Source organism: Pseudomonas sp. BYT-1, assembly GCF_023611805.1.
GTDB lineage: Bacteria > Pseudomonadota > Gammaproteobacteria > Pseudomonadales > Pseudomonadaceae > Aquipseudomonas > Aquipseudomonas guariconensis.
This window is the reverse complement of sequence record NZ_CP072561.1, coordinates 1-53,582: the sequence shown is the minus strand read 5'-3', so window position 1 is coordinate 53,582 and position 53,582 is coordinate 1. Positions and strand designations below refer to the sequence as shown.

Here is a 53,582-nt window from a genome sequence, read left to right as displayed (position 1 = left end):
CCGGACTGGCCGCGCGGCACGTCATCGGGCGTGTACTCGTCGGGGTCGGCCTGTTCGAGCATGTGCCCGAAGCACCAGGTCACTTTGTCGGTGCCGCACTCGATGAAGCCGTCGCCCTTGCCGGTCGCGCCCAGCTCGCCGGCGATGGCCTTGGCGACGGACGGCTTTTCTGCGATGAAAAGGCGCATGGTGTGTCTCCCTACCAGGTGATGACCGGACGGATCACGGTCTTGATTTGCGAACGATTGATCGGGCCGAAGTAGCGGCCGTCGAAGGATGTGGCGCTCACGTCCGACATAAGCAGCACCTCGGAATTGCCGAGCGTGTAGCTGTTGGACTGATAGCGCGGCAGCGGCCGACCGGCCTTGTCGGCCTTGATCGGCGCGCTGAGGGGCAGCAGCTCGCCGTTGACGCGCACGCCGTCATCGGCGACGGCGACGGCATCGTCTTTAGCGGCTAAAACGCGCTTCATCATGTAGCCGTAGCCGCCCTGGCAGAAGCCGGCCCCGATGTAGCCCCTCTCCTTGGCGTCATCGAACACGCCGAGCTGCGGCGGGCAGAAGAGGACGTAGGCCCCCTTCTCCACCGGCGCGCTGCTCGTCCAGTACAGGCCGACCGGAATGCTCTTGGTGGTGTTCACGCGGGCACCGGCGGCATAGCCGCCGGCGGCCAGCAGCAGGGCGGCCACGCCCGCGATGACGACGCCTGCCGCGATGCGTTTCAGGATGCGGCTCATATCGTGATGCCCTCCCCTTCCGTCTCGGCCTGTGCGACGGCGCGCAGGCGGTCGCTGACCTTGGGCGCAGGGATCGCGGCGCGTGCCGAGAACACTGGGTCTTTGAAGTACAGGGGTTGCTTGCCGTAGATCGCCGGGTAGCCCGCGACGTAGATCACCATGTCGCCGGCTTCTTCGATCTCGCCCTGGGCGTTCTTCTTTGGCCCCGGCATGCGCAGGCATTCGTCGGGCGTCAGCAAGGGCCGCTGCACTTCCTGGTAAGTGCGCGACACCTGGCCCAGCATCGCCGCCGTGCGGCGGCCGCTGGTCGTGATCTGCTCCTTCACCACGGTGGTCTGCCCGGTGAGGCGGGACAGGTGTTCGGCCGTCTCGACGCGGTTGGGCGGGTAGGCGTTCTGCACGTGGCAGTTCGACGTGATGCTTTCGTCGTGGCCGTAGCCCGTCTCGCGGCTCTTGAGCTGGTTAATGTCCTGGCAGATGAGGTAGCACTTGATGCCGTAGCCGGCCACGAAGGCCAGCGACTCTTGCATGATCTCCAGCTTCCCGAGGCTCGGGAACTCGTCCAGCATCATCAAGAGCCGGTGCTTGTAGTGCGCCACCGGCCGGCCGCCCTCGAAGTCCATCTTGTCGGCCAGCAGGCGCACGATCATGTTCACCATGACGCGCACCAGCGGCCGCAGGCGGGCCTTATCGTTGGGCTGGGTGACGATGTAGAGGCTTACCGGGTCGTCCTCGTGCATCAACTGCTTGATGCGGAAGTCCGACCGGCTGACGTTGCGGGCCACCACGGGGTCGCGGTACAGGGCCAGGTACGACTTGGCCGTGGACAGCACCGATCCGGCTTCTTCCTCGGGCCGATCCATCATGTCGCGGGCCGCCGAGCCGATGGCGTGATGGTTCTGGCCGTCTACGTGCCCGTAGGTCGCCATTTCCATCCAAAGCTCGCCAATGTCCCGGTTCGGGTCGGCCAGCATCGCATCGACGGACGGCAGCGTGGCGGTGCCGCCATCGTCCTTGGCCTTGTACAGCGCGTGCAGGATCACGCCGACCAGGAGCGCGAAGGCGGTCTTCTGCCAGTGCGAGTCCAGGCCCTTGCCGTCCGGGTCAACGATCAGCGTGGCAAGGTTCTGCACGTCACCCACCTCGTATTCGGTGCCGAGGCGGATTTCGTCCAGCGGATTCCAGCAGACGCCGCCCGAGGTGCTGGCCGGCTCGAAGCGCAGCACCTTGTTCTTGGCGTGCTTCTGCCGCCAGCCGGCGGTCAAGGCCCACAACTCGCCCTTCAAGTCGGTGATGACGCTGCTCGCGCCCCACGACAGCAGCGTGGGCACCACCAGGCCGACGCCCTTGCCCGAGCGCGTGGGCGCGTAGGTCAGCACGTGCTCGGGGCCGCTGTGCCGCAGGTAGAAGAAATTGCCGTCCTTGTCCTGCCAGCCGCCCACGTACACGCCGGTAGCCGTGGGTGCGGCCTTGCCGGTGACGATCTCCAGGACGTTGCGCTCGCGTGGCAGCAGGCCGGCCGCCTGAATGTCCTTCTTCTCGGCCCAGCGGGCCGAGCCGTGCAGGTACTCGTTCGCCTTCGAGCTGTTGGACGTGACGACCTTCGCCACGGCCACGCCCAGCAGGCCCACGGTCGAAACCAGCATCCCCATGCTGCCGGCCTTCATGATCTCGTCCGGGTACTGGCTGTACCACTTGTACGTCCAGTGCAGGATCGACCAGGGCGCGTACACGTGGCCCACGTTGGGGCCGAGGGTCGCGTGATAGGCGAACGTGTGGGCGAAGAACTGCGTCGCGGCCTGGAGGCCGCCGACCATCGAGGCCGCGCCCAGCACCGGCAGCAGCTTGCTCGGCTTCGGTTTGGCGGTTCGGACTTGCGGCCCTACCGCGTTGTTCATCTTGATCTTCATCTACTCCTTCCTTTCGACGTTTTGATGGAGCCTTTCGCGGTGATCGAGACGGCATCGCCGACCGCGATGCGCGTCAAGCGCCGGGCCGTGGCCTGGTCGATGGGCATAACCATGACCTCATCACCTCGTTTCAAGAGGGCCAGCGCCTGGCCCTCGATAGTCCTGGTGCCCTGGAACGTGAGCGCACCATCACCGGCAGTATATCGGGAATGCTTCGGTATATCGAAACCTTTTAGGCGCTTTGCCTCGCGTTCGGCGATGTACTTGTCGGCGGCGGCGACGCCCGGCGGCGTCTGGCCTACTCCTGTTCCTGGCCGAGAAATTCCCCGTCGCAGTGCGTGATCTGGTTGGGTTCCTTGCTGCTCCACGTGACGAGGAACATCACGCGGCAATAGCACTTCACTTCCGCCGGCGATGCGAACCACACCGAGTTCGGACAGTGCTCGCAAACGGTGCTGGCTTTGGGGCGGCGGTTTTCTTCCAAGGCGTCCAACGTCGGGCTTCCGGTGGACGGTGGCGGCGTGAAGGCCGGCGTCGGCGCGGTCGCCTCGGCCGGCGGCTGGCCGGCCGTCGCCTGCTCGGGCGACGGCTGCGGCTCCGGTAGCGTGCTGGTCGGCAGCGGGCCGCTGTCCAGGGCCGCCAGCGCCGCGTCCAGTTCGTCCTCGATGCTCTGGTCTTTCGGTTCGCTCATGGGTGTTCTCCTTGTTCAAAAGCGCCTGCCGCCGGCTCTCAAGAGCCGGATCGGTGAAGGTGATGGGTAGCTGGGAATCGACGGCGGCGCGGATCATCTGCGCCTTGAACTCCACCGTGCCGTTGACGGTGATGCGGTTGCCGTAGCGTTGCATCGCCAGGCGCAGGGCTTCTTGCAGCCCTTCGCGCGTGGCCTCGCGGGAGACTTGCAGGCGGTCACCGTCATCGCGCACGGCGCTCATGCCGGCGCGGAAGATGATCGTCCCCTTCTTCGTGATGTTGTCCACCGCCGGCGCGTGGCCGGGCTTCGCCTGGCCCTCGCCCCGGATGGTGTTGCCCTTGAGGCCCTGGGCCGCCTCGCGGGCGCGCAGGGCGGCCAGGGCGTCGGCGCCGCCGTGCTGCGCCTCCTTCTTGAGCCAGTCGGCCCACGTGCGCCGGCGGTGCTCGGCGTAGAGGGCCGTGCGCTCCTGCTGGAACTGCTTGTTGATCGCCTGGATTTCGCTGCGCAGGGCCTTGCTCGCCTGGGCGTACAGCAGCTTCTTGTTCGCGCGGCCCTCGCCGACCACCTTAATCGTGGCGCGGCGCAGGCGGTTCGACCTCTTGGCCGCCTCGATCAGCCGATCCTTGCGATGCCGGGCGCGCTCCAGGGCCTGGGCGCGCGCCGTGGTCAAGTTCTGCTGCTCGGCCTTGTACTTCGCGTACAGCTCCACGGTGTTGACGCGAAGGCGGATGGGGTCTTTGCGGTACTGCCGCTTCGCGGTGGTTTGCGCCTGCCGTTCGGGCGAAGCCTCGAACGGGCCAAGCCGCGCCTCCAGGCTCGGCTTGGAAAGGTCGCGGGCTACTGTGCTCGCCTTCACCATCGTTCCGTCGCCGGCCTCGAACACGAGGCCATTGGCGCGGACGCGCAGCTCCATTCCGTTGTCGCGCATGACCTGGTGCAGTTCCTGCCAGGACTGCGCGCCCTTGATCTCGTCCAGGCACTCGCGCTTGACCCAGCCGACCAGGCTTTCAACGCCGGCATGCCGCTCCATGTCGGCGGCCCGGCCCTCCGCGCCGCGCTTGCGCGGCTCGTGGTTGTCGCGCTCCAGGCCGTAGTCGCGCTCCAGGGCCGTGCAGAGTTCCGCCAGCGCCCGGTGCGGGTAGTACGGCTCGTGCATCGTGTGCCGCGTCGGGTGAATCTTGTTGATGGCGATGTGGATGTGCAGGTTGTCGGTGTCGTTGTGGACGGCACTGATTCGCTGATGCTCGCCATAACCCAGCCCGACGCAGATGCGTTCCTCAATCGCGCGCAAGGTGTCGGCGCTGGGCTGCTCGCCGGCCCGGAAGCTGACGATCAGGTGGTAGGTCTTGTCGCCCTTCGCGCGGGTGTTCGTGTGCTGGGTCGCCAGCACCTCCGTGATGGCGTCCTGGATGGAACCGGCTTCGCAGTTCGTCGCCTGCACGTGGCCCAGCCGGTGGTCTTTGCTTTGGGCGTCGGTGATGTAGTTCGCCAGGCCCGCGAAGTCGCTCTTGCCAAGCGAGCGCATCGGCACGTGCTTGGCGATCATGGCCGCCCCTCCGGCTTTTTAGCCGCTAAAGAAGTCAAGGCTCGGCCCTCGGCTGAACCACGGCCTTCATGATCCGGCTCATTTCGTCCTGGGTGGCCTCGATCCGGCCCAGCAGGGCCAGGATGGTCGCCTCGCCGAACTGGAGCGTTCGCACGTCATCGGTCAGCCAGAGCTTGAGCAGGCCGCCAAGGCGGCCAAGGTCGCCGTTGACGCGCACCAGCTCGCGCACGTGCTGGTAGTCCATGACGCCCTTGATCTGGTAGCCCTGGCCCACGTCGCGCAGATAGCGCGCCACGCTGACGCCCGCCCTCTTGGCGTTCGCCTCGATCTCGTCTTTCTCTTCGGGGAACACCGGCACCCGCAGGTGCTGCCGCCGCCGGCGGCCGTGTTCCTTTTCGTCGTTCTCCATGCCTCGCCTCGTCTCTCATGCCGGCGGTAGCCGGCTGCCTCGCAGAGCAGGATGACCCGTTGAGCGCCCCCGGCGCGAATAAGGGACAGTGAAGATAGATAACCGGCTCGCCGGTTAGCTAACTTCACACATCCTGCCCGCCTTACGGCGTTAATAACACCAAGGAAAGTCTACACCAGCCATTACGATTTATCCGCAACTATCGCGCTATCAGGCCGCAAAAGCAGCAACGGATATAGCGAAACCCGCCACAATGGCCCATAATGCCGCTATCGAAGCGTGCCAATGCACGCCGATAGCGGACTTTTTGCGTTTCCGTAGCGCCGCTTAGTAGCGTTACATTTGCGATGAGAGGATTAGATGGACGAACACGATGCCAAAGACCTACCCCGAAGAGCTGGCTGAATGGGTGAAGGGACGGGAAGCCAAGAAGCCGCGCCAGGACAAGCACGTGGTCGCGTTCCTGGCCGTCAAGAGCGACGTTCAAGCGGCGCTCGATGCGGGCTATGCGATGAAAACGATCTGGGAGCACATGAAGGAAACCGGCCGGCTGCGCTGTCGGTACGAAACCTTCACCCAGCACGTGAAGCGGTACATCAAGGCCGCGCCGGTAGCTTCCCCGCCGCCTCCCGCCACTCCCCCGGACAGCCAGCCCAAGGGCGCGAAGCCCGAGCCGAAGGCCGCCCCGCCGGCCTCGGAATCCAAGAGTGAGCCGCCCAAGATCGGCGGCTTCACGTTTGATGCGACTCCAAAGAAAGAGGATTTACTGTAATGGCGAAAATTCACATGGTTCTGCAAGGCAAGGGCGGCGTCGGCAAGTCGATGATCGCGGCCACCATCGCGCAGTACAAAGCCGGCAAGGGACAGAAGCCGCTTTGCATCGACACCGATCCGGTGAACGCGACGTTCGAGGGCTACAAAGCCCTCAACGTGCGCCGGCTCAACATCATGGACGGCGACGAGATCAACACCCGGAATTTCGACGCCCTGGTCGAGATGATCGCGTCGGCCGAGGGCGACGTCATCATCGACAACGGGGCCAGCTCGTTCGTGCCGCTGTCGCACTACCTCATCAGCAACCAGGTGCCGGCGCTGCTCCAGGACATGGGCCACGAACTCGTGGTGCATACGGTCGTCACCGGCGGCCAGGCCCTGGTGGACACGGTGAGCGGCTTCGCCCAGCTCGCCAGCCAGTTCCCGGCCGAATGCCTGTTCGTGGTCTGGCTGAACCCGTATTGGGGGCCAATCGAGCACGAGGGCAAGGGGTTCGAGCAGTTGAAGGCGTACACGGCCAACAAGGGCCGTGTGTCCGCCATCATCCAGATTCCGGCGCTGAAAGAGGAAACCTACGGCCGCGACTTCGCCGAAATGCTCCAGGATCGGCGCACCTTCGATGAGGCCCTGGCCGATTCGGCGCTCACGATCATGACGCGGCAGCGGCTCAAGATCGTGAAAACCCAGCTCTTCGCCCAGCTCGAAAACGCGGCGGTGCTCTGATGGCGGCCGACGACAAGATCGAGGAGCTGATACGGGAGATCGCGGCCAAGCACGGCATCGCCGTGGGCCGCGACGATCCGATCTTGATCCTCCAGACCATCAACATGAAGCTGATGCAGGACAGCGCATCGGCCCAGCAGGAAATCTTGGACGCCTTCAAGTCGGAACTGGAGTCCATCGCCCACCGATGGGGTGATGACGCCAAGGGAAAGGCGGAAAGGACGCTCAACGCGGCGTTGGCGGCCAGCAAGGACGCCATGACGCGGGGAATGCAGGAGGGCGCGAAGGCGGCCGCCGAGGCCGTGCGGCGTGAGGTTGAGGCGGTGACGGCGCAGCTCGTCGCGCCGATCCGCGAGGCGCGGCGCGTCGCCATGATGAACATGGTCGCGGCCGGCATGGCGGTCGTGGCCGCCGGCCTGGCCCTGTGGGCCTCGCTGTAGATGGCGATGCGGGATCTCATCGTCAGAACTGGCGATGGTCGACCGCGCCGGCGGCATCGCCAGGTTCGGCGATGCTGGCCAGCTCCCGGCATCGTCGCTTGTGACGATGCTGCAGGATGATTCCGCCAGGCCCTCGGCGGGCCTCCCTCGCCAGAAATGGCGATGCTCGAGAAAAAAGCCCGGCGACCGCCGGGCTTCGTTTTTATGCGGGCCTGGCTGACAGGCCCAAGGACTGCGATCTCCCTGGCCGCTCCTGGGCCTGGGATTGCTTGCGCTCCTGCTCCTGCTTGCGCATCAGCAGCTCATGCCGGCGGGCGGCCTCGCGCATGGCATCCCAATCGGAAGCCAGCTCGGGGTTCTCGGCGCGCATCTTGCGCGTCGCCAGCTCTTCGATCTTCGGCGAGTGCAGGCCCATGCCTTCCTTGATCTCGCGGACGGCCTCCAGGCGCGCGTGAAGCGTCTGCAAGCGGGCCTGCTGCTGCGCCTGCTGGTTCTGCCAGGCTCGCTTAGAGCCGGGCAAGGAAAGCCGGCCAGGCGCGGACGCCTGGGTCTGCTGCAAGCGGGCCTGCTGCCGGTCGATCAGGTTTTCTAGCCTGTCCTCGATGTGCTCCACCTGGTCGTGCTTGGCCTGCACGTAGAGCGCCAGGGTTTCGGGGTAGGACTGCTCGACCGGGGCCGCCTCTAGGGTGGCCTGCTGCTCGATCTCGGCCGCCTGGGCGGCCTCCAGCAAGTCGGCTCCGGTGTCCTCGCGCGAAGCGCCGAAGGCGGCACCGCCGAGGGTGGCCGGCGCGCTGACGCGGGCCGGCTTGGTGGCGCGGCTCTCGGTGCCGCTGCCGGGGATGGTGAGTCGTTTCAAGGGCGTGCCTCCTTTTTAGCCGCTAAAGCTACATGGAGCGCCCCCGCGTCAGTTTCGGGGCCTCTGCGGCGACTGCCGCCTTGCCCTGGGCGTTGTAGCTGATGCTCTTTGCGCTCCCAATTTCAGGTACTTTATCGAAATCTGACCGAGCGTGCATGACAAAGTTCTTGCCGATCTGCTGGTACACGTTGGTGGCGTCGGCATGAACGATCACGCCGGCGTGGGTCTGCTTCTTGTCGGCCGCTTGGGCCGTGTACAGGTTGTAGATGCCGGGCTTCAACGCGCCCGCCTTGTCTACTTTCTGATTCGTCCAAGCGCCGTCCTTTTCGGCCTGAACGATGCGTTGACCGTTCATGACCAAGAGGCGTTCTTTCATCGGGCACTCCTATGGTTGCCGTGGTTCTCAAAAGGGTGATGGTGGCCCCATGCAAGCCGCGCTCCAACAAAAAAGCCGACCTCGGCAAAGCGAGGCCGGCTCTTCCCAGCGGCCGGGTTGTGCGTTTTGTCAGGGTTCCAGGGTAATTTTAAGGAAAACCAACCGATTTATCAGGTCTTTTTGCGTCCGCCGCTGGTCGGATCGGCCGCCCGGCCTTGCGCCATGACGGTTTCCAGGGCCTCCAGCCGGCCGCGAAGCCCGGCCGCTTCCTCGCGGGCCTGGGCAGCGTCGCGCTTCGCCTGGTCGCGCTCGCCCTGGGCGGCGGTCAGCCGCTCGGCCTGGCGGTGTGCCTCGGCCGCCATCGCCTTGCGCTGCTCCTGGTGGGCCTGCTCGGCCGCCTCGGCCTTGGCCTGCACCTTCACCAGCTCCGCGCGCACCTGGTCGCGCTCGGCGGCGGCCGCCTCGGTGGCCTTCCGCTGCTCGGCCTGAGCGGCGCGCGCCTGGTCGGTCGCCTGGTTCGCCCGCTCCAGGTCGGCACGCAGCTCGCCGGCGCGGCGCTCGATCTCGGCGGTACGGCTGTTCGCGGCCGCGAGGTCGGCCCGCAGGGCCTCCACCTGGTCGGCGCTGGCCGTGGCCCTCTCCTGGGCCTTGTCGCGCTCTGCGCGCGCCTGGCGGGCTTCCTGATGGGCGTGATCCAGCTCCGTGCGCAGCTCGCCGGCCCTGGCCTCGGCCGTGGCCGCGCGCTCGCTGGTCGCCGCGAGCTTGCCGCGCAGCTCGTCGGCCTCGCCCTTGGCGGCCGCCTCGACGGCCTCCAGGGCCGCGACGCGGGCCTTGGCCTCGTCCAGCTCGCCGGTGAGCTGGTCGGCCAGCTCTGCGGCTTCCTGGCGCGCTGCTTCCGTCTCCTGGCGCACGGCCTCCAGCGCCTCGCGCTCGGCGGCCAGGCGGTTGTTCGCCATTTCCAGCGCCACGGCCCACAAGTCGCCGCCCAGCTCGGCCAGCTTGTCGGTGATCGCCTGCGGTGCCGGCTCGCGGATCGGGGCGGCCTGGCTGGCCTTGCGTGCGCGCCACTCGTTCATCGCCTCGCTGATGGTGGTGAAGCTGCCGCTGCCGAGCTGCTTGCGCACGTTCGCCAGCGTGGGGTTCTGGCCGGCCGCGTCCAGTTCGTCGGCCACCGCAAATATCTGCTCCTTCGAGATCGCCATGTCGGGCCTCCTTTGGCCGGTTGTATGTTGTAGCGTGTAGCATACTACAACATACAACACTACGCAAGCGGTTTAGCTGAACTTTTTTTAGCGGCTAAAACGCGGGCAAAAAAAAGCCCCGCTCGATGGCGGGGCGATGGGTGGGGGTCGGTGGTCGGCGATGCCCGGCGCTGGGCGTGTCAGCCCTCCAGCAGCGCGACAAGCTGCACGGTGCCAAGGTCGGCCTCGAACTCCTGGCCGTCATCCTCGTATTTGAGCCAGGCCCAGCCCTCGGCCGGGGGCCGGCGGTTGAGGATCAGCCGTGCCGGCCGGTCGTCGTGCTTGACCTGGATGATGGCCTTCTTGAGCTTGTCGGGGTCGGCCTCCTTCGGCTCCTTCTTCCCCTTGGCGTCATCATCCTGCGGCCCCTGCTCGCCGTCGCCGGCCTCGGCGTCGGTCTTGCCGGTCAGCGCATCGACGGTGTTGGGATCACGGTCGCCGTCCTCGTGACTGCGCTTGTCCTCCAGGAACTCGCGCAGCAGCTTCACCGAGCCGCGCGTCAGCTCCTGGCTGTCGTCGGCCAGCCAGGCGGCCACCTCGTCGGGGTTCTTCTTGTAGGCCGTCACCAGCTCGTTGATGACAGTCACGTCCTTGCCCCGGCCGCTATTGAACGCCTCGGCAATGGGTTCGGGCAAGTCCAGCAGCGTGACGTGCTGCGTGACGAAGGCCGGCGACTTGCCGATCTCCTTGGCGATCTCGCCCTTCTTCTTGCCCTTCGCCAGCTCGCGGCCGATGAAGTCGGCGATCTCACGCGCCGTCAGCTCATTGCGTTGCAGGTTCTCGATAACCTGGTCGGCCTCGTTGTAGTCGTTGTCGATGAAGGCCGGGATCGTGGTCTTGTGCGCCCACTTCGAGCCGCGATAGCGCCGCGCGCCGTGGTTGATGAGGTAGCGCCCCGGTGCGTCCGGGTTCTCGCGCACGCTGATGGGCGACTTCACGCCGCGCGCTTTGATCGTCTCGCCGATCTCCGCGATGCTCTCCGGCGAGAAGCCGGGGTTGTCGGCCGTGCGCGGCTGGTGCGGGTCTTCGTCGATCAGGTCAAGCGGCAGCTCCTGCGGGCCTGCGCCGCCGGCGTTGGCCGCCGGCTGCTCGTTCAGCAGGCCGGCCAGGTCGCCCAGCCCGTCCAGGCCCAGCCCGGACGATTGCGGCTTGTCCTGCTCCTTCTTCTTGGCGTTGGTCTTGGCGCTCATTGCGCGATCTCCATCTTCGTGAACACGTAATCCGCCAGCGCACGCACCTCCTGGGTGGCCTTCCGCGCGGCGGTCTTCTTGATCTTCCACACCGGCATCTGCTCGCCCAGCGCCTCGGCGATGCTGTCACGCGCGCCGATGCTGAACGGCAAGATGAGCTGCGGGTATGCCTGCTGCAACGTCGCCAGGTTGTTGACGTGGCGCGGCTTCCGCGCGTCCACCTTGTTCGGCACCATGCCGAGGAAGCGCAGCTTGGGGTTCTGCTTGCGCAGGTTGCTGATGACCGCGACCATCTTCTTCATGCCCTGCAAGCTGTACGCCTCCATTTCGATGGGCGACAGCATGTAGTCGGCCGTCAGCACGGCCGCCGTCATGGCGACGCCAAGGGAGGGGGCCGTGTCGATCAGGCACACGTCGAAGAACTCGCCCAGCGCGGCCACACTGGCCCGCAGCGCGGCGGCCGCCTGGGAAAGCTCCATCTTGTCCAGGTTCGCCAGGTTGGCGTCTGCCGCGATCAGCGCCAGGCTCTCGCCCTCGCGCTTGCCGAACCAATACCGCAGGTCATCGGTGTCGCCGGTGAACAACTGGCTGGCGAGGTAGCCCGATTGGTACGCCGACAGCGTGAACGATGCGTTGCCCTGGGTGTCCAGGTCGATCACGGCCACGCGAAGGCCGCGCTCCAGGAAGTCGAATGCCAGGTGGCAGGTGGCGAACGTCTTGCCTTGACCGCCCTTCTGAATTGCCGTGACCAGTGTTTTCATGACTTGGGTTCCTGTTTCCTCTTGGCGTCTGCTTCCCACTTCTTGACGATGAACGCTTGATGCTCCGGCAGTACCGCCGTCACTCGCTCGAAGCCCTCGGGGAGCTGTTCCCCTGCTGCTGCCCATACGCGACTGACCGCCTGCGACACCGCCCCCTTGGTCAGCCCCAGCGAAGTGACAAACTCCGCCTGGGGCCGGCCATCGACCAGCACGCCGCGCGCTATGTCGATGGTCTGCTGCCCGATCTCCAGCCCCTTGATGGCCGTCTGGAATTGGGCTTCGGTTAGCCGTTTCTTCATGGATTGCACCCATAACACTCCACACCCGGTTTGTTGAACAAATGGCGGTGCCAGCCGCCGACCATGTGCAGAAGTTTAGCTAAACCATGCGAAGCCGTCAAGCGTTTTAGCGGCTAAAAATTTGTTCGCGCCTTGTCGATGGCCGATGCCGTTGCGGCCGTCGCCCGCGCCTGTCGCCAGTGGTCGGAATCCACCGCGCACGCGCAAAGCGTGGCCCCGTCCTGGTCGTAGAACACGGCCGGCCGGCCCTCCACCTTCGCCTCGATGCGCAGCGCCTTGGCAGGCAGGCCCAGCCCGTCCGCGATGACGGCCAGGGTGGCGCGCTGCAAGGCCAACTCTTCCCCCTTGGCGTCAATGAGCTGTGCCGCATGGGCGGCACTCAGGAAGAACGTCATCAGCGGGCCTACGGTGCGCGTGCCGCCGCTGGCAAAGCACACGTCGAAGGAACCGCCGCCCACGTGCGGATCGACGCCCTCCACGAGACGCCAGGGGTCAAGGCCCCATTCTTCGGATTGCGCGCTGTACCAGTAGGCCGGCGCGTCGCCGTTCAAGTCGCTGTCCGCGTACTCGCGCACCAGGACGGCCACGCGGCCAGTGGTCGGCTCCACGAAGCCAGGCGGGTAGGGGAGGGTCTGCTTTGCCATGTCAAAGCCCTTTCGGTTTGTAGATCGAAACGAAGTAGGTGATCGCGGTCAGTGCCGCGAAGTACGCCAGGAACGACCAGCCGGCATACACGCCAGGCGTGTTCCAGTGGTAGAGCATCCGCACGAACTGGAAGAAGGTGATGATCGCCAGCACCCACTTGAGCACCGGCCAGACCAGCACGGTCGCCACCCATACGAACTTGACCAGGCCGGCCACCAGGCCCCGGCCTTCGGCCTTGGGTGCGGCAGGCGCAGCAGCGGGCGCGGCAGGCTGCACCGGCTCGGGAGCCGGCGGCTTGCTCGCCCTGGGGAACTTGACGATGTTGGACATGGCTTGACCCTCCACGCGGTTACGTGTTGAATGCTGGATGCTCCCACTCGGAAGCATGGTTACGGTGTGCCAGCACCAGGCCAAGCGCCCCGGATCACTCCGGGGCGTTCCTCCACCTGGGGCCGTCGAACGTGTGGAATGCCGTCATTGCAGCGTCGCTCCGCTCATGCGTCGCACGGCCGCCGCCAGCAGCATTTCCGTCAGCTCGTTATCTTCCTCCGGCGTGATGCAGCCGCCGCAGATGCTGCCGAACTTCTCGCGGGCATCATCGGCGCCGATGATGGTGTGGCTCAAGGTTCGGATGCTCTTGCCGCAGCGCCGGCAGCACGTCTCGATGATCTCGATCTTGCCTTTGCTCATGGGACTGTTTCCTCTTGGCGTTCCGTTGATGACCCGGCCGAAGCCGGGCCGCCTTCCCTTACCAGCCGACGCTGCGCTTGGCCTGCTCGACCGCTTGGCTCGACCATTCGCCCTTGGCACTGGCCTCCAGGCTCAAGGCGGCGAAATAGGCTTTGCCGCGCAGCTCTTCCGCCTGCTTCACCAGCTCGGCCGCCTCGGCCATCGTGGCCTCGATCTGGTCGCGGCGGGCTTGGAAGTCGGTGGCTTCCACATTCGGCAGGGCGTCAACCCAAGGCATGATCTTGTTCTTGCTCATCGGAACCTCTCCGGTAATCGACCTGGGCGGAATGCCCGGCCTTCAAGTGCTATATTAGGACAAAATGTCCTAGCCTGTCAAGCACTTTAGCTAAACTATTTTCGCTTTACCGTAGTCCGATGCCTAGCACTTTAGCCGCTAAAGCCTCTTTCCCTGGCGTCAAGCCTCTTTCCAGATCAGCCCGAGGCCGGCGTAGTCGCACAGCAGCGCCCACGCGGCATAAGGGATCGGCGTGTCCTCGCCCACCCATCGCCGGATCGTCCGGTCGCCCTTCGGGCCGAGGCCCAGCACCTTCGCGGCTTTGCCGCCGGTGAGGCCCGCCAGGCGCAGCACCTCGCGCACCTCTTCGCCGCTCGGCTGCGCCCACCGCTCGGCCGGCTTCAAGCACTCCAGCCGGATATTGGCGTCGTTCGTCATTCGTTTCTTCTCCTGGTCACGTGATAAGCCGCAGTTGGTCGAATCCGTAGATCGACTGAATGCAGCTCGGGTCTGAATCCACCACACGGCGGCCCGCGCGGTTGGTCTTGTATGTCACCGGCCGGTCGTCATGCGCCCACACCTGGCGGGTGTCTGGATGCACCTTCACGATGATGACGCGCTTGCCGATCTCCTTGGCGAACACCGGATGGTGGACGCTCACGATCTCGCACCGTTGGCCTGGTGCGGGCGTGAACTCCACCAGGTCGGCCGGGCCTGCATCGCCATTCCTGGCGGTGCTGCAGGATGCTTCGCCTGCGCCCGGCATCGTCGCTTCTGGCGATACAGGCCCAGCCTCGGCCTTGCAATCGTCAGCTTTGGCGGTGCTGCAGCGCATCGCCGTTTCCGCCGATGCGGGATCTCGCTCGCGGCCCCCGGCCTTTCCCTTGGCGTTCGACCTGGCGGCCCTGGCCGCCTTGACCTTGCCCGCCGCCTCGGCCGCCCAGCGCCGCGCGATGAACGCCTTGTGCGCCGGCAGCACCACATCGACCAAGACGAAGCCCGGCGGGATCGTCACGGTCGCCGGCTCGCGCCGCGCCGGCGGCACCAGGCCGGCCAGCCAATCGGGCAGGGGAGCGTCGGCCAAGCGGTCGCGGTAGTTGGCCTCGATCAACACCGGCCGCTTCTTCTCGGCCAGCATGGCCGTCAGGATGCCGCGCGCAACCTCGTCCACGGTCATGCAGCCCCGCGCCGTGTCGAAGTGCGAGCGATAGCCCGTCGCCGAGATAAACGGCCTGTCCAGGTCAACCGCGTGGAACTGAAAATGCGCGTTGAGCGGCCCGCCATAACCGGCCTCGTACTCCACCAGGGCGCGCACGTCGCCCGCCACGGCCAGGAACTGGCCGCGCTGGCCCCACAAGGGCACGTCCCCCGGCACCGCAGCGCAATGCCGCTCGATGACGCGGCCGGCGGCCTCGTCGTCGGCCATGCACCCGAAGTTCGTGCCGCCGTTCAGCTTCCAGATGATCGCCTCGTATCGGTCGCCGGCCAGCTCGGCCGCCGCCCCGTCGCCGCGCATGACAGCCGCGTCGATCTCCACCACGGCCGCAACGGCCGCAGCCAGCAGGCCGTCACGGTCTGCCGGCAGCTCGGCCAGCAGCTCGGCCGCCGGCGCGCTCCAGTCCTGGCCCGCCTGGGCCGGTTGCTTTGTTCGCTTCGCCATCGCTTGACGTGCTCCTGGTGCAGCCCCGGCCGGAGCCGGGGCCGCCCCTCATCAGTCAATAGCCCGGTAGATCGCAGCGGCCTCGGGGTGGCCGGCCGCGAAGCCGCGCAGGAAGTGATAGCGGTCGATCAGGGCGTCGGCCGCGTCCGTGCCGGCGATCTCGGCCGCGAGCTGGCCGAGCGCGAACAGGGTTGCGACAATGCCGGCGGCGTCGGCCGACAGTTCGCCCCGGAAGCCGTTGCCGTCTACCTCGATCTCCAGGCGCTCGGCCAGGTCGGGGGCCAGGTAGAAACCGCCGTCCGACAGGGTGTAGTAGTGCCAATACGCGCCGTTGTAGCGTTCGCAGAGCCGGCGCAGCCAGGCGTACACAAGGGCCTCGCCGCGCATCATCAGGCGCGGGCCGAAGTAGGTAGGCAAGAAGTCGAGGCGCTGGGCCTCGGCGACCAGGGAAGCGGTGACGGGTTGGTCTTGGGTGTTCATCGGAACTCTCCGGTAGTTGACCTGGGCGACATGCCCGGCCTTCAAGACGTATATTAGGACAAAATGTCCTAACCTGTCAAGCACTTTAGCTAAACTTTAGCCGCTAAACTGGACTTCGTCCCCTTGGAGTGATAGGATTGAATCCTATTGAACCGAATGGAGGCCGCCATGCGAACCACCCAGCAACTGAGCATCACCCTGCCGAACGACATGGCCGACGTGGTGAAAACGAAGGTCAAGACCGGGGAGTACGCGAGCGAAAGCGAGGTCATCCGCGACGGCCTGCGTGCGCTACTCGCGCGTGATCGCGCCGTCGAGTCCTGGCTTCACAACCAGGTCGGCCCGGCGTATGACGCCCTGAAAGCCGATCCCTCCCGAGCCGTCACCGCCGACCAGGTGCGCGCCCGCCTGGCCGCCGAGCATGCGAAGGCGCAATGAGCTACGCGGTCGTCTTCTCGCCCGAGGCCGAAGAGCAGCTTGCCGAGCTGTACCGCTACATCGCGGCGGCGGCGTCGCCTGACGTTGCCGCTCGCTACACCGAGGCAATCGTCACCTATTGCGAAAGCCTGCGCACGTTTCCACTGCGCGGCACCATGCGCGACGATGTGCGGCCCGGCCTGCGCATCACGAACTACCGCAAGCGCGCCGTGATCGCCTTCGATGTGGCCGGCGATCTGGTTTCCATCATCGGCGTGTTCTACGGCGGGCAGGACTACGAGTCGATCCTGCACGACGACGCGGACGACTGAATTCCCCCGCTTCTTGACACTTGAGGGGCGCAATCACGCCCTGGGCCTGGCAGGCCGACCCCTCCCTTGGCGTTCAACCTTGCGGCCTTCGAGCTGGAGCCATCTTCCGACTTGGCGACGGCGCAGGAGTCACCGCGGCCTTGACAGTTGGGGAGTCCAGAGGGGGCCTTGGCCCCCTTTGGAAGAGCACGAACTTCTGCCAGGCGCTTGCGCCTGGCTATGGTCAGCCGTAGCGCCGTAGGCGCTCCATTCTTGGGGTGAAGGCCGTAGGCCGAGGGGCAACGCCCCTGGGGGGATGGGAGGCCGCTTTAGCGGCCGGGTGGGATCGAGAAGGGGGGGCACCCCCCTTCGGCGGCCGATTATTCTGCGGGGCACCTTGGGCCGGTTTGCCGCTTTTTTCGACACCCGGTTATAACAACTAGGTTTAATATAAAGGTTATGAAGGGTTAAAAGCCGGTTAGCTTGACCGGAAAACGCGCGCAAGCCGTTGATACGCCAAGGAAAAGGCTCGAAGGGCCGCCCCTCAAGTGTCAATGGATAAGCCCCTCAAGGGTCAATAGTCTGCCCGTCAAGTGTCAAGGATCGCGCCCCTCATCTGTCAGCACCCCCGCCCCTCAAGTGTCAGTACGGCAAGGGCCTTGCCAACAGGCTTATCCACAACTTCTGTGGATAAAGCCAGCCCGATCAAGCACATAGGCCGCCTCGACGGCCTCCGGCGCGGCTCCAGCCGGCCGATTTCGAGGCCGGCCCCTCATCTGTCAGCATCGCGCCGGGGTGCGCTGCCCCCCAAGTGTCAAGAAACGCCCCTCAACTGTCACCAGCCGGCGTTTTGTCCCCAAACGATCCACAAGGCCGACCAGGCAGCGCCGGCCCTCTATGGCCCCGAGAAGGGGCCAGAAAGGCCCGCCAGGGCCTCGTAGCCTAGCGGCGAGGGCCACCGGCCCGGTGAGCGTCGGGAAGGCGCTGGAAGCCCGCCAGGGGCGAGACGGGCGGCCGTGGCCGCCTGGCTCGATGCGTAGCACGACATAGCCGGTTCTCGCGGCCGCCGGCCGGGAGAATCCCCCGCAGCTTGGCCCCTCAAATGTCAAAGAGCGGATCTCATCGTCGGAAGTGGCGATGGGGCCCTCGGGGCATCGTTGGATGTGGCGATGGTCGACCGTGGCCAGGACGTGGCCAGGACGTGGCCAGCCTCGCCGGAAGTGACGATGCTGCAGCTCGACGTGCGCGAGCTGGTGCGCGGTACTGCCTCGCCGGAAGTGGCGATGCTCGAGAAAAAAAGCCGCCTCGATCTCGGGCGGCTCCAGGGGAGGGCAGGGGGGCGATCACCGCTTGCAATGCACCAGGTCGTCGTTCACCCACGCACTTTCGACCAGGCCGTTTTCGCGCAGCTCGTCGCACGCTTCGCCTACCTGCTCGCGCCACTTCTTCGGCCGGGTGGAATCCGAGCCGCACATCAGCCGGAACGTCTCCAGCTTAAGCGGGTACGGCTCCTTGTGGGTGGCGAAGTAGTCGAACATGCGCCGCGCGGTGGGCGACAGCTTGCGGTACTTCTCCCACACGAATTTCGTGTAGTGGTCGCCGGCGAACAGCACCACGATTTCGGCGTCGATCTCGACCTGGCAGCGCGACGTGCGCTTGCCGCGATCCAGGACGCGGAAGCGCCGGATCAGCGACACCGATTCGAGCCGGCCGATGCGTTGGGATGAGAACTGCATGGCCGACGCCTGGAGCCGCGTCAGGCATTCCTCGGCCCTTGTGTAGTACCGACCGTTGATTGACCAGTCCAAGTCCTGGCAAAGCTCGTAGAACGTGAAGGAAACCGGCTCTCCGAGCGCGGTGCGCTTCGCGTACTCCAGCACCTGGGCGAATACCAGCTCGTCGTCGTCGGCGCGCAGTTCGATCCCGGTGTAGGTGATCTCCACGTCTTTGTTGACGTGGTAGATCGACTGGCCTTGCAGCGCGGCGCGCGGCACCTTCTTGTTGCGGACGGTGAAGATCGCCGACCGCCCGAAGTCGTTGGGCAGTGCCCGCATGTGATCCGGCCAGGGAGCCAGGTCGAACAGCGAGAGCTGCATGTCCTTGATCTGCTGCTTCGTGTGCTTGAGCAAGGCCGTCTGCTTGGCCTCGCTGACCTTCTCGGCCAGCTCACCGCCGGCCGTTCGCTTCTTGGTCGCCATCGCACTACTCCGTTTGTCCTGGGCCAGCGCGCCGATCTGCTCGGCCATCTTGTTCACGGCGGTGCGCGGTTCGGGCGGCAGGCCCATCGTGCGCGCAAGCTCGGCCGATTCCTGCGCCATGCGCTCGGATCGCTCGACGGCGGCACTTGCCGGCGTCGGTAGCTTCGGCGGCAAAGCCGCCTCGTTGTCGCCGGCCGTGGCCGGCAGCTCGAAGAGGGAACCGGCGGGGCGGAAGGCCCCGCCGGCGCTGCCCGAGTCCCTGCGAGCGGCGGCGGTACGGGCGGCAAGGTCGGTGGCGTCGGCTTCGCTAAGCCCGCCCTCGATGAGCTTGCGCCTGTATTCCTGCTCGTTGAACTCGTTCTGCATCTAATCTCCCTCCTAGCATACTGCCCGGCCGTGGCCGGGCCTGGCCTTACTGGCCGCCGCCTGGCGCTTTGGTGTCCAGGTATTCGATTTCCTCGGCGATGAAATCGAACCCGTATTCGGTCTTGCCGTCCTTCTCGTACTTCGTCGGCTCGATGCGGCCCTGGACGAACACCTTGGAGCCTTTGCCCAGGTACTTGCCCGCGTTCTCGGCCAGGCCGCCGAACGACTTGATGCGGAAGAAGTCCGTCTGCTCCTGCTTCGCACCGGCTGCGTTGCGCCACACGCGATTGACAGCCAGGTCGAAAACGGCGCGGGCGCTGTTTTCGCTATGGCGAACGTCGGTATCGCGGGTAAGATTACCGATAAACTGGAACAGGTTGTGGCTCATTCGTCATGCTCCTTTCGCTAATGGAGTCGTCAGTTTAGCTAAACCTGCGTCCGTGGTCAAGAACTTTAGCGGCTAAAATTTTCTGCCGCCCGCACCGAGAAGGCATACGGGCCTTGTACAACTACATCTTCTTCACGAACGTGCTCCGGCTGCTCGATGAGCGGCACATGACGAAAAAGGAGCTATCGGACAGGTCGGGGGTTTCGATCTCCTTCCTGTCCGATCTCACTACTGGCAAAGCCAACCCCTCCCTAAAGGTGATGGAGGACATTGCGCAGGCCCTTGAAACTCCCCTGCCGCTCCTGCTTGAATCGACCGACCTGGACAAAGAAGCCCTTGACGCCCTGGCCGGCGGCAAGGCACCCCGAAGCCTGCCGCCAGGCTTCGAGCGCGTGGCGGCCGTGCTGCCAGAACACCAGGCGTTCATCGTCAAGAAGTGGGGCGAAGCGACAAGGAAGAAACTTAGAGGGAGTTGACGCCAGGATGTGAGAAGGGAAGGGAAGCGGCGCGGAACTGAGCCACAAGAGCCAGCCAAGTTTTAGCCGCTAAAGCCCGCCGGGGTGGCTCAACCCCCGGACAACCCATAACGCAAACGCCACGGGTTCGGCGCGAGGGCGCACGGAGCATGCGCCGCGTTGTCGCCTCTTTCGCCCCTGCAATCCGCGATGCAACGTCGCGGCCGAAGTCACCCTTGTGCGCTTCGGTGTTGCGGTCGAAATTAGTTCGGTATATCGTATGAACCTGTATAGAATGCGCGAAACGCAACGGCATACAGGGCATACGGAATGACCGACCAGAAACCAGAACACAACAGCATCAAGGAACGGGCGAAGAAGAAGCTCGAACGCGACATGGGGCCGGAGCTGCTGGCCGCCCTCAACGATCCCAAGACCGTTGAAATCATGCTCAACGCGGACGGCAAGCTCTGGCTCGAACGCCTGGGCGAGCCGATGAAGTGCATCGGCACGCTGCGCGTCGCGCAGGCGCAAGCCATCATCGAAACCATCGCGGGCTACCACGGCAAGGAAGTCACGCGCTCCAAGCCGATCCTGGAAGGCGAGCTGCCCCTTGATGGCAGTCGCTTCGCCGGCCAGCTCCCGCCGGTTGTGCCCGCACCCACCTTCGCCATTCGGAAGAAGGCCGTCGCCATCTTCACGCTCGATCAGTACGTCGAACGCGGAATCATGACCGCGCCGCAGCGCGAGGCATTGATTGCAGCGGTGCGCGCGCACCGGAACATCCTTGTGATCGGCGGCACCGGCTCGGGCAAGACCACGCTGGTGAACGCGATCATCAACGAGATGGTGATTCAAGACCCGACCGAGCGGGTTTTCATCATCGAGGACACCGGCGAAATCCAGTGCGCCGCCGAGAACTACGTCCAGTACCACACCAGCATCGACGTGAACATGACGGCGCTGCTGAAAACCACCCTCCGCATGCGCCCCGACCGAATCCTGGTCGGCGAGGTGCGCGGCCCCGAAGCCCTTGATCTGTTGATGGCCTGGAACACCGGGCACGAAGGAGGTGCTGCAACCCTGCACGCAAACAACGCCAAAGCTGGATTGGATCGGCTCGCCATGCTCATCAGCATGCACCCCGATTCCCCGAAACCCATTGAACCGCTTATCGGCGAGGCGGTTCACGTGGTTGTTCATATCGCCCGCGTCGAAGGCTCGCGGCGCATCCAGGAAATCTTGGAGGTTTCCGGGTTCGCCAACGGCCAGTACATCACCAAAACCCTCTGACTAGGAGTTACGACCAATGCAAGCAACCTTCCCGGCATTCCGCCTCAACCGCAACGCCCTGTTCTACATGGGCCTCTTCGCCCTCCTGGCGTTCTTCCTGCTGGCCCCCCAGCACGCATTCGCCTCCGAGGGCACCGGCGGCTCTCTGCCGTATGAGAGCTGGCTGACCAACCTCCGCAACTCCGTCACCGGCCCGGTGGCCTTCGCGCTGTCGATCATCGGCATCGTGGTCGCCGGCGGCATCCTGATCTTCGGCGGCGAACTCAACGGCTTCTTCCGCACGTTGATCTTCATCGTCCTGGTCATGGCCCTGCTGGTCGGCGCGCAGAACATGATGAGCACGTTCTTCGGCCGTGGCGCGGAAATCGCCGCCCTGACCGATGGCGCGCTGCACCAGGTCAAGGTCGCCGCGCTGGACGTGGCCGGCTTCCCCGGCGAAGCCGTCATGCGCTGGGCCGAGCGCGGCCACATCGCGGGGTAAGTCATGGCTCTGCGCGCGATCCCCATCCGTAGGGCCGGCAACCGAGAAAACCTGTTCATGGGCGGGGATCGTGAGCTGGTGATGTTCTCGGGCCTGCTGGCCGGCGCGCTGATTTTCAGCGCCCAAGAAGTGAGGGCAACGGTGTTCGGCATCGCCTTGTGGTTCGGCGCGCTCTTCGCGCTGCGCCTCATGGCGAAGGCCGATCCGAAGCTGCGACACGTGTACCTGCGGCACCGCCGGTACAAGCCGTACTACCCGGCTCGCAGCACGCCCTTCCGTGACAACACGCCGAGTCAAGGGAAGCAATACAAATGATCGAAGCAATCGCAATTGCCATTGCTGTGCTCGGTGCGGTTCTGTTGCTCATCCTCTTTGCCCGCATCCGGGCTGTCGATGCCGAGCTGAAGCTCAAGAAGCATCGCGCCAAGGATGCCGGCCTGGCCGATCTGCTCAATTACGCCGCCGTGGTCGATGACGGCGTGATCGTGGGCAAGAACGGCTCCTTTATGGCCGCCTGGCTGTACAAGGGGGATGACAACGCCAGCAGCACCGAGGAACAGCGGGAAATGGTGTCGTTCCGCATCAACCAGGCCCTGGCGGGCCTGGGGAACGGCTGGATGGTGCATGTCGATGCTGTGCGTCGGCCTGCGCCGAACTACTCGGAGCGGGGCGTGTCATCGTTCCCCGACTCCGTTTCCTTCGCCATTGACGAGGAACGCCGGCGCTTGTTCGAGGGCCTGGGCGCGATGTTCGAGGGCTACTTTGTCCTGACCGTCACGTGGTTCCCGCCAGTGCTGGCCCAGCGCAAGTTTGTCGAACTCATGTTCGATGACGATGCGGTGGCTCCCGACCATACGGCGCGCACTACGGGCCTGATTGCGCAGTTCAAGCGCGAGATCACCAGCCTGGAATCGCGCCTGTCCTCGGCGGTCAAGATGACGCGCCTGCGCGGCCAAAAAGTCGTGTCGGAAGAGGGCAGGGAAGTCACGCACGATGACTTCCTGAGCTGGTTGCAGTTCTGCGTGACGGGCCTCCATCACCCGGTCATGCTGCCCAGCAATCCGATGTACCTCGATGCGGTAATCGGCGGGCAAGAGCTGTGGGGCGGCGTCGTGCCCAAGATCGGGCGCAAGTTCATCCAGGTGGTCGCCATCGAAGGCTTCCCCTTGGAGTCAACGCCTGGGGTGCTCTCGGCCCTGGCCGAGCTGCCCAGCGAATACCGCTGGTCGAGCCGCTTCATCTTCATGGATCAGCACGAGTCCTTGAAGCACCTGGACAAGTTCCGCAAGAAGTGGAAGCAGAAGATTCGCGGCTTCTTCGATCAGGTGTTCAACACGAATACCGGCTCGATCAACCAGGACGCGGCCGCGATGGTCGGCGACGCCGAGGCGGCCATCGCCGAGGTCAACAGCGGCTTGGTGGCGGCCGGCTACTACACCAGCGTGGTCGTGCTGATGGACGAGGATCGGGAGCGCCTGGCGGCCTCCGCGCTCCTGGTCGAGAAGGCCGTCAACCGCCTGGCCTTCGCGGCCCGTATCGAGACGATCAACACGCTCGATGCGTACCTGGGCAGCTTGCCCGGCCACGGCGTCGAGAACGTGCGCCGGCCGCTCATCAACACGATGAACCTGGCCGACCTGCTGCCGACAAGCTCGATCTGGACGGGCAGCGCCACGGCTCCGTGCCCGATGTACCCGCCGCTGTCGCCGGCGCTCATGCACTGCGTGACGGTGGGCGCTACGCCGTTCCGCCTGAACCTGCACGTGCGCGACCTGGGCCACACCTTCATGTTCGGCCCGACCGGCGCAGGCAAATCGACGCACCTGGGCATCATCGCCGCGCAGCTCCGTCGCTACGCCGGCATGTCGATCTACGCCTTCGACAAGGGCATGTCGATGTACCCACTCGCGGCCGGCATCCGCGCGGCCACGAAGGGCAAGAGCGGCCTGCATTTCACGGTGGCCGCCGACGATGACCGCCTGGCGTTCTGCCCGCTCCAGTTCCTCGAAACGAAGGGGGATAGGGCCTGGGCGATGGAGTGGATCGACACCATCCTGGCGTTGAACGGCGTCAACACCACGCCGGCGCAGCGCAACGAGATCGGCAACGCGATCATGAGCATGCACGCCAGCGGCGCGCGCACGCTCTCCGAGTTCTCGGTGACGATTCAGGACGAGGCGATCCGCGAGGCCATCAAGCAGTACACGGTGGACGGCTCGATGGGCCACCTGCTCGACGCCGAAGAGGACGGCCTGTCGCTGTCCGACTTCACGGTGTTCGAGATCGAAGAGCTGATGAACCTGGGCGAGAAGTTCGCGCTGCCGGTGCTGCTCTACCTGTTCCGCCGCATCGAGCGCGCACTGAAAGGCCAGCCCTCCGTCATCATCCTGGACGAAGCCTGGTTGATGCTGGGCCACCCCGCGTTCCGCGCCAAGATCAGGGAATGGCTCAAGGTGCTGCGCAAGGCCAACTGCCTTGTGCTGATGGCGACGCAAAGCCTCTCCGACGCGGCCAACTCGGGCATCTTGGACGTGATCGTGGAATCGACCGCGACCAAGATTTTCCTGCCCAACGTCTACGCCAGGGATGAGGACACATCGGCGCTCTATCGCCGTATGGGCCTCAACGCGCGTCAGATCGAAATCCTGGCGACTGCCATTCCGAAGCGTCAGTACTACTACGTCTCGGAGAACGGCCGCCGTCTCTATGACCTTGCCCTGGGGCCGATGGCCCTGGCCTTCGTCGGTGCGTCCGACAAGGAATCGGTCGCCACCATCAAGAGCCTCGAAGCCAAGTTCGGCCACGAATGGGTGCATGAGTGGCTGGCCGGCCGTGGGCTGAATCTCAACGACTACCTGGAGGCCGCATGAGCATCGCCGACACCCTCAAGGGCTTGATCTTCAAGAAGCCCGCCAACTCCGCCGAGCCGCGCGATCCGCGCCGCTCGAAGGAACCGCTCGCCGGCGGCCGCCGTGCGGGCGAGGCCGAGAACCCCTACCTGGCCGCGCGCCGCACCTGGAACGATCACGTGGGCGGCGTCGTCTCGCAGCGCCAAACCTGGCAGGTGATCGGCATCCTGTCGCTGTTGATCGCGCTGGCCGGCGTGGGTGGCGTGATCCACATCGGCAGCCAGTCGAAGTTCATCCCCTACGTGGTCGAGGTGGACAAGCTGGGCCAGACGGTGGCCGCCGGCCCGGTGCAGGCCGCAGGGAAGGCCGATCCGCGTGTCATCCACGCCGCCGTTGCGGACTGGATGAGCTGCGCGCGCATGGTGTCGCCTGACGTGGCCTTGCAGCGCAAGTGCGTGTTCAAGGCGTACTCGATGCTCGCCCCCAACGATCCGGCGACGCCAAAGATGAACGAGTGGTTGAACGGCACGCCCGATTCCAGCCCGTTCAAGCGCGCCGAGAAGGAAATGGTCAGCGTCGAGATCAAGACCGTCATCCCGCAAACGCCCGACACCTGGCAAGTCGAGTGGGTGGAAACCACGCGCGACCGCCAAGGCACGCTGAAAGGTCAGCCCGTCACCTGGCGCGCGCTCGTGACTACCTACATCGCCGAGGTCACGCCCAACACCACCGATGAGCAACTGCGGAACAACCCGTTGAGCATCTACGTGCGTGATTACTCCTGGTCCCGCATCCAATGAATTCGAGGTCATCCACCATGAAGAAAACCCTCTCCGCTTTGATCGTGGGCGCTGCTGTGGCGGTGCCCTCCCTGGCTCTGGCCGCCCCTGGCGACGACATTGCCGACAAGTATTTCAACAAGACCAACCCGACGCTGACCGCTCAAGAGCGCGCGGCGCTCGCCATCGCCAAACGGTGGGAAGCGGGGTCGGCGACCGGCATCAAGCCGGTGGCCGGCTCGGGCGGTGCCATCAAGTTCGTGTACGGCGCGCAGCAGCCGAGCATCGTTTGCGCGGTGCTCCAGGTGTGCGACGTGGCCTTGCAGCCCGGCGAACAAGTGAACTCGATCAACCTGGGCGACACGGCCAGGTGGACGGTGGAACCGGCCATCACCGGCAGCGGCGCGACCGAGGTTCAGCACCTCATCATCAAGCCGATGGACGTGGGCCTCGAAACCAGCCTGGTTGTGACCACGAACCGCCGCAGCTACCACTTCCGCCTGCGCTCGCATCGCACCGAGTACATGCCGCAAGTCTCGTTCACGTACCCCGAGGAAGCGCAAGCCAAGTGGGACGCGATCCAGCGCCGCGAGAAGCAGGAACGCACCGACAACACCCTGCCGGCGACGGGCGAGTACCTGGGCGATCTCTCGTTCGACTATGAGCTGTCCGGGTCGGCGAGCTGGAAGCCTGTGCGCGTCTACAACGATGGCCGCAAGACCATCATCGAAATGCCCGGCACGATGCAGCAGACCGAAGCGCCGACGCTCCTGGTCGTGCGCAAAGAGGGCGGCTTGTTCACCGACGACGAAACGGTGCTGGTCAATTACCGCGTGCAGGGCAATCGCTACATCGTGGACACGGTGTTTGACCGCGCGATCCTGATTGCCGGTGTTGGCAGTAGCCAAGACCGCGTGACCATCAGCCGGAGGAAGTGACCATGCGCAAGATCGTCTCTCTCGCGCTGCTCGCCCTCGCCCTGGGCCTCGGCGGCTGCGCAACCACCAGCCAGTACGGCAACTTCGTCCAGTCGGCCGCGCTCGATCAGCAGAAGCTCGCCACCGACGCGGTGCAGCAGCTCGCCACGCTGTACGCGCCGGCGCGCACGCGCCTGGAGCTGCAACAGCCGACGCCCGATCCGTTCGGCCAGGCGCTCGTCAAGTCGCTGCGCGACAAGGGCTATGCCCTCCTGGAGTACGCCCCGGCCGGCGCTTCCACGCAGGCCCCGGCCTCGGCGGCATCGCAGGCGAGCGCACCGGCCACCACGGCCGCGTCGGGCGGCCTGCCGTTGCGCTACGTGCTCGACCAGGCTGGCGACTCGAACCTGTACCGCCTGACCTTGATGGTCGGCAATCAATCCATCACCCGCCCTTACCTGGCGCAAAACGGCACGTTCGCGCCGGCCGGGTACTGGGTGCGCAAGGAGTGACGCCATGACAGAAAACGCCGATCAGATGGCACCTGACGCTTCGCCTGGCGAAGTGTCCAAGAAGGCGGGCGTCCGTCGCGTCAACAACATGCCCATGTACATCCTCGGCGGCGTCCTGCTGTCGTTCGTGCTGGTCATGGCCCTGGTCGCGGCGGATCGCGCGGCCAAGCAGAACGCGCCGGCGGACGGCCCCAAGGAGAAGGCCGGCAACACGTCGATGTTCGCCAAGGAGATCGCAGGCGACAAGACCGGCGGCTTGATCGAGCCGGCAAGCCCGCTCAAGGTGCCCGACATGCCGACCGGCCCGGCGTCGGCTCCGCTGGAGATCGCGCGGCCGTCCAACCCGGACGCGCCGCCGGCCCCGCCGGCCAACCCCGGCAACCCGGGCCAGCCGGTGAACGACGACGAGGCCCAGCGCATCCGCATGGCGAAGATGCAGATGTTCGGCGAAGCCGTGAAGGCCAAGACCACCGTGCGCGTGGATGCCCCGCGTAGCAACGGCTCCGCGCCGGGTGGCCCGAGCACCTACACCGGCACGCCGCAGACGCGCGATGAAATGCTGAACCGCATCGCAGCGGTGCAGCAGCAAATCGACGCGCAGCGCAGCAACGATCCGACCGCCGCCTATCAAGCACGCCTGGCGCAGATTCGCGGCATGGGCGTCGGTGGTGGCGGCGCGGCTCCGGCCGCCGGCGGCATGGGCGCGGGCGGTGCGCCGCAGCTCCTGCAAACCTCGACCAGCGGCGGCGGGCGCAACAGCATGGCGCAGTTCGGCCAAGGTGGGCAGGGCGACCGCTGGAAGCTGGATTCGCAGCCGGAAGCGCCGCGCACACCGTTCGAGCTGCGCGCGGGCTTCGTCGTGCCGGCCACGCTCATTTCGGGCATCAACTCCGATCTGCCGGGCCAAATCATGGCCCAGGTCGCGCAGGACGTGTACGACACACCGACCGGCAAGCACCTGTTGATCCCGCAGGGATCGCGCCTCGTCGGCTCGTATTCGAGCGACGTGGCCTACGGCCAAGCGCGCGTGCTGGTTGCGTGGCAACGCATCGTGTTCCCCGATGGCAAGGCGATGGACATTGGCGCGATGCCAGGCGCGGACAGCGCGGGATACGCGGGCTTCCACGACCAGGTGAACAACCACTATGTGCGCCTGTTCGGCTCGGCCTTCCTCATGTCCGGCGTGACAGCAGGCATCACCTACAGCCAACGCCAGAACCAGGCCACAAACACCTATGGCGCACCGAGCGCCAGCAGTGCCCTAAGCGAAGCCCTCGGCCAGCAGCTCGGCCAGGTTACGGCGCAACTCATCGCCAAGAACCTGAGCATTTCGCCGACGCTGGAAATTCGGCCGGGGTATCGCTTCAACGTCGTGGTCACGAAGGACATGACGTTTTCCAAGCCGTACCGTTCCTTCGATTACTAACGCCATAGGAGAAAAGCACCATGAAGCCGAAGTTTTTAGCCGCTAAATTGGCCCTCGTCATTGCTGTTTCGAGCACGCTGGCGGTCACACCTGTGCAGGCTGGCATCCCCGTCATCGACGGCACCAACCTGTCGCAGAACATCATGACGGCCATCGAATCGGTGGCCCAGACGCTCAAGCAAATTGAGCAGTACAGCACCCAGCTCCAGCAGTATCAAAACCAACTCCAGAACACGATGGCCCCGGCCGCGTATATCTGGGATCAGGCGCAATCGACCATCAACGGGTTGATGAACGCGGTCAACACGCTGGATTACTACAAGACCCAACTCGGCAGCCTGGACAGCTACATCGGCAAGTTCCAGGACGTGAACTACTACAAGAACTCGCCGTGCTTTACGGCGGCAGGGTGCTCCGACGCGGAACGCGCAGCACTTCGGAATGTGGCCCAGCTCGCGAGCGAGTCGCAGAAGAAGGCCAACGATGCCTTGTTCAAGGGCCTCGATAGGCAGCAAACGAATCTCACGGCCGATGCAGCGACGTTGCAGCGTCTTCAATCGGCAGCGCAGGGCGCGCAGGGCCAAATGCAGGCCATCGGCTACGCCAACCAGCTCGCCAGCCAGCAGGCCAACCAGCTCTTGCAGATTCGTGGCCTGCTGATCGCGCAGCAGAACGCGATGGCAACCAAGATGCAGGCCGACGCCGACAAGGAAGCCCAGCAGGCGGCAGCGGCCGCACAACTGCGCCAGGGCAGCTACCGGGCCAGCCCGGCGCGCACCTGGTAAGGGGGATTCATGAAAGCAATCAAGGCTCTGTCCTTGGCCTCGGCCGCCCTCGTGGCGGCCTTGGTCGCCGGCTGCGACAACAAGCCGGCCACGGCCCCCATGCCGGAAGTGAACGACGAGAACTGCAAGCCCGAGAACATCGCCAAGATCGAGGACAAGGGCGTCCAGCAGGCTTTTTCGTCGCTGTGCTTGCGTCGTGGTGGGGATTTCAAGCCCAGCCCGAAACGCGAATGGTGAGGTGCTGACGATGAGAATGCCAGCCAATCTAAAAACCCTCGCCCTGCCGCTGTTCGTCTGGCTGGCGTTCTTCGCGGTCGATGCCCACGCGGCCATCGACAACGCCGGCGTGTTCGATAGCGTGCTGGATCGCTACCAGGCCGCCGCGAGCGGCTGGGCCGGTGTCATCACCACGGCCGCAACCTGGCTCTTCTGGACGCTGGTTGTGATCTCGATGGTCTGGACGTTCGGCATGATGGCCTTGCGCAAGGCCGACATTGGCGAGTTCTTCGCGGAGTTCGTCCGCTTCACGATCTTTACCGGCTTCTTCTGGTGGGCGCTGACCAACGGCCCTAACTTCGCCTCGTCCATCTATGCGTCGTTGCGGCAGCTCGCCGGCAACGCGACGGGCCTGGGCAATGCTCTGTCGCCCTCGGGCATCGTGGACGTGGGCTTTGCGATCTTCGACAAGGTGATGGATCAGTCCTCGGTGTGGTCGCCGGTGGACAGCATGGCCGGCATCCTCATGGCCGTGGCGATCCTGGTCATCCTGGCCCTGGTCGGTGTGAATATGCTTCTGCTGCTCGCGTCGGGCTGGGTGCTCGCCTACGGCGGCGTGTTCTTCCTCGGCTTCGGTGGTTCGCGCTGGACTTCCGACATGGCGATCAACTACTACAAGGTCGTCCTGGGCGTGGCCGCGCAGCTCTTCGCAATGGTGCTCCTGGTGGGCATCGGCAAGACCTTCCTCGATGACTACTACTCGCGCATGAGCGCCGGCATCAGCCTCAAGGAAATGGGCGTGATGCTGATCGTCGTCATCATCCTCTTGGCGTTGGTCAACAAGATTCCGCCGCTCATCGCCGGGATCATCACCGGCGCGAGCGTGGGCGGTGCCGGCATCGGCCAGTTCGGTGCAGGCGCTGCGTTGGGTGCCGCAGGCATGGCAGCAGCAGCGGCCGCGACCGGCGGCGCCGCTCTGGCCGCCGGCGCAGCCTCGGCCGCCGGTGGTGCCTCTGCCGTCATGGCCGCCTTCTCGAAGGCCAATGAGAACGTGTCGGCAGGCACGGACGTTATGTCGGCCTTCTCGGGCGGCGGCAGCTCGGGCGGCGGTGCGGGCGGCGGCGGCGACGCCGGCACCGGCAGCACGCCCTTCGCTCAGGCTGCGGGCTTTAGCGGCAGCTCCGGCGGTGGCTCTTCGTCGGGTGGCGGCAGCCCCTCGACCGGCAGCAGCTCGGGCAGCTCGAAGGGCGGCGATAAGGGCGGCGGCAAAGCCGACGCCGGCGGCCAGGGCAGCAGCTCGACGGCCAGCACCGGCAGCAGTGCCGACAAGGCCGCCAAGAACGAACCCAAGCCCGCCGGCGGGGCAGGGCAAGGGCAGCAGGCCGCACCGGGCAGCACCGGCCCCGGCTTGCTCGCATCGGCCGCATCGGCCCTCGGCACGGCCGGCCGCATCGCCGCCGACGCCGGCGCGAACTTGGCGAAGGGAACCGCCGATGTTGCCAAGGCCAAAGCCGCGAGCCTGCGCGAAGCCGCAGCCGAGCGGATCGCCGACACCACTGGCGGAAAGATCGCCGCCGCGATCAAGGCGCAAGGAAGCGGCACGGCCGAGAACATCGACGTGCCCGACCAGCAGCCCGCGCCGAGCTTCGGCGACAACAGCCTGGCAGGCGGCCCCGCCGATGCCGATCCCGAGTCCGAAGTAGCTGCGTTCGCCAACCGCGAGCAAGGCCGCGACGGCACAACTGCGTAACCAAGGAGAGTCCAACCATGAAGAAGAAACTGTTTGCCCTGGCCGCCCTCGTGGCAGCCCTCGGATCGACCGCCGGCACGGCCAGCGCGCAAGACGTGCTGACCGGCGACACGCGCCTGGCCTGCGAGGCGATCCTGTGCCTGTCGTCGGGCACGCGCCCGAGCGAATGCACGCCGTCGCTGTCGCGGTACTTCAACATCACGAAGCGCAAGCTGTCGGACACGATCCGCGCCCGCCTGAACTTCCTCCAGCTTTGCCCGGTGGCGAGCCAGACGCCGGAAATGCAGTCGCTCGTGTCGGCGATCTCGCGCGGCGCTGGCCGTTGCGACGCGCAGTCGCTGAACTCGACGTTGGTGATGTGGACGGGCGGCTACGACGATGGGCGCACGTACATCAGCAACCAGTTGCCTGACTACTGCGGGGCCTACACCGGCCACGCCTACACCGACTTCGCCAGCAGCGGCACGCTGCCGCGCTATGTCGGGACGCCAGAGCGGGGCGGGTATTGGGTCGAAGCGCGCGACTATGACCGCGCCTTGGCCGAGTACAACGAACGCATCCGGCGCGAGGACGAAGAGCGCCGCCGTCAGTCCTGGCTGAACTGAGGGAGGGGAGGGCATGCCGTTCTTCGCCGATCTGCCGCCGCAGCTCCAGGAGCGCGTCGTCTGCTCGATCTCGGCCGCCGTCAAGTACGAGGTGCCGGTCAACATCGTGTTGGCCGTCGCCGAGAAAGAGGGCGGCAAGCCGGGCCAGTGGGTGCGCAACTCGAATGGCACGCATGACGTTGGCCCGATGCAGTTCAACACCGCGTACCTGGGCGACCTGGCCCGATACGGCATCACGGCGAACGATGTGGCGGCTGCCGGCTGCTACTCGTTCGACCTGGCCGCCTGGCGGCTGCGGATGCACATCCGCAACGACAAGGGCGACCTCTGGACGAAGGCGGCGAACTACCACTCGCGCACGCCGCAGTACAACGCGGTGTACCGGGCCGACTTGATGCGCAAGGCGTCGAAGTGGGCCGATTGGCTCGAAGCTCGGTTCGTCACGCTTGACGTGACGAAGGCCGGGGCCACGCCCTCGACGCCCAGCCAGCCCGCGACGGTGGCCCAGCGGGCGACGCCGGCGGCCAGGCCGGCACCAGCACCCCAGCAGGCCGCCCCAGCGGCCGCAGCAGCTCGCAGCGTGTCGGTGGCCGGCTACGTGCCCCGCACGGTGTCTTTCAACACTTCACGCGAGGGGTCGGCCGAGTAGGCCGGCTCTTCCGATTTAGCGGCTAAACATGGACAAATTCCACGCCTTCATGATGCGGTACACGCTGGGCGTCGGCCGGTTGCTTCAAGCCTATTGCAAGTGGGCGGAAGGACAGGCCAAGAACCAGCTCGATTTGCTTCTGCTGGGCCTCGGCCCGATCTTCGCCTTGGGCCTTCTGCTGTGGGCGCTGCCGGCGTGGATCGGCAAGCCCATCGCCTTCGTGCTCTCACTGCCAGCGCTCTACATCATCTTCCTGGTGCTGCGCGCCTACGCGATTCGCGGGGGCCGGCGCTGATGAAGGCCCTGCGGATTCCTGATGGAACCGTCGAAGCGTTGAAGTGGCTCGCACTGGTTCTCATGACCGGCGATCACGTCAACAAGTACCTGTTCAACGCGACGCTGCCGGTGCTGTTCGAGGCCGGCCGCGTGGCGCTCCCCCTTTTCGTGTTCGTCCTGGCCTACAACCTGGCCCGGCCGGGCACGCTCGAACGCGGCGTGTACGGCCGCACCATGTCGCGCCTGGCGATGTTCGGCGCGCTGGCCTCCGTGCCCTTCGTGGCCCTCGGCGGCCTGTACGCCGGTTGGTGGCCGCTCAACGTGATGTTCACGCTGCTGGTCGTCACGGCCACGGCTTACCTGGTCGAACGTGGCGGCAAGCTGCACCTGGCGGCCGCCGGCGTGGTGTTCCTGGTCGGCGGCAGCTCGGTCGAATATTGGTGGCCGGCCGTGGCTTTCGGCCTGGCGGTGTGGTCGTACACGCGCCGGCCGAGCTGGGCCGCCGCGGCGGTCGCGGTGCTGGCCTGCGCGGCCCTGTGGTTCGTCAATCGCAACCTGTGGGCCTTGGCAGCCCTGCCGGTGCTCTTCCTGGCCTCGCGGGTGGATGTGCGCGTGCCGCGCCTGCGCTGGGCCTTCTACGCCTATTACCCGCTGCACCTGGCCTCGCTCTGGTTGATCCGCATCCCCATGAGCAAGGCCGGCTACCTGTTCTTCTGATTGGAGTCCTGCCCCATGCGAAAACCCGTTCTTCTGGCCCTCTCTCTGGCGTTCCTGGTCAGCGCGCAAAGCGCACTGGCCGCCGGCGACGCCGGCAACTTCGGCACGCCGATCAAGTCCGGCGTATCGGTGTCCTTCCCCGACAGCAGCGCGACATTCCAGCCGACGCCAGAGGCCCTGGAGCTGCTGGCCGACGCTAGGAATGCGGCGATCATCTACATCAGCGGGCGCACCAGCACACTACGGCCCAGCGCGGCCGATGAGGCCCTTGCACTACGCCGTGCGCTCTCGGCCAGGTCGTACTTGGTGGCGCGCGGCGTCTCGCCGCTCAAGATCATGGTGAACTTCGCATCGGCCGCCGATTTCGTGGCAGACAACTCGACGGCCGAGGGCCGGCGCGAGAACCAGCGCGTGGACATTGAGGTGGTCTACATCCCCACCTACTGAGCGATCCGGCATCGCCATTCCTGGCGGTGCTGCAGGACGCTCCAGCAGCTTCGCATCGTCGGCTCTGACGATGCAGGCCCGGCCGGCTTCCCTTGACAGCATCGCCATTTCTGACGATGCTGGCCAAGTCCCGATTTACTCCAGGAAGAAGGCCATGAGATACCCCGGCGGCAAGGGCGGTGCCGGCGTCTACCAGACGATCATCAACAACATCCCGCCTCACGACACGTACATCGAAACGCACCTGGGCGGCGGCAACATCCTGGAGCGCAAGCGGCCCGCTGCCCGCAGCGTCGGCATCGACGTTGATCCCGAGGTGATCGAGGTCTGGCAGCAGCTCGACGTGCCCGGCCTGGAGCTGCACCACGGCGACGCCGTGGCCTGGCTGGAGTCCCACCAGTTCACCGGCTCCGAGTTCGTCTACGCCGATCCGCCCTACGTGATGGACAGCCGGCGCGGCGGCAAGCTATACCGCCACGAATACGACGACGCCGACCACGTGCGGCTGCTCGACGTGCTGGCCGGCTTGCCGTGCGCGGTGATGGTGTCGGGCTACAGCTCAACGATCTATGACAGCTCTCCCTTGGCGTCATGGAGAACCATCGACTTCAACGCGATGACGCGCGGCGGCATCGCTATCGAACGGCTGTGGATGAACTACCCCGAGCCGGCCGAGCTGCACGATCTGCGCTACCTCGGCAGCAACTTCCGCGAGCGCGAGCGCATCAAGCGGAAGAAAGCCCGCTGGCAAGCGAAGCTCGCCAAGCTCGATCCGCTGGAGCGGGCGGCGATCATGGAATGCCTGCGCGAGCTGGAGGCGGCCGAGTAGGTCACGCCTGCGCCTGGTTGTGCAGCGCCCATACGCGCTTGACCTGGCTTTCACTGCACCCGGCCAGCCTGGCCGTCTCTGGAATGCTGTGGCCTGCGCTGCGCAGCGCCACGATGCGTTCATGCACCTTTGTGTTGGCCTTGCGGCCGGTGTAGCGGCCGGCGTCCTTCGCCAGCTCGACGCCCTGCCGCTGCCGCTCGCGGCGATCCTCGTAGTCGTCGCGGGCCATCTGCAACGCCAGCTTCAAAAGCATGTCCTGGATCGACTCCAGCACCACCTTTGCCACGCCCTTCGCCTCGGCGGCCAGGTCGGATAGATCGACCACGCCAGGGACAGCCAGGCGCGCGCCCTGGGCGCGGATCGAGGCCACGAGGCGTTCGGCCTCGGGCAGCGGCAGGCGGCTGATGCGGTCGATCTTCTCCGCAACGACGACTTCACCGGGTTGCAGGTCGCCGATCATGCGCAGCAGCTCGGCGCGATCGGCGCGAGCGCCCGAAGCCTTCTCGCGGTAGATGCCGGCGACGTAGAAGCCGGCGGCCCTGGTGCTCTCCACGATGGCGGCCTGCCTGGTCAAGTCCTGCTCGTCGGTGCTGACGCGCAAGTAGATGCGCGCGACCTTGAAAGCGACGCCGGCGGCCTGGTGCTCGGTCGGCGTCCGCATGATGCGGTCGGCACCTTCGACCAGGCCATCGCCGCCGACGCGCAGCGGTGGCGTCTTGGCGAGCGCCTGGCGCGCTGCGCGTGACTGGCGCGGCATGGCCGCAATCTGTGTTTCCTGGGCGGTGCGCGGCGTGATGATCGCGCTGCGCTTCGCCTTGGTCTTGCCTTGTCATTTTCAGAAGACGTCTGCACCAGTTCATGAGGCTGGCCGCCCCGTGTGCAGCCGACTTCTGACCGGGTCGTGTCAGCAGTCCTATGCACGAAACTCCAAGAAGGGCGGAAATTGCGCAGAACTTCCCTGCACGACGTTGCGGAACGGCTTGGCTTGCGCTATGGTTTCATGCGCAGTATCATGTAACCATACATGCAACCAATGGAGAGCACCATGCCATCAATTCACGAATCAAAGGTAGCCCGACACCGCGAACGGATGCGCGCGGCGGGGCTGCGGCCTGTGCAGTTTTGGGTGCCGGACACCCGTTCGCCTGAGTTCACGGCGCAAGTGCGCAAGCAATGCCAAAGCCTGAAGGGCGACCCAGCAGAAGCAGAGGTTTTGCGCTTCACCGAAGAGGCGGCATCGCACGTTGAGGGCTGGGAGTGATGCAGCGAGGCGACCTCGTGACGGTTTCATTGCAGGGTGACTACGGCAAACCACGACCAGCCCTGATCGTTCAATCAGACCTACTAACCGACTTGGAAAGCGTTGTGCTGTGCCCAGTGACAAGCGACCTGCGCAATGCCGCGTTTCGCGTCACCGTGGAACCGAATCCAGCTAACGGGCTGCGCGCACTATCGCAAGTTATGGTGGACAAGCTCTCGACGCTACCGCGCACCAAAATCAGTGAACCGTTTGGCCGCCTCGACGATGAGCGAATGAAAGCAATAGATAGGGCGCTCCTGTTGGTCGTTGGCGTTATTTGACCCGGTGCCGGAAAAATCTGGGATTCCGGCTTACTCGGTATCGCGCCGGAATTTTCGGCGGTTCCGGCTTAAGTCGGTTCGCTGTTCCATTGCGCCGGGATGGCGGCACATGCGCCGCCTTGTCCGTCAAACGATCATTAGTCGGCCAAGCCGGTCACTGTCCGGCAATGCGCTTGAATAACGGGTTGTCGGACATTATGATAGGCGGACGGAAAAACGGACAAAAGGGGCGGTAATGGCACTCATCGGCTATGCGCGGGTATCGACGGCTGAACAGGACACCGCCTTGCAGACGGATGCACTGCGCAAGGCGGGCTGCGAGCGCGTCTTTGAGGACACGGCTTCCGGGGCCAAGGCCGACAGGCCCGGCTTGGCCGCCGCGCTGGCCTATCTGCGCGACGGCGACGTGCTGGCCGTCTGGCGGCTGGATCGGCTCGGGCGCTCGATGCCACACCTCATCGAGACAATCGGCGCGCTGGAAGCGCGTGGCGTCGGCTTCCGGTCGCTGACAGAAAGCATTGACACCACCACACCGGGCGGGCGGCTCATCTTCCACGTGTTCGGCGCGCTGGGCCAGTTCGAGCGCGACTTGATCCGTGAGCGCACCAAGGCCGGGCTGACCGCTGCCGCCGCTCGCGGGCGCAAGGGCGGGCGCAAGCCGGTTGTCACTGCCGACAAGTTGCAGCGGGCGCAGGAGCATATTGCCAACGGGCTGAACGTCCGGGAGGCTGCTACACGGCTCAAGGTGAGCAAGACGGCCCTATACGCCGCGCTGCAAGGCGGGAGCGAGCAACCATGAGCCGCAAGCAAAGCAGTGCCTTCGTCACGACCAGAAAGGGCTTTTGCTATCTCACGGTCAAAGTCGGCAGGAGCAATTACAACATCATGCGGATTCGCAATTACACGCTTGAGCCGCAGGACAAGCGAGACATGCGCCGGTTGTATCCCGACTATCTCTTTGACTGGAAGAAGATCGGCCAGCAGCTTGCCGAGAGGGAGGTATGCAGAACCTACCGCTCCAAGCGTCAAGCGCCCCGGAGCACGGAACGTACCTCAGACCCGTTCGTCATGGTGTCGTATGACCCAAGGACGCGCACGGTCTACGCATCCGACACCTGCGATTCAATGGCATTGCTTGACGCTGTTCTGCACATGGAACGCTCCCGCAAAAAATAGCCCCGACAGGCCGTGCAGCCGACTCCTGACATTCCGTGCAGTCGCCTTCTGAAAATGACATGCCTGGGAAGTAGCCGTTGCGGCTGGTCATGGGTTCCTCCGGTCATTTTGGGTATACGCAAAGTGTCCGGTCATGCTACCCCCGGCCAAAAAGGCCGTCATGCGATTTATCTGTCATTTTCAGAAGACGACTGCACCAATTATTAGAAGTCGATAACACTACATCGGCGAGAGCGAAAACTTCCCGGCTCAGTGCGAGCTAAGTCTGCCTGCGTACCTTCTCCACTGTGCAAATCCCTGCACTCTTCTGGAGAAGCATCATGTACCGCTACACCAAACTTTCCCTTCTGGCCGTCGCCATCGCTGCAACCGGCGCGGTCGCCTACGCCGCCAATGGCGGTATGGAAAACGACGCCCTGGCAATCAGCAAGGCCAAGATTCCCCTCACACAGGCGGTCACCGTCGCCGAGCAGCACGCCAATGGCAAGGCGTCACGCGCCGAGTACGAGAACTCGAAGCAAGGCTGGGTCTACGACGTGGAAGTCGTCAGCGGGGCCAAGGTCTTCGATGTCCGGGTCGATGCCGACAAGGGCACGGTCATCTCGTCTGCCGAGGACAAGGCGGATCACGATGATGACCACGACAAGCGGGACTGACTCCCGACAGTATGGCCGGATCGTTTCCCTCGGAGGCGATCCGGCCCGGAGACCTCATGGAATCACTCAACCATACATTTTTTCTCTGGCTCAACGCACCGGAGCATCCCAGTGCTTTGGCTCTGACGTTGGCCACCTTCTTTGCCGAACAGCTCATCTGGGCGGTTCCACTCCTGATCGGCATCGGCTGGCTTCGCGGCGGCGAGCCTACCCGCAAGACGATGCTCGTTGCTAGCGCATCGGGATTGCTGGGCCTGCTCATCAACCAGATCATCGGCCTGGCTTGGTTGCATCCTCGACCTTTCATGATCGGCCTGGGTCACACCCTCATCCCTCATGTTGCCGATTCGTCTTTCCCAAGCGATCACCTGACGCTGTGGTGGGCGGTTGCCTTCAGCCTCGCGCTGCAACGAGGCCCACGAATTGCAGGCGTGACTTTGGCTTTGCTGGGCGTTCCCATTGCCTGGGCGCGCATCTACCTTGGAGTGCACTTCCCATTCGACATGCTCGGGGCCATCGCCGTTGCTGCAATCTGTGCCTGGCTGACGTTACGTGAAGCACACTGGTATCTATTGCCAAGTTATCAACTTTCCACCGGAATCCATCGGCGGCTTTTCAGCGGGTTGATCGCGCTTGGATGGGTGCGCGAGTGAGCCTATGGGCGGGCTAAGTCAGCATGTTCAAACTGCTGGCAAACCATTTCACCCCCGGCAGGAGAACACCATGAACAAATTGCCCACGAGCAGCACCACTGGCTGGCTCAATAAAGTCCCGGAAGTCGCGCTGTCGTTCTGGATCATCAAGATCATGTCCACCACGGTGGGCGAGACGGGAGCCGATTTCCTGGCGGTCAACGCAGGGTGGGGGCAAGGCGTGACTCGAACCGTCATGGCTGCCCTGTTGGCGGCCGCCTTGTTCATGCAGTTGCGCACCCGACGCTATACCCCTTGGATTTACTGGCTGACGGTGGTACTGGTCAGCGTGGTCGGCACCCAGATCACCGATCTGCTGACCGATGGCCTTGGCGTCAGCCTGTACATCAGCACCTCGGCGTTCGCCGTTGCGCTCGCCGCGATCTTCTTCGTCTGGTATCGGATCGAGCGCACCCTGTCCATTCACGACATTGTGACGCGCAGCCGGGAGCTGTTCTATTGGGCTGCCATCCTCTGCACGTTCGCGCTGGGCACGGCTGCTGGCGATTTGGCGACCGAGGCATTGGGCTTGGGCTTTACCTGGGGCGCGGTGGCGTTCGGTGTGCTGATTGGCATCACCTATACCGCCTGGCGCATGGGCGGCAACGCCGTTCTGACCTTCTGGATCGCCTACATCTTGACCCGCCCCTTCGGGGCCGCACTCGGCGACTTGCTGACGCAGGCCAAGACTTATGGTGGCCTTGGCATGGGTGCCATGTGGACAAGCGCCTTGTTCCTCACGGTGATCGTCATGCTGGTGGCCGTCGCGCAGATCGGCATGAATGGACGCCGCTCGGCCCAGCTCGTCGAATAACCCTCTTCGCTCTACACAAGGAGAAAAACATGTTCATACAGCACTCAATCGCTCGCTCTGTTGCGGCTATTTCGGCCGCCGTGCTCTTGGCCCTCGCGGCTGGTTGTTCCAAATCTGCCGATCAGAACAACGCAAGCTCGGCATCAACTACACCGGCCCAGACTGTCTCGGCCTTGCAAGTCAAAACTGCATCCAAGCTGGGCGACCTGTCGGCCTTCCGCAGCATCGCCACTGATGTCGCCGCCATCGTTGACAAGGGCGATCTGCCTGCTGCCAAGTCACGCATCAAGGACTTGGAAGTCGCATGGGATTCGGCCGAAGCCGGACTCAAACCGCGCGCGGCAGATGACTGGCATCTGCTCGACAAGGCCATCGACAAGTCGCTTGCGACGCTTCGCGCAGACACGCCAAGCCAGGCTGACTGCAAGGCTGCGATGGATGCCCTGCTGAAAACCTTTAACACGCTCGAAGGAAAGTGAGCGCGCCCCATGAAAACATCCACTGAACACGCTTTGGCCAAGGTGCCCGAAGTTACGCTGGGCTTCTGGCTCATCAAGATTGCCGCCACGACGCTCGGTGAAACTGGCGGTGATGCGGTTTCGATGTCCATGAACCTGGGCTACCTGGTCGGTACAGCCATCTTCGCGGCGATCTTCCTGGCTGCCGTGGTCGCGCAGGTCAAGGCCAAGGACTTCCACCCCTTCCTGTACTGGACGACCATCATCGCGACAACCACGGTCGGCACGACGCTGGCCGATTTCGCGGACCGATCGCTCGGAATCGGGTACGCTGGCGGTTCGAGCTTGCTGCTGGCCTTGCTGCTTGGCTCTCTCTTCGTCTGGCATCGCACCCTTGGCTCCGTGTCGGTAAGCACGGTCAGCTCGCCCAAGGCGGAAGCCTTTTACTGGTTGACGATTATGTTCTCCCAGACGCTGGGCACCGCGCTGGGCGACTGGACGGCTGATACGGCGGGCCTGGGATACACGGGTGCGGCCGTCGTGTTCGGCGGGCTGCTCGCGCTGGTCGTGGCAGCCTACTACTGGACGAGCGTGTCCCGCACGCTGCTGTTCTGGGCGGCGTTCATCCTGACGCGTCCGCTAGGTGCCGTGGTCGGCGATTTTCTGGACAAGCCGGTGAGCGCGGGCGGCTTGGCGCTGAGCCGCTATTCAGCGTCGGCCGCGCTGCTCACCTTCATAGTGGTGGCAATCCTGCTGTTCAGGCAGCGAGCCGCCAGGACGGCGCATTGAACAACAATTGAAGGGAGGGTGAGTGCGGGTATTGCTGGTCGAAGACGATCCCATGATCGGTGACGCGATCCAGGGCGCATTGAAGGATGCGTCCTACGCCGCCGACTGGGTGAAGGACGGGCAGACGGCGCTCACCACGCTGGGCTGCCAGCATTACGACCTGGTGCTACTCGACCTCGGTCTGCCCGGAAAGGATGGGCTGGAGGTGCTGGCCAGCATCCGAGCCAAGGACAACCCGGTTCCCCTGCTCATCATCACGGCTCGCGATGGTCTGGATGATCGCCTGCGCGGCCTGGATGGCGGGGCCGACGACTATGTGTCCAAGCCCTTTCAGATGGCGGAACTGCTGGCCCGGATGCGCGCCGTCCTGAGGCGCAAAGGTGGCACGGCAGCTCCCGTGCTCAGCAACGGCGTGGTGACGCTTGACCCGGCCACCAAAGAGGCTTGTGCCAATGATGGCCCCCAAGTGCAACTGTCCAACCGCGAGTTCTCGTTACTGCAAGCCTTGCTGGTTCGGCCTGGTGCCATCCTTTCGCGCAGCGAACTGGAGGATCGCATCTATGGCTGGGGGGAAGAAGTCGAAAGCAATGCCGTCGAATATCTAATCCACGCACTGCGGCGCAAGCTCGGTGGCGAGGTCATCAAGAACGTCAGGGGGGTCGGATGGATGGTCTCAAAAGGCGCTTGAACGAATCAGTTCAGCTCAAGCTGTCCTTCACCTTGTCGCTGGCCATCCTCGTGGTGGCCGTTGTGGCGGGCGTATTCTCGTTCCTGTCCGCCTTCGATGAAGCGCACGAACTACAGGACGATGTACTGCGCCAGGTGGCGCAGCTCATGGATCGCCAGCGCTTGTTGCCTGCCGTGCCAACCACCGATATCCGTCTCAAGGATGTCGATGAAGAGTCGCGCGTGATCGTCCAGCGCTTGGGTGAGGTCAGTCCCTCTACGGTAGGCGTGGATGCAGGAGGCGTGCTCCCGCTCCCGGCGACCTTGGCGGATGGATTGCACACGCTGGAAGTTGGTGGCGAGACGTTTCGCGTGCTGGTCAAGACCACGGCGAGCGGCGAACGCATTGCTGTGGCTCAGGAGTCCGGTTTCCGCAATGAAATTGCCCGCGACGGGGCACTGCGCACGGTGATGCCTTTCTTGATTCTCGTGCCGGTGCTGCTGTTGATCGTTGCTGACCTGGTGCGCAAGATGTTCCAGCCCATCGCGGCGCTGTCCAAGGAAATAGACCAGCGGGCAGAGCAGGAACTGCATCCCGTCGAAGACCGCCACCTTCCGGTCGAGGTACGTCCGTTTGTCGTGGCGATCAATCGCCTGCTCGCTCGTGTCAGCCAGTCGATGGAATCTCAGCGCCGCTTTGTGGCGGATGCCGCGCACGAGCTACGTTCGCCGCTGACAGCCATGTCGCTGCAAGCAGAACGGCTCGCGGAAGCGGAAATGTCCAGCGTGGCGCGCGAACGGCTGACGGTTTTGCGCCAAGGGATCGAGCGCGGCCGCAGCCTGCTCGATCAACTCTTGACCTTGGCCAAGGCACAGTCGGCCACCGACCTGCCGAAGTCGCCTGTATCTGTCCAGAGCATCTACCGCCGCGTGCTGGAAGACCTCATGCCGCTGGCCGAGGCCAAGCACATCGACATCGGTGTCGAAGGCGCGCTGGACGCCGAAGTGTGGGCAAGCGAGCTGGACATGATCGCTGTGGTCAAGAACCTAGTCGATAACGCCATCCGCTACACGCCAGAGGGAGGGCGTGTTGATCTTTCTGTGGGTGTTTCGGAAGGGAAGGTCGTACTACGTATTCAGGACAGTGGGCCTGGCATTCCGTTGGCTGAACGGGATCGAGTGTTTGATCCCTTCTACCGCACGCTGGGGAGCGAGCAGATCGGCTCGGGTCTGGGACTATCCATTGTCCAGACGATTGCCAATCGCATCGGTGCTGAAATCCGCCTCGACTTCTCAGATCAAGAGAAGCAAACTGGCTTAAATGTTGCCGTTATCGCTCCCATGCGGTAGCGGTTTGAGAAACGCGGAGGCAGGCTAAATGGTTAATTCGGCGGGGTGGTTTTATTGGGCTTTGCTGTCCGCTATCCTTGCGGCACTGACGGCTATTTTTGCCAAGGTTGGCATTCAGGGAGTTGATTCCGATCTGGCCACCTTGATCCGCACGGCCATCATCATCGTCGTCCTGTCGGCGTTTGTTGCCTACACGGGGAAATGGACCAACCCCTTGGAGTTATCACCCAAGACATGGCTTTTTCTCGGGCTGTCCGGCTTGGCGACAGGGGCATCGTGGGTCTGCTACTTCCGCGCACTCAAGATTGGCGATGCATCCAAGGTTGCGCCAGTGGATAAACTCAGTCTTGTCCTGGTGGCGGTATTTGCTTTCGCCTTTTTGGGCGAACGCCCGTCACTGAGGGAGTGGTCCGGCATTTCGATGGTCGCCGGAGGCGTTCTGTTATTGGCGTTCAAGTGATAACAGGTAGGACATACTGACTCAACCAGTCGTCACGATTCGTCTACAGTAACCGCTGTCCTGTCATCAAACTTGACTGAGCAGTTTCTCGCCATCAAGGCGCAACTCGCCCTTCGGCGAAATGTGCCGATACAAGGTCTGTCTTGTGATGCCCAGTTCCTGACATAGATCGCCGACCTTGGTTTCGGGCTGCCCCATAGCGGCCATCGCCAGCCGCAACTTGGCGGCAGTCATCTTGAAGGGCCGGCCGCCCTTCCTACCGCGCGCCCTCGCCGAAGCCAATCCTGCAATCGTGCGCTCGGTAATCAGTTCGCGCTCGAACTCGGCCAGCGCGGCGAAGATGCCGAAGACCAACTTGCCGGCGGCCGTCGTGGTGTCAATGGCTGCACCGTGCCCAGTCAACACTTTCAGACCGATGCCTCGCCCGGTCAGGTCATGCACGGTGTTGATGAGATGCCGCAGATCGCGCCCGAGCCGGTCAAGTTTCCACACCATCAACGTATCCCCCGGTCGTAGCGCCTTCAGGCAGCTCAACAGGCCGGGACGATCCTCGCGTTTGCCCGACGCTTGATCCTCGTAGAGATGGGCCGGATCGACGCCGGCAGCGATCAACGGATAGCCAACGGTCTTGGCGTCAACCACTGCGCCGAGCGGCGTCTTGCCCTCGCGCGGATCGCCCACCGCCATGGTGGCGACTTTCGCCTGAAACTTGACGGATAGGAAATTCAACCGCATGAGGCCAAGTATGGCACGAGTTTTGGGCCTCGAAACACGTTCGGCCAAGGAAGGTTGAGCGCTCGCTTGCCGCTCAATGGCAAGAGCTTGGGAGGCAGTATGCATTTGGGCCTGGCGCGCGCGCAGCTGCTTCCCCGCAGCGATGGATACCGCCGCTTCACTGGGTCACCAATTGACGCGCTGGTCTACCTCGTCGGGTTGAGCTGCCAGATCCCAATCCGGCTCGCCTTGCGCACCATCATCCACCGGCGCGTCGCAGCCCTCCCACAGCGGTGGCCCGCGTGCCGGGGTGATGTGCGGGGGGGCAGACTCCACCCCGATGTGGTTCAGGATGTGGCGGATTTCGGCGCTGTGGGTGATGAAGGCAATGATGCGCATCTGCCCACCGCACATGGGGCACAGCAGCGGAAATGCCTCGTAGATGCGGGCAATCAGCACCGCCCACAAGTAATGCGCCGCTCGCTTCGGGCGTGCTTCAGGTTCGGGTGTGGGTGTGGCCGCGTTGCCCGGCGCCGCCACCCCAGGTACGCCCGCGCCAGGTTGTGCAGTCTCCACCGTGGCTGGTTGCGACGCAGCAGGCTGAGCCAGCGCCGTTACCGCCGCTCTCAGCGGCGAGTTTGGTGCCAGCACACCAAAGTAGCGGTGCCGGTGGGTGCGTGGCGGTGGCACCAGCGCGGCGATGCGGTCGATCAGTTCCAGCGGTGTGAGGTGCAGCTCATCAACCTTGGCACCGCGCTTGTCGCTGGTGGGTTCGCTGCGCTGCTTGCCGCAGCGGTACACCAGTTTGCTTCCCTCTTTGCGTAGGCGCTCCATGGAAAACGGTGGACGCGCGCAATAGCGCAGCAGCCGCTCCAGCGCAGCGCGGTCGTGGGCTTCGATGCACACCCCCGCATCCACCGAGAAGCCGCTGTGTTTGTAGCCCAGCATGTCTTTGGCGTCACAGTTCTCCAGCAGGCCCCGAGCAACGAAGGCGCGCAGGATGCGTTTTTGCAGTGTGGTCTGCACTGGGGCCACGGTAGCCGCATCGATGCCGGTGGCCGCGTGAAAGATGACACCCGGCGATGAGATTCGAGGGGTCGCATCAGCATCGCCCTCGCCCTCCACTTCCTCAAACACCCCGTCCACCACACAAACGTGGAAGTGGACGTGTTCATTGAGGCTGGAGCCGAATCGGTGAATGAAGGCGATGGCACCGATGTGCAGGCCTGCCTTGTCCATATGGGCCGCACCGGGGCTGTGGGTCTGCAGAGTTTGTGCGATCACCCGCAGAAAGATGCGCAGCACCATGCTCAGCACCGCTCCGTCGCGCTGCATGAAGTAACGAAGCCGCTTGGGAACCGACAGCACCCACTGGCGCACCGGCAGGCGGGGGAATACGTGATCGTTCAGGTGCGCTGCTGTCTCCACCATGCGCCGGGTGGTGCACGAGGGGCAGACTCCCCGGCCTTTGCAGGAGAAAGCGACGAAGTAGTCGTGCCCACAGTCGCCGCAGCGAGCGCGGGCAAAGCCATGGGCAAAGATGCCGCACTCAAGATACTTGGCAAACGCTTTGCGCACGAAGGGCTTGGGGGTGTGGTGGTCGCCCTGGCCGTCGAACTGACCCGCGCTGGCCAACTCTAGCCAGGTCTCGTAGTGCTCGGCTACCGTTTGGTAGAGCAGCGTGCGTTCGGGGTGGCGTGGGTTGTAGAGCTTGGGCTTGGAAGTGGCTGACATGAATACTGTACAAATGCACAGTATTCTGCGGCGATTGTTTGGGTACGCAAAGCACAAGGCCCGAACCGTCGCCAGTTCGGGCCTTGGCAGGGTAGCTTGGCTGCGGACTTACTTGCGCGCAGGCGGCACATCCGTGCAGCTGCCATGCGCCACTTCCGCCGCCATGCCAATGGATTCGCCAAGGGTTGGATGCGGGTGGATGGTCTTGCCGATGTCCACTGCGTCGGCACCCATCTCGATAGCCAGCGCGATCTCTCCGATCATGTCGCCCGCGTGGGTGCCGACCATGCCACCGCCCAAGATCTTGCCGTGGCCCCGGCCAGCATGGCCGTCTCCTGATCCTGCTTCGGGGCTGTCGTCGAACAGCAGCTTGGTGAAGCCTTCGTCGCGCCCGTTGGCAATGGCACGGCCGGAGGCGGCCCAGGGGAACAGGCCTTTCTTGACCTTGACGCCCTGGGCCTTGGCCTGGTCTTCGGTGAGCCCCACCCAGGCCACTTCGGGGTCGGTGTAGGCCACGCTGGGGATGACGCGGGCGTTGAAGGCGGCAGCGGCCAGTTCCTTGTTGCCTTGCAGTTCACCGGCGATGACTTCGGCTGCCACATGCGCCTCGTGCACCGCCTTGTGCGCCAGCATGGGCTGGCCCACGATGTCGCCGATGGCGAAGATGTGCGGCACATTGGTGCGCATCTGGATGTCCACGTTGGGGTCTCCTCGTTTTCAGTGCAATAAGTGACGGTACGAAAAGCTAGCACTGGCGCGGAGGTGGTGTTGGTAGATCGTTGATTTCATTGACTTTCCTGTTCACTTTCAAATCTGCGATTCGTGGCGTCAAACCGTGGTCGGTTTCATCCATTGGTGCCAGTTATCGATGCATTTGGCCGCGAAGGCAGGATTTGGTCAGCATAGCGGTCAACCGGGAAGCGAAACACACCCCGCAAGTTGATGCTCTCCAGCTTGGTGGGCGCAATCTTCCCGATCAGTTCCGGTGGAATGACCTGGCGGCGGTTCGACCAGCGATCCAGGACCGCCTGCATCTGTGAGGTATTCCACGCCATCACGATGTTGGCCATCAGGCTCAACGCATCGGCCACAGCCTGCATTTCATCGACACGTTTGGCCTGCGCCGGGCTGATCCGGCCGGTATAAATGGCGCGCTTGAGGGCGTTAACAGCCTCGCCCCGATTGAGCACCCGGCGCAACTCGTTCCTGAAAGCGTCCTTGACAAAGTAGTCAGCCAAAAACGCCGTACGCAGCAACCGCCCCAATTGCACGCCAGCCTCATAGATTGGATCGCCCTGGGCGGCAGAACCGAACCGCGCAAGAGCTGCCACCGCACTGGCATGTCCGCTCATGACCGAGGCTGCCAGGTGCACCAGACTATCCCAATGCTTTTCGATCAAAGCGACGTCGACATTGGCTTCGCACACCGCAGCGATTTCTGCGGGCACTTTGGTGCCGCGTGGCACAAAGAGGTGGCGCTGTTTGAGTTCCTTCAACCGCGGGCAAAGATCAAAACCAAGCAAACGGGCATGTGACATGGCAAAGTGGGCAAAGATCAAAACCAAGCAAACGGGCATGTGACATGGCAAAGTCGGTGTAGCCATGGGTATCCACAGCAAGCTGGCTGACTTGGCAGCTACAGAGGGACGTGTCGTGGCGCAGGCTCGCGTAGTGCTTGGGGGTCGGGGCCTCGCTCAGACAGATCGTGCATTGGCGGGCAGGACCCGCCTGCCCGCCCTATCCGACATGTGTGGGAGGCCCCGATGTTCACCGAGCGTACGAGTGTCGGCCTGGATGTGCACGCCCTCTCGGTGCGTGCTGCTGGGTCGGACACCAGGACGGTCAGTTGTTCGAGAAGACGTTGACCCCGTCACCCGAGCACATCAGGGACTGGATCCGGCGGCGGCCGGGACCGGTCGCAGCGGCCTACGAGGCAGGACCTCCGCGTTCGGTCTGTACCGGGCGTCGACCGTAGCCGGCACTGGAGGAGTATTACGACAGGGGAACGCGGTGCCGTCCAGGGGGCGGGTGTCGTAGGCGGCGATCTGGGCGTCCAGGCTGGCGCAGATCCGGGAGACCTCGGACTTGGAGATCCCGCTGCCGACGCCTAGCGCGGCGACGAGGTCGTCGACCTTGGGGGTCGACACGCCGTGGACATAGGTCGCCATGATGACGGCGTGCAACGCCACGTCGACCCAACGGCGGGGCTCGAGCAGGGTAGGAAACGACCCGTGCGCAGCTGGGGATCCGGACGGTGAGGTCGCCGGTGGTCGTCGAGACGGTCCTGGGTCGGCTGCCGTTGCGCTGGTTGGTGCGGTCCTCGGTCCGCTCGTGGGGTGCCGCGCCGGACACCGAGGTGGCCTCGGCTTCGACGAGTGCCTGAAGCATGAGGCCGAGCATCTGACGCATCATGTCGCCCTCATCGGCGGCCCGCAGCATCTGGGTGAGCTCGAGCAGGGCAGACTGGTTCAGGGTCATGGCGTGAGTCCCGTTCTGCGAGTTGACTAGAGCCTTCTCGCAGAGCCTCACGCGATGGCCCGCCTAGTCTGGACGACACCCCGTACAGGGCCAGTTCGTGGTTGAGGCGGGCTGCTACTTCCACCACTCCTGTCACCCAAGCCTCACCGGATGCGGCGCCCTCCGTGGCGGAATCAGACAAGGATCGCGGCGGTAAAAGTCAACAATGATGCGACATGGGTGACAGCCTTAACGCGCATGGCCAAGTATCCCAGTCGGAATCTCGTGACGTTGCTCCTCAGCTAAGCCTGAGGACTCGCCGCACACCGCAGTTCGCGACCGCCAGGGCAGTTGACATCTTCGGTTTGAGAAGTTAACATTTTGAGAACGATCGGCGGGAGAAAAAGGGGTGTGCGCGAGCAACCTGTCCCAGAAGCGCATCTGGGCCCTAACTGAGCGTATCGACGGAACAACGCCCAAGAGGAGAGAGTTTGATGGCAGTGGAAAAGAAGAGCCGCGTGTACGCAGGGGCCGCGGATCCTGCGCTTCACGATTGGAAGCCCTTCCAGTGGGACGAGCCGGCGCTGGGTCGGGTTGAAACGCAGGGCGAAGTTGCGATCTTCCGACCGGAAGGGACAAGCGGCCGCTTGGTCGCTGGCTTCTGGCGATACCATGCAGGTGCTCCCGGCGCCAACCCAGACGGCTCGGGAACGGTACTATCGACGTCTCCCATGGGGGATGGTGTCTGGGTGATTCTCGACGGGTCGGCGACCGTCACCGCCAATCAAGCTGGAACGAGTCACCAGGTGGGTCCCAATTCGATCGTTCACGTTCCGAAGGGTGTCGAGCATACCTGGGATATTGCAGGACCGTACTTGAAGACATTCTGGGTCTCTTGGGATTGTGATAACCCCACCGGCGCCGATTTGAACGACATCTACATTGCAAGTACCAACGACAATCCGCATTCCGACGAATGGGTCACTTACGTTTTCAATGAGCCGCTTGAAGGCGAGTTGGTTTCCGGCGAGTACATTACCTTGTATCCCCAAGGGAGCAGCGGCACGTACTTCACTGCTCTGTGGCGAGTGGGTAAGGGCATTCCCGGTGGCGACGCTGATGGAACCTGTAGAGTTGGCTATACGTCCACCCTCGGAGATGAAACCATCTTGCTTCTCGAAGGCGAGGTTCACATCCGGGATGACTCGACAGGCGAAGAGTTCGAGTTCCGAGCAGGTGACCTCATCGCGCTACCTGCGGGAGATCACATTACGTGGACCGCAAAGGGGCCGTTTGTCAAGAAGTTCTCGGTGATCACTGGCGCGTCGCTGACCGCCTAGCCCTCGTGGCCGCCGGATATGCAAGGGTGACCTGCGGCGGCGCCTGTGTCACAATGCGACGGGAGATCCCAGCCTGGCTCGCCAAGGCTCTCGCCCTAAGCTTGAGCAACGCTCCCAAACCGAGCAGATTGTCGGTTAGGTCGCTGCGGTGGATCCGTGGTGTCAGAACATCTGACATCCGCCGGGCGGGCCGAGCACGCATCGGACTAGACCGTATGGAGTACCGCTCGGGGCTGCTGCGGGTTGTTGCGGGCCAGGGACCCACAAATGGGTCACGGACTAGGGGATGGCCTGCTCGGGCTTATCCAACGGTTATGGAACGCCCCGGTGTGAACCGAGCGTACGAGCGTTGGGCTCGACGTGCACGCACGATCCGTAGTAAGAGCGAGGCTATCGCGGTGGCCAGGATTTGCCGCCGGGTCGCCCACGCCAGTGTCTTGCGGGATCGGGTGTTGATTCGCTCCTCGACGCGTCGGAGGTCCGCGATGGGGTGGGCCCGCGGGTCGCTGCCCTTGGGGAAGAAGTACTGGCAAGCAGACCGTTGCTGTTCTCGTTGGTTGACCGCTGCCAGGGCTTGCCGGCGTGGGCGAAGAAAAACCCTCGGCGAAGAGCGCAGCGACCTGATTATGACCGGCCATCTCCGAGCTCTGATCTCAGGAAAGGGGAGCCGGGCAGATTTTGGAAGCTCGCCGAGGGTCTGGTGCATGCCCGCGATCAGCGCTTCGGCGGTACGACGTCCGGGCGGGTGAACGAGCCTTACGTAGCAGCCGCGATCCCGAGTCCGGTGGCCAGGTGGGTCTTTCCGGTGCCGGGCGGGCCGAGCAGGACGACGTTGCGGGCTTCGGTCAGGAACCCGCCGGATGCCGACGACGCGATCTGCTGCCGGACGGCGGGTTGGGCGTCCCAGTCGAACTCCTCGATGGTCTTCTGGGCTGGGAACCCGGCGGCGCGGATCCGCAGCTGGGCCTCGGATGCGTTGCGGGCTGCGACCTCGCGGTCGAGCACGGCGGCGAGGTACTCCTCGTGGGTCCAGCCGGCATCACGGGCGTGGTCGGCCAACCTTGCTGCGGCTTCGGTGATCCGGGGCGCCTTCAACGCTGATGCCAGGTAGGTCAGCTGCTTGAGCGCCTCGGTCGCCTCGGTCTTCGCCTTGCCTGCCATCAGGCCACCTCCTCACCATCGATGGGGCCGTTGGTCATGCCGCCGTCGAGGAGCCCGAACGCGCGGTCGTAGTCGGCCAGGTCCCGTTCCATGTCGTCGTCCGGAGCCGGTGTCGCGTGGGGACGCTGGAACTGTTCACGCAGCACCTTCGCTGCCGCGACGTGGGCGGGATCGGTGATGGTCATGCCGCGTGCCGAGACCCGGTCGTGGGTTGCGACCAGGCGACCTTCGTGGCGGACCTCGGCACGGGCCAGGTCGGCATGGACGTCGACGAACCGGCCGATGACAGCAGGGTCGACGGAGTAGTCGTTGCTGTCGACGCGGACGTAGTAGTCACGTCCCAGCCGGACCCGGTTGGCCCATCCGACCGCTGGGGCGACCGGCGGCAACGGGAGCATCGCCGCCCGGTCGGCATCGAGCAGGTCGATCGGACGGGCCTTGATCGTGCGCACGACCCGGCCGTTGGCGATGGACAGCCAGTCGCCGAACTGGATGTTGAAGTCAGCCGGGGACTTGAAGTCGCGGCCAGGCATGAAGGAGGTCTCGAAGTAGCCGTTCCTGCGTTCGACCACGCCCTTGGATTCGGGGTCGTTCGGCTTGAGTCGCTGCAGCGTCGTGGCCAGCGTCCCGGTGAACGCGCTGACCCCTTCGGCGTGCCGCTTGCCACGTCCGATGCCAGTCTCGTTGTCCCAGATCAACCGTCGTGGGACCCCTCCGAGCAGCTGTAGCAGCATCCACATCCCCAGCAGCAGATCGGCTGTGGTCCGGGTCGGGATCATCCGCCCGAGGATGAACCGGGAGTGGGCCGCGGTGATCACGAGGACCGGCAGCAGCATCTTGGTGCCGTCCTCGAGCGGGATCTTCTTCGGCGGGAACCACAAGTCGCACTGCGCCGCATCCCCGGGCAGCCAGACCAGCCGGTCTGCGGGGTCGACCGGCCGGTGGTCAGGCCGCAACCGGCGGACGTTGTCACGGAACCAGGTGATCGACCCAGTCCAGCCGACCCGCTCGGCGATCACCGTCGCCGGCATGTCCGGCGTCTTGGCCAGCAGCTGTCGCACCGCCGGCTCGAACGGGGTGAACGATGTCGACACCGCCGGCCGCTCGTACTTCGGCGGCCCGTCCGAGGCCAACGCCCGCTCGACCGTCGACCGTCCGATGCCCAAGTCCCGTGCGACCTGACGCTGCGAAACACCGTCCGCTACCAGCCGCCGGATCAGAGCCCAATCCTCCACAGAGATCACCCATCCAATCTGTCTGGGTGGCCTCGTTTTCGACCGTCGCTATGGCCTCGTTTTCAAGCGTCGTCGACACCCACACACCAGCGTGATCGCGGACAACCCGCCACACCCTGTTCAGGCCGGCTCGCACCGTCCTAGAGCGTCTGGTAGATCGTCTCGTGACACACGTGCCAACGCGGCCGGCCGGAGGCTCGGTGCGCAGCTAGACAGCGAGTTGTTCCGGGCTCCACTCCAACTGTTGCTTGGCCCGGACTGCCTCCTTCGGGCCCGCTAGGTGACGAAACGACCACCCGTTCGATGTGCTCGGCTCGTCGCAGCGGTGGCAGACCACCGCGTTCAGCCCGCCACCGGTGGCCCGTATTCCGACCGATCCCAACGAGGGTGCAGGCCTCGCCTGCCGACGCCTGCCAGGATCAGATGCCAGTACTCGTCCTCGATCCCCAGACGTCGTTTGCGTCCCCGTCTTCCCAACATGCTCTTCCTTGCCAGCGAGTATTGCGACGTGACAACGAATCCGCCTGCCGCGAGGGGGTTAGTTTCAGCCTCCGTTGGCAGCATCCATACGCGTGAAGGGGTAGACGCTGGCAGCGCCTAACGCCCCTTCGTGGCGACTTTAGCCAAGGGTTTCGACGGGAATAGTCTAGACCTGTCCCGAGTTAGCGTTCTACCGTTAGGAAAAGAAGATGGACATTCATGCGCAGGGAAGAGGAAGATTATGCTTACGCAAGCACTGGATCCTAGGGTGCAGATGATTCGAGATTACGCAGATGCATGGAATCGGCACGCAGTTGATGACATGATTCAATTTCACACAGAAGACACAGTCTGGACCCTCCCCGCAGTACAGATGGAGAACGTGGGGAAGGCTGCGGTGTACAAGGCGTTTGAGAGCGTCTTCGAGTATTGGCCAGACGTTCGGTTCACGGAACGCCGAATGCGTTACGGCGGCGACATTGTAGCAATCGAGACGTACCTTTATCAGACTCTTAAGAAGCCACTTGAACTTGGAAATGTGGTAATACAACCTAATGGCAAGACGGTACGAATTGACCTGTGTGACATCTTGACGTTGGAAGACGGAAAGATTAGCAGAAAGGACTCCTACATGAACCTGCCTTACCAGCAGGAAATCCTTGAGGGCGGCCGCCGAGGGGGCCTAAGATCCTGATCGTTGGCGCCGCGACGCTGTTAGCCTCCCTGCACTGGACGGTATGACGTGACCGGCTCGGCCTGAGCCCGTTGCGGGCCGAGGCCTCACTCACAAGATTCGTGGGTTACCGAGCAGCGCAGCCTGCTCGGCCTGTCCGCCAGTTGTGGGAGGCCGCGGTGTTTTACCGAGGGTACGAGCGTTGGGTTCGACCTGCATGCCAGTTCGGTCGCGGCAGCAGCGATCGACGGCGTCACGGGCGAGTTGTTCCAGACAGAGCTGACCCCGTTCTACGACCACATCGAGTCCTGGATCACCGGCCTGCCGGGTCCGGTCGCGGAGGCCTACGAGGCGGGGCCGACGGGCTTCGGTTTGTACCGGGATCTGACCGCGGCCGGGATCCGATGCGAGGTCCTCGCGCGACCGAAGCTGTAGAAAACCCGCCAGTGACCGTCAAGACCGACCTGTTGACCGAACTACTGGGCTCCCGAATCGCGGGGTGCGTGCCCGGTTGACCTGTGCTGGCTAGGTTCCCCGCTCGTGACGAATGACGACGAGCCACGGAGTCTGCGCGAGCTGGTGGTGCCGCTGGTGGGGTCGCTTGAGGCGACCGACGATGTGTTCGCGCCCTTCGGCTGGTGGACGAGGGGGGCGTTGCGGTTCGCCCGGTAGCGGCGTTCTTCGCCGAGTTGACCGCGTGTGGACGGATAGGAAATTCAACCGCATGAGGCCAAGTATGGCACGAGTTTTGGGCCTCGAAACACGTTCGGCCAAGGAAG

61 protein-coding genes and 6 pseudogenes (1 of these 67 running past the window's edge) are annotated in these 53,582 nt (G+C 64.4%); 39 read left to right on the top strand and 28 right to left on the bottom strand.

Translation table 11 applies throughout. The features are described from left to right. The 5 genes in view from J5X93_RS27945 to traJ are tightly spaced (at most 34 nt apart) and all read right to left on the bottom strand, a layout consistent with a single transcriptional unit that may run on beyond the window. Positions 1–188: the 5' portion of a DNA topoisomerase III gene (locus J5X93_RS27945; protein ID WP_011114056.1), read on the bottom strand. The gene continues 1,876 nt to the left of window position 1, outside the view; the window shows 188 of its 2,064 coding nt (coding positions 1–188); the start codon lies at positions 186–188; its stop codon lies off the left edge, out of view. A gap of 11 nt (positions 189–199) precedes the next feature. Continuing rightward, the gene (gene traF, locus J5X93_RS27940) at positions 200–736 is read right to left on the bottom strand and encodes a conjugative transfer signal peptidase TraF (protein WP_006122512.1); all 537 of its coding nucleotides are present in this window, start codon (positions 734–736) and stop codon (positions 200–202) included. Beyond that, the gene (locus J5X93_RS27935; protein ID WP_000694765.1) at positions 733–2,646 is read right to left on the bottom strand and encodes a type IV secretory system conjugative DNA transfer family protein; all 1,914 of its coding nucleotides are present in this window, start codon (positions 2,644–2,646) and stop codon (positions 733–735) included. The genes traF and J5X93_RS27935 overlap by 4 nt, the downstream gene beginning before the upstream one ends. Continuing rightward, positions 2,643–4,883, bottom strand: a complete 2,241-nt coding sequence (gene traI, locus J5X93_RS27930; RefSeq protein ID WP_011117146.1) for a TraI/MobA(P) family conjugative relaxase — start codon at positions 4,881–4,883, stop codon at positions 2,643–2,645. Before traI ends, J5X93_RS27935 begins: the two co-directional genes overlap by 4 nt. A gap of 34 nt (positions 4,884–4,917) precedes the next feature. Continuing rightward, a complete protein-coding gene (gene traJ, locus J5X93_RS27925) occupies positions 4,918–5,292 on the bottom strand; it encodes a conjugal transfer transcriptional regulator TraJ (protein WP_000426567.1) in 375 nt (124 codons plus the stop codon). Positions 5,293–5,665: 373 nt separating this feature from the next. On the opposite strand from traJ, the gene J5X93_RS27920 reads away from it, so the two are divergent. Genes J5X93_RS27920 through J5X93_RS27910 form a run of 3 tightly spaced genes read left to right on the top strand, consistent with a single transcriptional unit; the run spans position 5,666 to position 7,229 of the window. Beyond that, positions 5,666–6,064 carry a TraK family protein gene (locus J5X93_RS27920; protein ID WP_001127128.1) on the top strand — a complete coding sequence of 133 codons (399 nt, stop codon included), beginning with the start codon at positions 5,666–5,668 and terminating at the stop codon, positions 6,062–6,064. Then, positions 6,064–6,789 (top strand): PRK13886 family protein, encoded by a 726-nt coding sequence (locus J5X93_RS27915; protein ID WP_001062597.1) that lies wholly within the window; start codon positions 6,064–6,066, stop codon positions 6,787–6,789. Before J5X93_RS27920 ends, J5X93_RS27915 begins: the two co-directional genes overlap by 1 nt. Next, positions 6,789–7,229 (top strand): conjugal transfer protein TraM, encoded by a 441-nt coding sequence (locus tag J5X93_RS27910; protein ID WP_000718516.1) that lies wholly within the window; start codon positions 6,789–6,791, stop codon positions 7,227–7,229. The genes J5X93_RS27915 and J5X93_RS27910 overlap by 1 nt, the downstream gene beginning before the upstream one ends. Before the next feature lie 202 nt (positions 7,230–7,431). Here the strand turns inward: J5X93_RS27910 and kfrC are convergent, their stop codons facing one another. The 13 genes from kfrC to J5X93_RS27845 all read right to left on the bottom strand — a co-directional run bounded on the left by kfrC (position 7,432) and on the right by J5X93_RS27845 (position 15,701). After that, positions 7,432–8,085, bottom strand: a complete 654-nt coding sequence (gene kfrC, locus J5X93_RS27905; RefSeq protein ID WP_000826922.1) for an IncP plasmid survival protein KfrC — start codon at positions 8,083–8,085, stop codon at positions 7,432–7,434. 28 nt (positions 8,086–8,113) lie between these two features. Beyond that, positions 8,114–8,461 carry an IncP plasmid survival protein KfrB gene (gene kfrB / locus J5X93_RS27900; protein ID WP_000664557.1) on the bottom strand — a complete coding sequence of 116 codons (348 nt, stop codon included), beginning with the start codon at positions 8,459–8,461 and terminating at the stop codon, positions 8,114–8,116. 170 nt (positions 8,462–8,631) lie between these two features. After that, positions 8,632–9,663: a DNA-binding protein gene (locus J5X93_RS27895; RefSeq protein ID WP_011117145.1), complete on the bottom strand. Its 1,032-nt coding sequence runs from the start codon at positions 9,661–9,663 to the stop codon at positions 8,632–8,634. A 179-nt stretch (positions 9,664–9,842) separates the two neighbouring features. Beyond that, the gene (locus J5X93_RS27890) at positions 9,843–10,892 is read right to left on the bottom strand and encodes a transcriptional repressor gene korB (RefSeq protein WP_011114060.1); all 1,050 of its coding nucleotides are present in this window, start codon (positions 10,890–10,892) and stop codon (positions 9,843–9,845) included. Then, complete coding sequence (locus tag J5X93_RS27885) at positions 10,889–11,653, bottom strand: ParA family protein (RefSeq protein ID WP_000855329.1); 765 nt, start codon at positions 11,651–11,653, stop codon at positions 10,889–10,891. The genes J5X93_RS27890 and J5X93_RS27885 overlap by 4 nt, the downstream gene beginning before the upstream one ends. Continuing rightward, the gene (locus tag J5X93_RS27880; protein WP_010890110.1) at positions 11,650–11,952 is read right to left on the bottom strand and encodes a transcriptional regulator KorA; all 303 of its coding nucleotides are present in this window, start codon (positions 11,950–11,952) and stop codon (positions 11,650–11,652) included. The genes J5X93_RS27885 and J5X93_RS27880 overlap by 4 nt, the downstream gene beginning before the upstream one ends. 113 nt (positions 11,953–12,065) lie before the next feature. After that, on the bottom strand, positions 12,066–12,596 hold the full coding sequence (locus J5X93_RS27875; RefSeq protein WP_011117143.1) for a DUF2761 domain-containing protein: 531 nt from the start codon (positions 12,594–12,596) through the stop codon (positions 12,066–12,068). 1 nt (position 12,597) lies between these two features. Further along, entirely contained in the window at positions 12,598–12,927 is a 330-nt protein-coding gene (gene kleE, locus J5X93_RS27870; RefSeq protein ID WP_010890113.1) for a KleE stable inheritance protein, read from the bottom strand. A gap of 144 nt (positions 12,928–13,071) precedes the next feature. Next, positions 13,072–13,287 carry a DUF2688 domain-containing protein gene (locus J5X93_RS27865; protein WP_010890114.1) on the bottom strand — a complete coding sequence of 72 codons (216 nt, stop codon included), beginning with the start codon at positions 13,285–13,287 and terminating at the stop codon, positions 13,072–13,074. A gap of 58 nt (positions 13,288–13,345) precedes the next feature. Next, the gene (gene kleA / locus J5X93_RS27860) at positions 13,346–13,582 is read right to left on the bottom strand and encodes a stable inheritance protein KleA (protein ID WP_000041932.1); all 237 of its coding nucleotides are present in this window, start codon (positions 13,580–13,582) and stop codon (positions 13,346–13,348) included. Positions 13,583–13,741: 159 nt separating this feature from the next. Further along, a complete protein-coding gene (gene korC / locus J5X93_RS27855) occupies positions 13,742–13,999 on the bottom strand; it encodes a transcriptional repressor KorC (protein ID WP_011117141.1) in 258 nt (85 codons plus the stop codon). 16 nt (positions 14,000–14,015) lie between these two features. After that, positions 14,016–15,221 (bottom strand): protein KlcB, encoded by a 1,206-nt coding sequence (locus tag J5X93_RS27850; RefSeq protein ID WP_011405605.1) that lies wholly within the window; start codon positions 15,219–15,221, stop codon positions 14,016–14,018. Between the two features lie 51 nt (positions 15,222–15,272). Then, positions 15,273–15,701, bottom strand: a complete 429-nt coding sequence (locus tag J5X93_RS27845) for an antirestriction protein (RefSeq protein ID WP_001095942.1) — start codon at positions 15,699–15,701, stop codon at positions 15,273–15,275. A gap of 168 nt (positions 15,702–15,869) precedes the next feature. Here J5X93_RS27845 and J5X93_RS27840 point away from each other — a divergent pair, with 168 nt between their 5' ends. After that, positions 15,870–16,139 (top strand): ribbon-helix-helix domain-containing protein, encoded by a 270-nt coding sequence (locus tag J5X93_RS27840; protein WP_001260984.1) that lies wholly within the window; start codon positions 15,870–15,872, stop codon positions 16,137–16,139. Beyond that, the gene (locus J5X93_RS27835; protein WP_011117139.1) at positions 16,136–16,450 is read left to right on the top strand and encodes a type II toxin-antitoxin system RelE/ParE family toxin; all 315 of its coding nucleotides are present in this window, start codon (positions 16,136–16,138) and stop codon (positions 16,448–16,450) included. Before J5X93_RS27840 ends, J5X93_RS27835 begins: the two co-directional genes overlap by 4 nt. A 1,322-nt stretch (positions 16,451–17,772) precedes the next feature. On the opposite strand, the gene trfA is transcribed toward J5X93_RS27835, so the two are convergent. Both trfA and J5X93_RS27825 read right to left on the bottom strand, forming a co-directional pair. Further along, the gene (trfA, locus tag J5X93_RS27830) at positions 17,773–18,993 is read right to left on the bottom strand and encodes a plasmid replication initiator TrfA (RefSeq protein ID WP_011114072.1); all 1,221 of its coding nucleotides are present in this window, start codon (positions 18,991–18,993) and stop codon (positions 17,773–17,775) included. 46 nt (positions 18,994–19,039) lie between these two features. Continuing rightward, a complete protein-coding gene (locus tag J5X93_RS27825; RefSeq protein WP_000019167.1) occupies positions 19,040–19,381 on the bottom strand; it encodes a single-stranded DNA-binding protein in 342 nt (113 codons plus the stop codon). Positions 19,382–19,494: 113 nt separating this feature from the next. On the opposite strand from J5X93_RS27825, the gene J5X93_RS27820 reads away from it, so the two are divergent. From J5X93_RS27820 to J5X93_RS27735, 18 genes are all read left to right on the top strand, one after another. Then, positions 19,495–19,857: a transcriptional regulator gene (locus J5X93_RS27820; protein WP_010890126.1), complete on the top strand. Its 363-nt coding sequence runs from the start codon at positions 19,495–19,497 to the stop codon at positions 19,855–19,857. Positions 19,858–20,166: 309 nt separating this feature from the next. After that, the gene (gene trbB / locus J5X93_RS27815; RefSeq protein WP_000132020.1) at positions 20,167–21,129 is read left to right on the top strand and encodes a P-type conjugative transfer ATPase TrbB; all 963 of its coding nucleotides are present in this window, start codon (positions 20,167–20,169) and stop codon (positions 21,127–21,129) included. 16 nt (positions 21,130–21,145) lie between these two features. Further along, positions 21,146–21,610, top strand: a complete 465-nt coding sequence (gene trbC, locus J5X93_RS27810) for a conjugal transfer system pilin TrbC (RefSeq protein ID WP_011114046.1) — start codon at positions 21,146–21,148, stop codon at positions 21,608–21,610. 3 nt (positions 21,611–21,613) lie between these two features. Then, positions 21,614–21,925: a conjugal transfer protein TrbD gene (locus J5X93_RS27805; protein ID WP_001207961.1), complete on the top strand. Its 312-nt coding sequence runs from the start codon at positions 21,614–21,616 to the stop codon at positions 21,923–21,925. After that, entirely contained in the window at positions 21,922–24,480 is a 2,559-nt protein-coding gene (locus tag J5X93_RS27800; protein ID WP_011114047.1) for a VirB4 family type IV secretion/conjugal transfer ATPase, read from the top strand. The genes J5X93_RS27805 and J5X93_RS27800 overlap by 4 nt, the downstream gene beginning before the upstream one ends. Next, a complete protein-coding gene (locus J5X93_RS27795; RefSeq protein WP_006122481.1) occupies positions 24,477–25,259 on the top strand; it encodes a conjugal transfer protein TrbF in 783 nt (260 codons plus the stop codon). The genes J5X93_RS27800 and J5X93_RS27795 overlap by 4 nt, the downstream gene beginning before the upstream one ends. 17 nt (positions 25,260–25,276) lie before the next feature. Further along, complete coding sequence (gene trbG / locus J5X93_RS27790) at positions 25,277–26,176, top strand: P-type conjugative transfer protein TrbG (RefSeq protein ID WP_006122480.1); 900 nt, start codon at positions 25,277–25,279, stop codon at positions 26,174–26,176. 2 nt (positions 26,177–26,178) lie between these two features. Beyond that, a complete protein-coding gene (locus J5X93_RS27785) occupies positions 26,179–26,667 on the top strand; it encodes a conjugal transfer lipoprotein TrbH (protein ID WP_006122479.1) in 489 nt (162 codons plus the stop codon). Positions 26,668–26,671: 4 nt separating this feature from the next. After that, complete coding sequence (locus tag J5X93_RS27780; RefSeq protein WP_011114050.1) at positions 26,672–28,093, top strand: TrbI/VirB10 family protein; 1,422 nt, start codon at positions 26,672–26,674, stop codon at positions 28,091–28,093. Between the two features lie 20 nt (positions 28,094–28,113). Beyond that, the gene (gene trbJ, locus J5X93_RS27775) at positions 28,114–28,878 is read left to right on the top strand and encodes a P-type conjugative transfer protein TrbJ (protein WP_010890135.1); all 765 of its coding nucleotides are present in this window, start codon (positions 28,114–28,116) and stop codon (positions 28,876–28,878) included. A 9-nt stretch (positions 28,879–28,887) separates the two neighbouring features. Continuing rightward, positions 28,888–29,115, top strand: a complete 228-nt coding sequence (gene trbK, locus J5X93_RS27770) for an entry exclusion lipoprotein TrbK (protein WP_000644148.1) — start codon at positions 28,888–28,890, stop codon at positions 29,113–29,115. A 10-nt stretch (positions 29,116–29,125) separates the two neighbouring features. After that, complete coding sequence (trbL, locus tag J5X93_RS27765) at positions 29,126–30,844, top strand: P-type conjugative transfer protein TrbL (RefSeq protein WP_011114051.1); 1,719 nt, start codon at positions 29,126–29,128, stop codon at positions 30,842–30,844. A 17-nt stretch (positions 30,845–30,861) separates the two neighbouring features. After that, positions 30,862–31,449, top strand: coding sequence for a TrbM/KikA/MpfK family conjugal transfer protein (locus J5X93_RS27760; RefSeq protein ID WP_010890138.1), 588 nt, complete (start codon positions 30,862–30,864; stop codon positions 31,447–31,449). 13 nt (positions 31,450–31,462) lie between these two features. Next, positions 31,463–32,098, top strand: a complete 636-nt coding sequence (locus tag J5X93_RS27755; protein WP_011114052.1) for a transglycosylase SLT domain-containing protein — start codon at positions 31,463–31,465, stop codon at positions 32,096–32,098. Positions 32,099–32,126: 28 nt separating this feature from the next. Then, the gene (locus tag J5X93_RS27750; protein ID WP_010890140.1) at positions 32,127–32,393 is read left to right on the top strand and encodes a hypothetical protein; all 267 of its coding nucleotides are present in this window, start codon (positions 32,127–32,129) and stop codon (positions 32,391–32,393) included. Further along, the gene (locus tag J5X93_RS27745; RefSeq protein WP_011114053.1) at positions 32,393–33,091 is read left to right on the top strand and encodes a TraX family protein; all 699 of its coding nucleotides are present in this window, start codon (positions 32,393–32,395) and stop codon (positions 33,089–33,091) included. The genes J5X93_RS27750 and J5X93_RS27745 overlap by 1 nt, the downstream gene beginning before the upstream one ends. A 15-nt stretch (positions 33,092–33,106) precedes the next feature. After that, positions 33,107–33,538 carry an OmpA family protein gene (locus tag J5X93_RS27740; RefSeq protein ID WP_001665065.1) on the top strand — a complete coding sequence of 144 codons (432 nt, stop codon included), beginning with the start codon at positions 33,107–33,109 and terminating at the stop codon, positions 33,536–33,538. Positions 33,539–33,692: 154 nt separating this feature from the next. Continuing rightward, a complete protein-coding gene (locus J5X93_RS27735; RefSeq protein WP_011178411.1) occupies positions 33,693–34,367 on the top strand; it encodes a DNA adenine methylase in 675 nt (224 codons plus the stop codon). 1 nt (position 34,368) lies between these two features. Here the strand turns inward: J5X93_RS27735 and J5X93_RS27730 are convergent, their stop codons facing one another. After that, positions 34,369–35,028 (bottom strand): recombinase family protein, encoded by a 660-nt coding sequence (locus tag J5X93_RS27730; RefSeq protein WP_011178412.1) that lies wholly within the window; start codon positions 35,026–35,028, stop codon positions 34,369–34,371. Positions 35,029–35,412: 384 nt separating this feature from the next. Here J5X93_RS27730 and J5X93_RS27725 point away from each other — a divergent pair, with 384 nt between their 5' ends. The 12 genes from J5X93_RS27725 to J5X93_RS27670 all read left to right on the top strand — a co-directional run bounded on the left by J5X93_RS27725 (position 35,413) and on the right by J5X93_RS27670 (position 43,009). Beyond that, on the top strand, positions 35,413–35,628 hold the full coding sequence (locus J5X93_RS27725) for an antitoxin MazE family protein (RefSeq protein ID WP_021561443.1): 216 nt from the start codon (positions 35,413–35,415) through the stop codon (positions 35,626–35,628). Continuing rightward, complete coding sequence (locus tag J5X93_RS27720) at positions 35,628–35,948, top strand: type II toxin-antitoxin system PemK/MazF family toxin (protein ID WP_021561444.1); 321 nt, start codon at positions 35,628–35,630, stop codon at positions 35,946–35,948. The genes J5X93_RS27725 and J5X93_RS27720 overlap by 1 nt, the downstream gene beginning before the upstream one ends. Positions 35,949–36,183: 235 nt before the next feature. Then, positions 36,184–36,747, top strand: coding sequence for a recombinase family protein (locus tag J5X93_RS27715; RefSeq protein WP_021561445.1), 564 nt, complete (start codon positions 36,184–36,186; stop codon positions 36,745–36,747). Further along, on the top strand, positions 36,744–37,124 hold the full coding sequence (locus J5X93_RS27710; protein ID WP_250036155.1) for a hypothetical protein: 381 nt from the start codon (positions 36,744–36,746) through the stop codon (positions 37,122–37,124). Before J5X93_RS27715 ends, J5X93_RS27710 begins: the two co-directional genes overlap by 4 nt. A 320-nt stretch (positions 37,125–37,444) precedes the next feature. Continuing rightward, entirely contained in the window at positions 37,445–37,780 is a 336-nt protein-coding gene (locus tag J5X93_RS27705) for a PepSY domain-containing protein (RefSeq protein ID WP_005797945.1), read from the top strand. Positions 37,781–37,836: 56 nt separating this feature from the next. Next, entirely contained in the window at positions 37,837–38,433 is a 597-nt protein-coding gene (locus J5X93_RS27700; RefSeq protein WP_011517526.1) for an undecaprenyl-diphosphatase, read from the top strand. A gap of 70 nt (positions 38,434–38,503) precedes the next feature. Continuing rightward, complete coding sequence (locus J5X93_RS27695; protein ID WP_005797951.1) at positions 38,504–39,286, top strand: COG4705 family protein; 783 nt, start codon at positions 38,504–38,506, stop codon at positions 39,284–39,286. Positions 39,287–39,315: 29 nt separating this feature from the next. Beyond that, a complete protein-coding gene (locus J5X93_RS27690) occupies positions 39,316–39,765 on the top strand; it encodes a hypothetical protein (protein ID WP_076205818.1) in 450 nt (149 codons plus the stop codon). Positions 39,766–39,774: 9 nt separating this feature from the next. Next, positions 39,775–40,533: a COG4705 family protein gene (locus tag J5X93_RS27685; RefSeq protein WP_011875625.1), complete on the top strand. Its 759-nt coding sequence runs from the start codon at positions 39,775–39,777 to the stop codon at positions 40,531–40,533. 22 nt (positions 40,534–40,555) lie between these two features. Beyond that, positions 40,556–41,221, top strand: coding sequence for a response regulator transcription factor (locus J5X93_RS27680; protein ID WP_005797956.1), 666 nt, complete (start codon positions 40,556–40,558; stop codon positions 41,219–41,221). Further along, positions 41,197–42,549 (top strand): ATP-binding protein, encoded by a 1,353-nt coding sequence (locus J5X93_RS27675; protein ID WP_029310059.1) that lies wholly within the window; start codon positions 41,197–41,199, stop codon positions 42,547–42,549. Before J5X93_RS27680 ends, J5X93_RS27675 begins: the two co-directional genes overlap by 25 nt. 28 nt (positions 42,550–42,577) lie before the next feature. Then, a complete protein-coding gene (locus J5X93_RS27670; RefSeq protein WP_005797960.1) occupies positions 42,578–43,009 on the top strand; it encodes an EamA family transporter in 432 nt (143 codons plus the stop codon). Between the two features lie 66 nt (positions 43,010–43,075). On the opposite strand, the gene J5X93_RS27665 is transcribed toward J5X93_RS27670, so the two are convergent. From J5X93_RS27665 to J5X93_RS27650, 4 genes and pseudogenes are all read right to left on the bottom strand, one after another. Further along, entirely contained in the window at positions 43,076–43,744 is a 669-nt protein-coding gene (locus J5X93_RS27665; RefSeq protein ID WP_237306186.1) for a recombinase family protein, read from the bottom strand. A 165-nt stretch (positions 43,745–43,909) separates the two neighbouring features. Next, positions 43,910–45,457, bottom strand: coding sequence for an IS91-like element ISCR8/ISPps1 family transposase (locus J5X93_RS27660; RefSeq protein ID WP_076205821.1), 1,548 nt, complete (start codon positions 45,455–45,457; stop codon positions 43,910–43,912). A 108-nt stretch (positions 45,458–45,565) separates the two neighbouring features. Then, positions 45,566–46,171: pseudogene (locus J5X93_RS27655) on the bottom strand (oxidoreductase dimerization domain-containing protein); the annotation flags it as partial. Between the two features lie 131 nt (positions 46,172–46,302). Then, positions 46,303–47,089 (bottom strand): annotated as a pseudogene (locus J5X93_RS27650) (Tn3 family transposase); the annotation flags it as partial. 131 nt (positions 47,090–47,220) lie between these two features. Here J5X93_RS27650 and J5X93_RS28695 point away from each other — a divergent pair. After that, positions 47,221–47,437: pseudogene (locus tag J5X93_RS28695) on the top strand (hypothetical protein); the annotation flags it as partial. Positions 47,438–47,457: 20 nt separating this feature from the next. On the opposite strand, the pseudogene J5X93_RS27640 reads toward J5X93_RS28695, so the two are convergent. After that, positions 47,458–47,935: pseudogene (locus J5X93_RS27640) on the bottom strand (transposase); the annotation flags it as partial. A 473-nt stretch (positions 47,936–48,408) separates the two neighbouring features. On the opposite strand from J5X93_RS27640, the gene J5X93_RS27635 reads away from it, so the two are divergent. After that, positions 48,409–49,254, top strand: a complete 846-nt coding sequence (locus tag J5X93_RS27635; protein ID WP_250036162.1) for a cupin domain-containing protein — start codon at positions 48,409–48,411, stop codon at positions 49,252–49,254. A gap of 762 nt (positions 49,255–50,016) precedes the next feature. Here J5X93_RS27635 and J5X93_RS27630 read toward each other — a convergent pair. Beyond that, positions 50,017–50,415: pseudogene (locus J5X93_RS27630) on the bottom strand (ATP-binding protein); the annotation flags it as partial. Continuing rightward, positions 50,415–51,659: an IS21 family transposase gene (gene istA, locus J5X93_RS27625; protein ID WP_408899684.1), complete on the bottom strand. Its 1,245-nt coding sequence runs from the start codon at positions 51,657–51,659 to the stop codon at positions 50,415–50,417. The gene istA and the pseudogene J5X93_RS27630, both read right to left, overlap by 1 nt. Positions 51,660–52,371: 712 nt before the next feature. Here istA and J5X93_RS27620 point away from each other — a divergent pair. Both J5X93_RS27620 and J5X93_RS28690 read left to right on the top strand, forming a co-directional pair. After that, complete coding sequence (locus J5X93_RS27620; protein ID WP_250036164.1) at positions 52,372–52,824, top strand: nuclear transport factor 2 family protein; 453 nt, start codon at positions 52,372–52,374, stop codon at positions 52,822–52,824. 132 nt (positions 52,825–52,956) lie between these two features. After that, positions 52,957–53,257 (top strand): annotated as a pseudogene (locus tag J5X93_RS28690) (hypothetical protein); the annotation flags it as partial. Positions 53,258–53,582: the final 325 nt, after the last annotated feature.

Bases quoted from the DNA above. Each gene is read 5' to 3' on its own strand.
- traF (WP_006122512.1), bottom strand. From the start codon at position 736: ATGAGCCGCATCCTGAAACGCATCGCGGCAGGCGTCGTCATCGCGGGC.
- J5X93_RS27935 (WP_000694765.1), bottom strand. From the start codon at position 2,646: ATGAAGATCAAGATGAACAACGCGGTAGGGCCGCAAGTCCGAACCGCC.
- traI (WP_011117146.1), bottom strand. From the start codon at position 4,883: ATGATCGCCAAGCACGTGCCGATGCGCTCGCTTGGCAAGAGCGACTTC.
- traJ (WP_000426567.1), bottom strand. From the start codon at position 5,292: ATGGAGAACGACGAAAAGGAACACGGCCGCCGGCGGCGGCAGCACCTG.
- J5X93_RS27920 (WP_001127128.1), top strand. From the start codon at position 5,666: ATGCCAAAGACCTACCCCGAAGAGCTGGCTGAATGGGTGAAGGGACGG.
- J5X93_RS27915 (WP_001062597.1), top strand. From the start codon at position 6,064: ATGGCGAAAATTCACATGGTTCTGCAAGGCAAGGGCGGCGTCGGCAAG.
- J5X93_RS27910 (WP_000718516.1), top strand. From the start codon at position 6,789: ATGGCGGCCGACGACAAGATCGAGGAGCTGATACGGGAGATCGCGGCC.
- kfrB (WP_000664557.1), bottom strand. From the start codon at position 8,461: ATGAAAGAACGCCTCTTGGTCATGAACGGTCAACGCATCGTTCAGGCC.
- J5X93_RS27895 (WP_011117145.1), bottom strand. From the start codon at position 9,663: ATGGCGATCTCGAAGGAGCAGATATTTGCGGTGGCCGACGAACTGGAC.
- J5X93_RS27890 (WP_011114060.1), bottom strand. From the start codon at position 10,892: ATGAGCGCCAAGACCAACGCCAAGAAGAAGGAGCAGGACAAGCCGCAA.
- J5X93_RS27885 (WP_000855329.1), bottom strand. From the start codon at position 11,653: ATGAAAACACTGGTCACGGCAATTCAGAAGGGCGGTCAAGGCAAGACG.
- J5X93_RS27880 (WP_010890110.1), bottom strand. From the start codon at position 11,952: ATGAAGAAACGGCTAACCGAAGCCCAATTCCAGACGGCCATCAAGGGG.
- J5X93_RS27875 (WP_011117143.1), bottom strand. From the start codon at position 12,596: ATGGCAAAGCAGACCCTCCCCTACCCGCCTGGCTTCGTGGAGCCGACC.
- kleE (WP_010890113.1), bottom strand. From the start codon at position 12,927: ATGTCCAACATCGTCAAGTTCCCCAGGGCGAGCAAGCCGCCGGCTCCC.
- J5X93_RS27865 (WP_010890114.1), bottom strand. From the start codon at position 13,287: ATGAGCAAAGGCAAGATCGAGATCATCGAGACGTGCTGCCGGCGCTGC.
- kleA (WP_000041932.1), bottom strand. From the start codon at position 13,582: ATGAGCAAGAACAAGATCATGCCTTGGGTTGACGCCCTGCCGAATGTG.
- korC (WP_011117141.1), bottom strand. From the start codon at position 13,999: ATGACGAACGACGCCAATATCCGGCTGGAGTGCTTGAAGCCGGCCGAG.
- J5X93_RS27850 (WP_011405605.1), bottom strand. From the start codon at position 15,221: ATGGCGAAGCGAACAAAGCAACCGGCCCAGGCGGGCCAGGACTGGAGC.
- J5X93_RS27845 (WP_001095942.1), bottom strand. From the start codon at position 15,701: ATGAACACCCAAGACCAACCCGTCACCGCTTCCCTGGTCGCCGAGGCC.
- J5X93_RS27840 (WP_001260984.1), top strand. From the start codon at position 15,870: ATGCGAACCACCCAGCAACTGAGCATCACCCTGCCGAACGACATGGCC.
- J5X93_RS27835 (WP_011117139.1), top strand. From the start codon at position 16,136: ATGAGCTACGCGGTCGTCTTCTCGCCCGAGGCCGAAGAGCAGCTTGCC.
- trfA (WP_011114072.1), bottom strand. From the start codon at position 18,993: ATGCAGAACGAGTTCAACGAGCAGGAATACAGGCGCAAGCTCATCGAG.
- J5X93_RS27825 (WP_000019167.1), bottom strand. From the start codon at position 19,381: ATGAGCCACAACCTGTTCCAGTTTATCGGTAATCTTACCCGCGATACC.
- trbB (WP_000132020.1), top strand. From the start codon at position 20,167: ATGACCGACCAGAAACCAGAACACAACAGCATCAAGGAACGGGCGAAG.
- trbC (WP_011114046.1), top strand. From the start codon at position 21,146: ATGCAAGCAACCTTCCCGGCATTCCGCCTCAACCGCAACGCCCTGTTC.
- J5X93_RS27805 (WP_001207961.1), top strand. From the start codon at position 21,614: ATGGCTCTGCGCGCGATCCCCATCCGTAGGGCCGGCAACCGAGAAAAC.
- J5X93_RS27800 (WP_011114047.1), top strand. From the start codon at position 21,922: ATGATCGAAGCAATCGCAATTGCCATTGCTGTGCTCGGTGCGGTTCTG.
- J5X93_RS27795 (WP_006122481.1), top strand. From the start codon at position 24,477: ATGAGCATCGCCGACACCCTCAAGGGCTTGATCTTCAAGAAGCCCGCC.
- trbG (WP_006122480.1), top strand. From the start codon at position 25,277: ATGAAGAAAACCCTCTCCGCTTTGATCGTGGGCGCTGCTGTGGCGGTG.
- J5X93_RS27785 (WP_006122479.1), top strand. From the start codon at position 26,179: ATGCGCAAGATCGTCTCTCTCGCGCTGCTCGCCCTCGCCCTGGGCCTC.
- J5X93_RS27780 (WP_011114050.1), top strand. From the start codon at position 26,672: ATGACAGAAAACGCCGATCAGATGGCACCTGACGCTTCGCCTGGCGAA.
- trbJ (WP_010890135.1), top strand. From the start codon at position 28,114: ATGAAGCCGAAGTTTTTAGCCGCTAAATTGGCCCTCGTCATTGCTGTT.
- trbK (WP_000644148.1), top strand. From the start codon at position 28,888: ATGAAAGCAATCAAGGCTCTGTCCTTGGCCTCGGCCGCCCTCGTGGCG.
- trbL (WP_011114051.1), top strand. From the start codon at position 29,126: ATGAGAATGCCAGCCAATCTAAAAACCCTCGCCCTGCCGCTGTTCGTC.
- J5X93_RS27760 (WP_010890138.1), top strand. From the start codon at position 30,862: ATGAAGAAGAAACTGTTTGCCCTGGCCGCCCTCGTGGCAGCCCTCGGA.
- J5X93_RS27755 (WP_011114052.1), top strand. From the start codon at position 31,463: ATGCCGTTCTTCGCCGATCTGCCGCCGCAGCTCCAGGAGCGCGTCGTC.
- J5X93_RS27750 (WP_010890140.1), top strand. From the start codon at position 32,127: ATGGACAAATTCCACGCCTTCATGATGCGGTACACGCTGGGCGTCGGC.
- J5X93_RS27745 (WP_011114053.1), top strand. From the start codon at position 32,393: ATGAAGGCCCTGCGGATTCCTGATGGAACCGTCGAAGCGTTGAAGTGG.
- J5X93_RS27740 (WP_001665065.1), top strand. From the start codon at position 33,107: ATGCGAAAACCCGTTCTTCTGGCCCTCTCTCTGGCGTTCCTGGTCAGC.
- J5X93_RS27735 (WP_011178411.1), top strand. From the start codon at position 33,693: ATGAGATACCCCGGCGGCAAGGGCGGTGCCGGCGTCTACCAGACGATC.
- J5X93_RS27730 (WP_011178412.1), bottom strand. From the start codon at position 35,028: ATGCGGACGCCGACCGAGCACCAGGCCGCCGGCGTCGCTTTCAAGGTC.
- J5X93_RS27725 (WP_021561443.1), top strand. From the start codon at position 35,413: ATGCCATCAATTCACGAATCAAAGGTAGCCCGACACCGCGAACGGATG.
- J5X93_RS27720 (WP_021561444.1), top strand. From the start codon at position 35,628: ATGCAGCGAGGCGACCTCGTGACGGTTTCATTGCAGGGTGACTACGGC.
- J5X93_RS27715 (WP_021561445.1), top strand. From the start codon at position 36,184: ATGGCACTCATCGGCTATGCGCGGGTATCGACGGCTGAACAGGACACC.
- J5X93_RS27710 (WP_250036155.1), top strand. From the start codon at position 36,744: ATGAGCCGCAAGCAAAGCAGTGCCTTCGTCACGACCAGAAAGGGCTTT.
- J5X93_RS27705 (WP_005797945.1), top strand. From the start codon at position 37,445: ATGTACCGCTACACCAAACTTTCCCTTCTGGCCGTCGCCATCGCTGCA.
- J5X93_RS27700 (WP_011517526.1), top strand. From the start codon at position 37,837: ATGGAATCACTCAACCATACATTTTTTCTCTGGCTCAACGCACCGGAG.
- J5X93_RS27695 (WP_005797951.1), top strand. From the start codon at position 38,504: ATGAACAAATTGCCCACGAGCAGCACCACTGGCTGGCTCAATAAAGTC.
- J5X93_RS27690 (WP_076205818.1), top strand. From the start codon at position 39,316: ATGTTCATACAGCACTCAATCGCTCGCTCTGTTGCGGCTATTTCGGCC.
- J5X93_RS27685 (WP_011875625.1), top strand. From the start codon at position 39,775: ATGAAAACATCCACTGAACACGCTTTGGCCAAGGTGCCCGAAGTTACG.
- J5X93_RS27675 (WP_029310059.1), top strand. From the start codon at position 41,197: ATGGATGGTCTCAAAAGGCGCTTGAACGAATCAGTTCAGCTCAAGCTG.
- J5X93_RS27670 (WP_005797960.1), top strand. From the start codon at position 42,578: ATGGTTAATTCGGCGGGGTGGTTTTATTGGGCTTTGCTGTCCGCTATC.
- J5X93_RS27665 (WP_237306186.1), bottom strand. From the start codon at position 43,744: ATGCGGTTGAATTTCCTATCCGTCAAGTTTCAGGCGAAAGTCGCCACC.
- J5X93_RS27660 (WP_076205821.1), bottom strand. From the start codon at position 45,457: ATGTCAGCCACTTCCAAGCCCAAGCTCTACAACCCACGCCACCCCGAA.
- J5X93_RS27635 (WP_250036162.1), top strand. From the start codon at position 48,409: ATGGCAGTGGAAAAGAAGAGCCGCGTGTACGCAGGGGCCGCGGATCCT.
- J5X93_RS27620 (WP_250036164.1), top strand. From the start codon at position 52,372: ATGCTTACGCAAGCACTGGATCCTAGGGTGCAGATGATTCGAGATTAC.